The sequence below is a fragment of the Bosea vaviloviae genome, from assembly GCF_001741865.1.
Taxonomy (GTDB): domain Bacteria; phylum Pseudomonadota; class Alphaproteobacteria; order Rhizobiales; family Beijerinckiaceae; genus Allobosea; species Allobosea vaviloviae.
The window spans coordinates 948,164-1,004,647 of the sequence record NZ_CP017147.1 but is presented as its reverse complement, the minus strand read 5'-3'; the positions used below and the strand labels follow the sequence as shown (position 1 = coordinate 1,004,647).

The following is a 56,484-nucleotide window of genomic DNA, read 5'->3' as shown; positions in this document are numbered from 1 at the left end:
AGGCCAACGCGCCTGAAACCGCCAATTTCCCCGATTCGGCGCTGGCGGCCGAGAGCCTGCGCGCCGACGGCAAGGTCTACGCGCTGCCCTTCGCCTCGCAGACCATGCTGGTGGTCTACAACACCGAACTCTTCGCCAAACACGGAGTCACCCCGCCCGGAAGCTGGGACGAACTCGTGGCCCTGTGCAAGGCTCTCAAGGCCAAGGGTGTGACGCCGTTCGCCAACGGCACCGCCACAGCCTGGCAGAATGAGACCATCGTTCAGGCGCTGCTCTCATCCCTGCTCGGCAAGGAGTTCGAGGCCGACCTGCTTTCGGGCAAGGCCGATTTCACCGATCCGCGCTTCGTCGGCGCGCTGACCAAGTTGAACGAGCTCAAGGACTATTTCGCGCCGAATTTCTCCGGCATCGACTACGCCTCGTCGCAGCAGCTCTTCGCCGCCGGCAGCGCGGCGATGTTTGCCGGCGGCTCCTACGAGGTCGCGGCCTTTCAAAAACAGAATCCGCGCCTCAAGCTTGGCGTCTTCGCGTCCCCGCCCGCCAAGGCTGGCGAGCCGTCGCTCGTCGCCGTTTTCTACGATGGCGGCTATGCCGTGAACGCCAGGACGGACAAGAAGGAGGCGGCGCTGAAGCTGGTGCGCTGGCTCGGCACGCCAGAGTTCGGGACGATGCTGAGCGGCACTCTGCAGAACGTCTCGCCGATCAAGGGCGTCAAAGCTGAGGCGCCGGCAGTGCAGCAGGTGATGAAGCTCAACGAAAACGCGATGTCGTACCTCATGCTGGTGCATTTCCGCTACCAGGAGCCCTCTGGCTCGGTGCTGCTGCAAGCTGGCGTGCAGAAGATGCTCGCCGGGCAGACGACGCCCGCCGAGGTCGGCGCCGAGATCACCAAGGGCATCGCGACCTATTATACGCCGTTCAAGAAATAGCTGAGCCATGTCGGATATGGGTTCGGCCACCCGCCACCGGGTCTGGGTGACGTTCCTCGTCACGCCGCCTCTGGCGGTGATGGCGGTGTTCGTGGTCTATCCGATCCTGTCAGCGTTCTCTTACGCCTTCTTCGCGTGGCATGGCCTGTCGCGCGAGGCCTTCGTCGGGCTTGAAAATTTCGTCGACCTGTTCACGAAGCCGCATTACGCGCAGCCGATCATGCGCGCCTTCGGACACAACCTGATCGTGCTCGCGGCCCTGCTCGTGGTGCAGAACGGCGGCGGCTTTCTGCTCGCCTGGTTCTTGCACCGCGAGCCCTTCGGCTTTCGCTTTCACCGGGTCGCTGTCTTCCTGCCTGTCATCCTGTCGAGCGTGATCGTCGCCTTCCTCTGGAAGCTGCTGCTTCATCCGAATTTTGGCGCAGTGAACGGCGCGCTGAACGCGGCGGGGCTGGGCAGCCTCGCTCTGCCTTGGCTGGGCGACAGCCGCACCGCGCTTGCCGCCCTGATCTTCGCCAATGCCTGGCACTGGATCGGCTTCCCGACGCTGGTCTTCCTTGCGGGCATGCAGCGCATTCCGCGCGAGGTCCTGGAAAGCGCCGAACTCGATGGAGCGAGCCAGATCCAGGTTCTGCGCCGCATCGTCTGGCCACTGGCGGCGCCGAGCGCGACGGTGACCTTCACCCTGCTCTTCATCGGCGCCTTCAACTGGTTCGAGCTGCCCTATCTGATGACCGGTCTCGAAGGTTCGCCCTTCGGTTCGACCGATGTGCTCGGCCTCGTGTTCTACCGCCTCGCCTTCGGCAACCAGAGTGCCAGCGTTCAGGATTTTGGCCATGGTTCGGCCTTGGCGACACTGCTCTTCCTGTTCATGGCGGCTGTCGCGACGGCGGCAACTATTCGTCTGCGCCGACGCGAGATCGCGCTGTGACGCGCTGGTTCGCTCGTCCCGGCGATCTTGCCAGCGCCGGCATGGTCCAGCTCGTGCTGATCCTGAACTCAGCGTTGATGCTCTACCCGATCGTGATCATGGTGTTCGCTGCCTTCAAGCCGACGGCGGAGATCTTCGCCAGGCCCTTCGCGCCGCCAGATTTCAGCCATGTCGACAATTTCGTCCGTATCGTCGAGGAAGCCAATTTCCTGCGCTATCTCGGCAATTCGATCCTGGTCACGGGCGTCTCGGTCGCGCTGATCCTGGTACTGGGGACGATGGCGGCCTATGCGATTGCACGCTACCGGTTTGCGCTGGCGACGCCGATCTTCCTGATCTTCCTTGCCGGGCTGATGCTGCCGCTGAAGCTCGCGATCATCCCGCTCTTCGTCCAGATGAACGGGCTCGGGCTGATCGATTCGCGGCTCTCGCTGATCCTGATCTATGCCGCGATGGGGCTGCCATCGACCGTCTTCATCATGACCGGCTTCCTGCGCACCTTACCGGGCGAACTCGAGGATGCCGCCCGCATCGACGGCGCCTCCGAGCCGCGCATCATGTGGTCGATCATGCTGCCCTTGTGCAAGCCGCCTCTGGTGATCGCGGGCATCCACAATGCCGTGCCGGTCTGGAACGATTTCTTCTTCCCGCTGATCTTCATCCAGAGCGATGCGCGAAAGACGCTGCCTCAGGGCCTGACCACATTCATCGGCGAGTACGCGACCGACTGGGGCATGCTGTTCGCCGGGCTCACCATCGCGGCGCTGCCGATCACGCTGGTCTACATCGTGCTATCGCGCCAATTCATCGCCGGGATGACGCAGGGCGCCGTGAAATAGGGTGGCGTGCTGATCGCGACCGGCTCGATCGACAATAGCGAGCTGGCGCCATGCAGCGTCTTCAACCTGTGAACTCGTTTGGAATCACCTGCACGCATAGGTTGGTAAATCAAGCGTAAACGCAATTTCAAGGCTTCTGCGGCAATTTGATCCAGTTGCCGTGCGGCAGAAAGCGCGCGCGGCCGGGCGAGCTGGGGCCGCACATGACTTTGTCGACTTCGAACCTGTCGATCAGGCATATCCTGATCGGCTTGATCTGCGCGATGGCGCTGACGACCTGCGGCCTGACGCTCCAGGAAATCTGGTCCTCCTACAAGCGCTACGGCGTGTCCCAGCAGGTTGTCGGGCTGGCGGGATTGAACCGGAACCTGTTCGATGCGCTCGGCGCCTTCCGGCTCGAGCGCGCCTCGATGCAGAGCGCCGTCATCCTGCCGAGCGACAAGAACCAGTCCTCGATCGCCACCTATCAGCAGCGACGCAAGCAAGTCGACGACGCCATCGCACAGGCGAATTCGGTACTGACCGCTTCGAACCGCCCGGCTCTCGCCCCGTTCCAGCGCGACCTCGCCGCCATCTATGACGAGACTCGCAAGCTCCGCGACAGCGTCGAGAGCGAGCTCAAACAGCCGGCCGAGGGCCGCGACAAGCAGATGCCCGAGCGTATCCTCGCTGTCGGCGAGAAGCTGCTGGTCAGCCTCGACAAGACGTCATTGGCCGTCGACAGCGAGATTCGCGCGCTCAATCCGGCTCTGACCGAACTCGTGGTCGCGCGAGCGCTTTCCTGGGCGACACGCACCTATGCCGGCACGTCCGGCGTCATGGTCAGCACGATCACGGCGCAGCAGCGCCCCTTCGACGCGAGGGAGACGCGCATCCTGTTAAACAATGACGCCAGCGCGCTGGCCAGTTGGCAGGCCCTGCGCGACATGGCCGACACCGCCCAGACCGACCCGGTGATCAAAGCCGCCATCGTCAAGGGCCAAGCCACCTATTTCTCCGGCCCGGTCAAGGAGATGCGCGAAAAGCTCGTCGCCCAGGCGACCACCGGCAGCAAGCCCAGCATGTCGGTCGACCAGTGGCGCGGCGAGATCGTACCTGCGCTCGAAACCATCGCGGCCGTCGCCAGCACGGCGCTGGACCAGGCCATCGCAGGAGCGAATGCAGCCGCAGATCAGGCCTTTTCCGAACTCCTGAAATATGGCGCCGTCCTGCTCGTCAGCCTGCTGATCGCCATCACTGGATATGTCGTGGTGCGCTCGCGCGTCACCACCCCGCTCGCGCAGATGACGACGGCGATGACGCAGCTGGCGAAGGGCGATCTCGATGCCGCGCTGCCGCGGATCAGCCATAAGGATGAGATCGGGGCGATGGCGAGCGCCTTGTCGGTCTTCCAGGAAAATCTGGTCAAGATGCGCGAGCTTGAGCAATCGGAGCGCGCAGCCTCGGCCGCTCGCCTGGCGCGGGCGCAATCGATGGAGGCCGTGGTCTCCGATGTCGGGGATGTGGTCGCGGCTGCGGCGTCGGGCGATTTCTCGGCACGGCTGCAGATCGAGCATGCCGATGAGCAGATGCAGAAGCTCGTCGCCGGCATCAACGAGATCAATGCCGTGGTCGACAGCGCCACATCCGAGTTCGCCGCCGCCCTGCACGCGGTTGCGGGCGGGGACCTGACCGCCCGGATCGAGACCGCCTATCGCGGCAAGTTCGCCGAACTCAAGGGCGCGATCAACGAGACGGTCGACCGCCTGTCCTCGACGGTACGCACGATCCAGACGACCTCTGCGGATGTCGGCTTGGCCGCCCGCGAAATCACCATGGGTGCTGACGATCTGTCGAAGCGCACCGAGGAGCAGGCGAGCTCGCTGGAGGAGACCGCAGCCACGACCGAGGAGCTCGCAGCCTCGGTGAAGGCCTCGGCCCAGGCCTCGAAGAACGCCGCCGCGATCGCGACCGAGGCCATGCAGGCAGCCCAGTCAGGCGGCGTGATCGCCGGTCAGGCAGTCGATGCCATGGCGCGCATCGAGAGCGCCTCGCAGAAGATCTCCGACATCATCCGGGTGATCGACGACATCGCCTTCCAGACCAATCTGCTGGCGCTGAACGCGGCGGTGGAAGCGGCGCGCGCCGGCGATGCCGGCAAGGGCTTTGCGGTCGTCGCCTCGGAAGTCCGCACGCTGGCGCAGCGCTCGGGCGCTGCCGCCAAGGATATCTCCGGCCTGATCTCGTCCTCCAACATGGAGGTCGATGCCGGCGTCAAGCTGGTGCGCCAGGCCGGCGACGCCCTGACCCAGATCCTGGCGGCCTCGCAGAAGGTCGCGGCCACCATCGCCGAAATCTCGGCGGCGTCTGGCGAACAGGCCAACGGCATCGACGAGATGAGCCAGGCTGTCGCCCATCTCGACGAGATGACGCAGGCCAATGCGGCGCTCGCCGAACAGAGCGCAGCCTCTGCCGGTTCGCTCTCGGGCCGCATCGTCCAGCTCAATGACCTCGTCGCGGCCTTCAGGACGGGTCCTGAGGGTGCAGCTGCCTCACCGGCCAGTCATGGCTCGGAGCCCGCGCGCCTGCGCAAGCTCGCCGAAGCCGCCTTCGGGCAATCCCGGGCGGCGACGCCGGCCCACGCCCCGGCGCGGGCCTCTGCACCGGCCAAGCGCGCCGTCAACGGCCGCGCCAATGACGCCGGATGGGAGGAGTTCTGAGACGGGGAAGGCCTGAGCGCAGCCTCAGGCTCCAACCATCTCCAAGGCTGAAGCACCGCGCAGCCTTGCAACGTCCCGCAGCGGCGGCGCGCCGAAGAGCCGGCGATATTCGCGGCTGAACTGCGACGGGCTTTCATAGCCGACCCTGAAACCGGCGGAAGCGGCGTCCAGCGCCGCGCCCAGGATGAGCCGTCGCGCCTCCTGCAGGCGCAATTGCTTCTGGTACTGCAGCGGGCTCATCGCGGTGACCGCCTTGAAATGCTGATGCAGCGCCGAGGGGCTCATGCTCGCCTCGGACGCCAGCACCTCGATGCTGAAGGTCTTGTCGTAGTTGCGCCTGATCCAGCCTATGGCCTTGTTCACCTGCTGCAACTTGCTTTCCGCCGTCGCGATCTGGCGCAGGCGGGCCGCCTGTTCACCATTCATCAGGCGGTAGAGGATCTCGCGCTCGGCCAGCGGCGCCAGAACCGCGATGTCATGCGGCGTCTCCAGCAGCCTGACCAGCCGCAGCATGGCATCGAGCAGTTCGGGCGCTGCCGGATTCACGGCAAGCCCCGGTCCCGCGCCGGTATGACCGCCCTCGCCGGGTTTTGTCGCGTTGGGCTTGGTCGCGTTGGGCTTGCTCTCCAGCATCAGCGCACTGAGCTGGACGGGATCGAGATCGAGCCTCACGGAGAAATAGGGCTCCTCAGTGCTGGCCTCCACCACCTGGCCGATGATCGGCAGATCTACGGAGACGACCAGGTAATGCGTCCGATCATAGAGATAGATCTGCTCGCCCAGCATGACCTGCTTGCGGCCCTGCACGATGATGCAGAGCGCCGGCAGATGCAGCCCATGCATCGGCTCGGTCGGCTGGCTGGACCGGATCAGGGCAAGCCGCGGGATCGCTGTCTGATGCACGCCATCCAAGGTCACGAGGCGGCCGAGCAACGCCGCCAGTTCATCCGCCTGCCGCATCCAACCGCTCCATCATAGGGCCAACGCTGGTCCAAACGGCGCCAGCGTCTGGATTTTCATACAAGGAATTGGTGGTTCCTGCGACCCGAAGCCAGCACTCACGGAGGATCAGGCAATCCTTGCGGCGCTTCGGTCTATCGCCCGCGAGCCCGCATGCGGCATTCATCTCCTCGCACTGGCCCAATTAGGTGGCCGCTCGAAACACAGGAGCAAGCCATGCAGTTCAATCGCGTTCTCACCGCGTTCAGCGCGCTCACCGGATCCATCCGCGCCAACAACGCAACCCACCCGCTCGAGATCGACCTCGAAGCCCTGATGCAGCCCAACGCCGCCGAGCGCGCCATGATGGGCGTCTGGGTCGCCGATGACGGGGCGACCCGGCTCTCGCTCCTGCCGAACGGCCGCTATGGCAAGACGCTCCGTGCGGGTCGCGACATCTATCGCGGCCGCTACGAGGTCGACGGGTCGCGCCTCTATTTCGAGGGCGATACCGGCCGCACCGCGATCGGCGAAACCCGCCGCGGCATTCTCACGCTGGGCGACCATCGCTTCATCAGGCCGGGCGCACGCAGCGCCGCATGAAAAAGGGCCGGCGCAGGGTGGCGCCGGCCCTCGTTTTTTCAGTAACCGCGCATTTTTTCAGTAACCGACCGTGAAGCGCCTGCGGCTATGGGCCGGCTTCTCCAGCTCATCGACCAGCGCCACCGCGAAATCCTCGGCGGAGATCGCGCTGTTGCCGCCGGCATCGACCAGCAGCTGATCGCCGCCGAGACGGAACTTTCCAGTCCGCTCACCGGGAGCGATCACGGCCGAGGGCGACAGGAAGCTCCAGTCCAGCGCCGTCTCCTGGCGCAGAAGCTCGAGATAGGCGCCACCCTTCTTGGCCTCGGCATGGTAGATCGCGGGGAAATCGGGCGTGTCGAACAGCTTCACGCCGGGAGCGACCTCAAGGCTGCCTGCGCCGCCGACGACGAGGTAGCGCTTGACGCCGGACTGCTTCACGGCCCCGAGCAGCGCTTCCGCATCGCTCGCCAGATAATGGACGGAGCTGATCACCGCCTCATGGCCGGCAAGCAGTCTGGCCAGGCTGTCCTTGTCGAAGATATCGCCCTTGACAGCGGTGACGCCGGGCAAGGCTGGAACCTTCTCCGGATTGCGGACGATGGCCGTGACCTTATGGCCGCGGGAGACCAGCTCCGACAGAATGCGCGAGCCGATGAAGCCGGTGGCGCCGATGAGTGCGATTGTCATGACATGGTCCTGTTTTTCCAGTATCTGATGGATACTACCACTCCAATGGAGCCTAGATGGCTCGCCTGTTCCCTTCCGTAAAGAAGGCACTTCCGCGAGACATGGTCACCTCCAGGAAACCCGCATGCTGCAGCGCCCCAATCCCTTCGACGCGCAATGCCCGACCCGCAAGGTGCTCGACCGCATCGGCGACAAATGGGCGGTGTTGATCCTGATCCTGCTCGAGCATGAGACGCTGCGCTTCAACGAACTGCGCCGGCGCATCGAAGCGATCTCCCAGAAGATGCTATCGCAGACGCTGAAGAGCCTGGAGCGCGACGGCCTGATCCGCCGCGAGGCCTTCCCGACCGTGCCGGTCACGGTCGAATATTCGCTCACCGAACTCGGCCGGACGCTTGCCGTGACCGTCGACAGCCTGAGGATCTGGGCGGAAACCCATATCGGCACGGTCGAGGCGGCGCAGCGGCGCTATGATCGCGGGGCCGGGCCGGATTTGGCTGAAACCGCATCGCGCTAGCCTTTCCCGCCGTTTCGTGTATATGCCCAGCCAACCGGCGTGAAAGCCGGCTGCGCATCCTCTCCTCGATGAGAGCGATTGCGGGCTTCGGACCTTGCTGGACGACATCCCGGCCTGGCCCGCCAGATCAACCCCAATATGAGGATCTCACGATGTCGATCACTGCCGAGCGCAAGACTGCGCTCATGAAGGAACACGCCACCAAGCCGAACGACACCGGCTCGCCGGAAGTCCAGGTCGCGATCCTGACGGAACGCATCAACAACCTGACCGGCCACTTCAAGTCGCATGTCAAGGACAACCATTCGCGTCGCGGCCTGCTCAAGATGGTTTCGCAGCGCCGTTCGCTGCTCGACTATCTCAAGAGCAAGAGCGAGCCGCGCTATAAGAGCCTGATCGAGAAGCTCGGCATCCGCCGCTGATCGAGCGCTGACTGCTTCACGCCCGGTGCGACATCGCTCCGGGCGGTTTTCCAGGATCTGCCGCAATGGGGCGGCGTCCTGATTTCATCGCGGGAGCCGCAAGGGGCGGCCTTCCCGCATGACCCGCCGGGCGTCCTCGATGTCCATGGCAGGATCGCCGAGCGCTCGGGCGCATATTTTCACAAAACCCGAGCTTTCCGCCGTCTTGCTCATGGGCCGGAGACACCGGCCGGGTCGCATCCGATCCGAAAGACAAATCCATGTTCGATGTACAGACCGAAGAACTGATCTGGGGCGGGCGCAAGCTCGTGCTCGAAACCGGCAAGATCGCCCGCCAGGCCGATGCGGCCGTGCTCGCGACCTATGGCGAGACCGTCGTGCTCGCCACCGTCGTCTCCGCCAAGACGCCCAAGGCCGGGATCGACTTCTTCCCGCTGACCGTGAACTACCAGGAAAAGACCTTCGCCGCCGGCCGCATTCCCGGCGGTTATTTCAAGCGCGAAGGCCGCCCCACCGAAAAAGAGACGCTGGTCTCGCGCCTGATCGACCGACCGATCCGCCCGCTCTTCGTCGAGGGTTACCGCAACGAGACGCAGGTCGTCTGCACCGTGCTGCAGCATGACCTCGAGAACGACCCCGACATCGTCGCGATGGTCGCCGCCTCCGCCGCGCTGACGCTGTCGGGCGTGCCCTTCACGGGCCCGGTCGGCGCTGCCCGCGTCGGCTATTTCGACGGCGCCTACAAGCTCAACCCGCTGGTCGACGAGATCAAGGAATCGCAGCTCGACCTCGTCGTCGCCGGCACGCCCGACGCCGTTCTGATGGTTGAATCGGAAGCCAAGCAGCTCTCCGAGGAGATCATGCTCGGCGCCGTGATGTTCGGCCACAAGCACTTCCAGCCGGTCATCGACGCGATCATCCGCCTGGCCGAGAAGGCCGCCAAGGAGCCGCGCGACTACGTTCCGGCCGACAACTCCGTCGTTCTCGACGCGGTTCTCAAGCTTGTCGATGCGGATATCCGCGCCGCCTACCAGATCAGGACCAAGGCCGAGCGCTACAAGGCGCTTGACGCCGCCAAGGCCAAGGTCGCTTCGCTGATCTCGGAGACGCCGGACGGCAAGACCACCTTCACCAAGGAGCAGGTCGGCGGCCAGTTCAAGGAAGCCCAGGCCAAGGTCGTGCGCTGGACCATTCTGGACGACGGCGTCCGCATCGACGGCCGCGATCTCAAGACCGTGCGCAAGATCGTCGCGGAGGCCGGCATCCTGCCGCGCACCCACGGCTCGGCGCTGTTCACCCGCGGCGAGACGCAGGCGCTGGTCGTGACCACGCTGGGCACCGGCGACGACGAGCAGTTCATCGACTCGCTGGAAGGCACCTACAAGGAAACCTTCCTGCTGCACTACAACTTCCCTCCCTATTCGGTTGGTGAAGCTGGCCGCATGGGCTCGCCCGGCCGCCGCGAGATCGGCCATGGCAAGCTCGCCTGGCGCGCCATTCGCCCGATGCTGCCGGCGAAGTCGGAGTTCCCCTACACCATCCGCGTCGTCTCGGAGATCACCGAGTCGAACGGCTCTTCCTCGATGGCCACCGTCTGCGGCACCTCGCTTGCCCTGATGGATGCCGGCGTGCCGCTGAAGGCGCCGGTTGCGGGCATCGCGATGGGCCTGATCCTGGAAGGCGAGCGCTTCGCGGTGCTCTCCGACATCCTGGGTGACGAGGACCATCTCGGCGACATGGACTTCAAGGTCGCCGGCACGGCCGAGGGCATCACCTCGCTGCAGATGGACATCAAGATCGCCGGCATCACCGAGGAGATCATGAAGGTCGCCCTCGATCAGGCCAAGGGCGGTCGCGACCACATCCTCGGCGAGATGAACAAGGCGCTTTCGGTCTCGCGTGGCCAGCTCGGCGAGTACGCCCCGCGCATCGAGACGATGAAGATCCCGGTCGACAAGATCCGTGAAGTCATCGGCTCCGGCGGCAAGGTCATCCGCGAAATCGTCGAGAAGACCGGCGCGAAGGTCAATATCGAGGACGACGGCACCATCAAGATCGCCTCGGCCGACGGCAAGTCGATCGAAGCCGCGATCAAGTGGATCAAGTCGATCGTCTCCGAAGCCGAAGTCGGCATGATCTATGACGGCACCGTCGTGAAGATCATGGAGTTCGGCGCCTTCGTGAACTTCTTCGGCGCCAAGGACGGCCTGGTCCATATCTCGGAGCTGGCTGCGGCTCGCGTCCAGAAGGTCTCGGACGTCGTCAAGGAAGGCGACAAGGTCAAGGTCAAGTTCCTCGGCCAGGACGAGCGCGGCAAGATCCGCCTCTCGATGAAGGTCGTCGACCAGGAGACCGGCGAGGATCTGACCGAGAAGCTCAAGGCCGCTCGCGACGCCGAGAAGAGCCGCGAGCGCACCACCGCCGAGTAAGCAGCACACGATTCACGTGAAACGAGACGCCCCGCATCGCAGGATGCGGGGCGTTTTTTATTGCTCGTCTCTCATCAAAGAGTGAGAGCAGGATCGATGGATCCTGCTCTTAGGCGATGCTGACAGATCCATGATGCGAGCTGCTGCAGTCTTCCGCGGCAAACCAGGGTCCAGCAATGAAGTCTTTCACCGTCCCAGCCGCCGATGCGGGGTTGCGCTATCACGACATCGCAGGCGAAGGCCCTGCGCTTCTCTTCATCCATGGGCTGGGCTGCGCCTCGTCTTGCGACTATCCGAGCGTCGCGGCGGACGCCGCCTTGCGGGGGCGGCGCATGCTCCTGGTCGACCTGCTGGGCTCGGGCTTCAGCGATCGGCCGACCGGGTTCGGCTACACCATCGAGGACCATGCCCGCAGCATCGTGGCATTGACCGAGCATCTGCGATTGACCGAGCTCGATCTGTTCGGCCACAGCATGGGTGGGGCGGTGGCCATCACGGCGGCGCGGATGCTGGGTGAGCGCCTTAGGCGGCTCGTCCTCGGCGAGCCCAATCTGGAGCCCGGCGGCGGCTTTTTCAGCCGGCGTATCGCCGCCATGACCGAGTGCGACTATATTGAGCGCGGCCATGACGAACTCGTCCAGGCCAGCCGCTCCGAAGGCAACGCTATCTGGGCCGCGTCGCTCGCCATCAGCGCCCCCTATGCGGCGCATCGCGGGGCCTGCTCATTGGTCGCCGGCAGCATCCCGAGCTGGCGCGAGATGCTCGCAGAGCTGCCGCAGCCGCGCTGCGTCCTGTTCGGAGAGGCGACACTTCCAAGCAGCGATGCGGAGGGTCTTCCCCGGCTCGGCGTCAACGTCGCCATCATACCGGCAGCCGGGCATGCCATGGCCTGGGAGAATCCGGCCGGCCTGGCCCAGGCGATCGCGCGCGCCTTGTCCTGAGATGGCATGGGTCCGGGATGGTATGGGTCCGGCCGGCGTGAAGCCGGGGTGACGGCTGATCGTCAATAGTCTAGACTATTAGGCCCCATGGAGATTGGCATGCCCGACCACACCCTCACCTCGCTTGATGACCTTGCGGCACTTTATCCCAACCCCATCGCCCCGGCCTCGGTCGCCAAGGAGATCGATCACGTCGATGCGAATTACGGCGCCCTGATCGCCGCCTCGCCGTTTTTCGTGCTCGCGACCAACGGTCCGGACGGTCTGGATTGCTCACCGCGTGGGGATATGCCGGGCTTCGTGCGACTCCGGGACGCGAAAACGCTCCTGATTCCGGACAGAAGAGGCAATAACCGTCTGGATTCATTGAAGAATATCCTGTTCGACAACCGAATCGGAATGCTCTTTTTGATCCCCGGTTACGGCGAAACGCTGCGCGTGAACGGCACGGCGACGCTTTCGACCGATCCCGAGCTCTGCGCGGGCTTCGCGATGGCCGGAAAGCTGCCGGCCTGCGTGATCGTGGTCGCGGTGGAGAGCGCCTACTTCCAGTGCTCGCGCGCAGTGGTGCGCGCCGACCTCTGGAACCCGGCAGCACAGCTCGACAAGCGCAGCCTGCCGAGCGCCGGACAGATCCTGCGCGCGATCACGGAGAAGAACGACAAGCTCGAGACCTTCGACGGCGAAGCCTATGACAAGGCGCTGCCGGAGCGGGTGAAGGCGACGCTGTATTGAGGGGTGTGGTTTTCCCTTCTCCCCCATCAAAGTCGGCTGTTGCCGACTTTGACACTTTGGGTTGCCCATCTCGGGCAAGCCCGAGATGGGTGGAGAAGGTGGCAGCGCGAAGCGCTGACGGATGAGGGCAGAGCCTCAACCCAAGACAAGAAAAAAGGGCCGCTTGCGCGACCCTTCCCTCATCCGTCTGCTCCGCAGACACCTTCTCCCACCCATGTCGGATGTTTCCGACATGGGCCTCCTACTTGCCAAGATCGGGCAAGCCCGATCTTGGTGGGGAGAAGGAAGGGCTCACAGCAGCCCTTCGTTCCCTGCCAGCACCTTCAGGTTCACATCCGGCCTTGCGCCGACATGGCTGATGATCTCGGCGGCGGCGAGCGCGCCCAGGCGCAATGCGTCGCGCACCTCGCGGCCAGAGGTCAGGCCGAAGAGGAAGCCGGCAGCGAAGAGATCACCCGCGCCGGTGCTGTCGACGATGCGCTCGACGGGGAAGACCGGCTCGGCGACGATGCCGTCCGGCGTCACGGCCAGAGCGCCTTTCTCCGAGCGGGTCACGGCGGCGAGGATGTTCTCGGCCCGCAACGCCGCCAGGGCCGTCTCGAAGTCAGCGGTCTGGTAGAGGCTCTTCAGCTCGTGCTCGTTGGCGAAGACGATATCGACCATGCGGTTGCGGATCAGGCCGAGGAACTCGTCACGATAGCGGTCGACGCAGAACGAATCCGAGAGCGTGATGGCAACGCGGCCACCGGCCTTGTGGGCGATCTCTGAGGCCTTGCGGAAGGCCTCCTTGGCCGCCGGCGGATCCCAGAGATAGCCTTCGAGATAGATGATGTCGGCGCTCTCAACCGCCTTGGCGTCGACATCGGCGACAGTGAGCCCCTGGCAGGCGCCGAGATAGGTGTTCATCGTGCGCTCGCCATCGGGCGTGACGATGATGAAGGAGCGCGCGGTCGCCGGACCATCGGCCGCGAAAGCCGTGTCAAAGGAGACGCCGAGCGAGGTCAGGTCATGCCGGTAGAGCTTGCCAAGCTCGTCGGCCTTGACCTTGCCGATAAAGGCGCCCTTGCCGCCGAAGGAGGCGAGGCCGGCGATGGTGTTGGCGGCCGAGCCGCCGGAAATAACCTTGCCCGGGCCCATGGCGGCGTAGAGCGCCTCGGCGCGGGCCTCGTCGATCAGCATCATCGCGCCCTTGGCGAGGTCGTGCTTGGCCAGGAAGTCCTCCTCGGCGGAAGCGATGACGTCGACGATGGCGTTGCCGAGGGCGAGGACGTCGGTGCGCGAATTGCTCATGAACAGGTCCGGATGCTGATCTTAAGGAGAGGTTGGCGGCGCGTGTTGCATCCGCCGGGCTTCGGGTCAAGCAAGCCGGGCTCAATCCGGCGCAGCAGCGCGGCGAATCGCGGCTTCGTCGAGGATATCCGCAAGACGTTTGAGTTCATCCGGCTCCAATACCGCGATCTCGCGGGCGAGGCGGTTGGCGAGCAGCGTCGCCTCGGCATCGAGGCCGGCCGTATCGACCGTGACCCGCGGATGCGAGAGATCGGCAAGGCGCACCAATTCATCCGCCTCGTCCCAGATCACGCCCAGCACATGGATGACGCCCTGGATCAGCACGAAGGTCGGCCGACCGCGCTTGCCGTGTTCCAGCGCCGAGAGATAGGCCGGGGTGACGCCGAGCGAGCCCGCCATTTGCGCCAAGGTGACGCCACGGGCCGCGCGCAGGGCCCGCACCCTCTGGCCGAAGGGGGTCATGGCCCGATCTCGCGCTGGCGGCGCAGGCGTATATAGAGCGCCCCTGTTCCGCCATGGCGCTGCTCGGCCTCCTCGAAGCCGACGACCAGCGGACGCAGATCGGGCAGGCGCAGCCAATGCGGCACCATGCGGCGCAGCACTCCGCGTTCCTCGCCGAACAGGCTGTCTCCAGCCGCGCCCTTGCCGGTGACGACCAGCGCGAGCTTGCAGCCGCGCGCCTGCTCGCGCCGCAGAAAGGCGCGCAATGCCAGATGCGCTTCGTCCTGGCGCATGCCGTGCAGATCGATCACCGCCTCGACGCCCTGCTGGCCGCGCCGCAATTGGGTGCGCAGGCGGCGTTCGAGCGGCGCCAATGGCGGTGGCGCCGGTCTGGATTGGGCCAGCTTTGCAGCCACCGCTGGAATGGTGGCCTCAGCCATGATGGGGGTGGGCGCAGCCGGCTCCGGCTGCTCGGGCTCGACCGGCTTGCGGCCGGGAAGCGGGGTCACCGAGCGCGCGACTTCGCGCCAGAGCGCGATATCGGCCGGCGACAATGTCTTGCCCCGCCGCGACCGCATCGTCAGGGCCTCGGATCGCGCGGCCAGAGCACGGTGAAATCGAAGTTGTGGCGGATCAGCCCCGCCCGATGTCCGGCCACCGCACCCGAACCGACGAAGAGGTCGACCCGCGCCGGCCCGAGGATTGCCGAGCCGGTATCCTGCGCGATCATCAATCTCGAAAGCCGTTCGCTGCCGCCTTGTCCATCGGGGATCGTGGCATCGATCCAGGCGGGCAGGCCATAGGGCCAGACCGTGCGGTCGATCGCGATGCTGCGCAAAGGCGTCAACGGCAAGCCGGCTCCGCCGATCGGTCCGGAATCCGGCGGCAGATCGTCCCGGCGCGCGAAGAAGACGAAGGAACGGTTGAGCGCGATCAGATCGCGGGCGAAGCCGGCATCGGCTTTCAGTCGCGCGATCAACCGGTCCATCGTCATCTCTGCAGGCGGGATGTTCTCGCGCTCGCTCAGCGCCCGGCCGAGCGAGGTATAGGCGTGGCCGTTGCGGCCGGAATAGACCAGTCGCGTCACCCGGCCATCGGGCAGACGGATCCGGCCGGAGCCCTGGACCTGCAGCACGAAGCGATCGACCGGATCGCGCATCCAGAGGATTTCGAGCCTCTGGCCATCGAGCGCTCCCGCCTCGATCGCGGCGCGATCGGGGAAGGGCACGAGCCCCCGCGCCGTACGGCGCGCCGCCGATAACCCGGCCTCGATGCCCGGCCAGTCATCGCCGGGCTGGCGGGTCACCAGATCGGCCGGGCGGCCATAGAGCGGCGTCGGAAAAGCTGCGGAGCGCGTGAGCGAGCCCTCGAATTCGGGCTCGAAATAGCCGGTCATGAAGCCGGCCTCAGCGGCCGCGGGGCGGATTCGCCAGAACGAGAAATTCTGCTCGAAAAACCGACGCGCCGTCTCGCGATCGGGTCGGGCCTTCTGCGCCAGAAGACGGGTGCGGGCGCAGATGAGGTCCAGCACTTCGGGGGTCGGCACAGACGCTCGCAGCGGCGGGTCTGTCATGCAGCCGCGTGCAAAGATGTCCAGGGCAATGCGATGATCGTCCTTGGCCCATCCCGGAATGCCGGCGACGGACACCGCCTCGGCGCGCGCGCCGGGCGGCAGTGGCGGGGCCTGGGCGAGCGCTGCGCTCATGGCCGCACCGCAAGCCACGAGGCCAAGCGCCAGCGCAGCAACGGCGCCACGGATCACGCGGCGGATTCGGTGGCGACCAGGAGCCAGTTGGGGTCGCGGCTGCCGAGCTGGCGCGCGAAAGTCCAGATGTCGTTGACCTCGGAGACCGCTTCGGCGCTGCCGTCGACGACCGCGCCCTGAGCATCGCGCGTGACGCTGATCAATTGCGAGACGAAGGCCAGCGTGACCTGGCCGTTCTTGCCCTTGACGTCGACGGCGGTGATCTCCGCCTTGTCGATCGAGACGAAGGAGGATTCAGCCTTTTCGCCGCGCTTCTCACGATCCGTGATCGCCTGCTCGAAGCCCTCATAGACCTCCTTGGCGAGGAGGCCCTTCAGCACCTTGCGGTCGCCCCGCGCGAAAGCGGTGACGATCGTCTCATAGGCTGCCTTGGCGCCGCCGATGAAGGCGCGCGGGTCGAAGCCCGGCTCCTGCCGGATGATCGCCTCGATGCCGGCAACGATGGCCGAATCCGCGGGCGCGATATCCTTCCAGCGGTCGGCGGCGGGAGCCGGGCTCACCGCGGGATCATTGGCCGCGCCGGGCAGGCGGATGACGTTGTCGCGCTTGCTGTCAGCCGGGGGAGCCTGGTCGGGCCGCACCGGCGTTCCCTCGCGACGCGCGAAGGGGTCGGTCGGCGGCTGTTCCTGACCGGTCTTCTGACCCAGCACCGAGCGCAGCTTCCAGGCGACGAAAACGGCCAGAGCCAGGAAAATAATCGTCGTCATGTCGAAGGAATTTTGCATCGAAACCTGATCCGAAGCTCCAGTGGCCGCCTTGCATCGGCCTGTCCCCTAAAGGTTTTCGGCCGTGAAGCGTGATATGGTGATCAAGGCTCGTAACATCCACCCCTGAACTTGTGAAGGCGGCTTCTTGTGCCAGGGTGGCGTCCATGATAGCCGACGCCCGCATTGCACCGCAGGACGGCGCACAGTCCCGAACGTCTTAATCCGGCCCGGGATTTCCTTAAGTCAGCCTTCAGATCATGATGGGACCGATGGCCAACGACATTCCCAACGGCAACGGCGCGCAAGCCCCCGAGACGGCTCCGAGCATGAGCGCCCTGATCCAGTACACCAAGGATTTCTCCTTCGAGAATCCCAAGGCGCCGCGCTCGCTCAGCCAGCAGACGCAGCAGGGACCGCAGATGTCGCTGCAGGTCAACGTCTCGACCGCTCCGCTCGGCGAGGACGATTACGAGACCGTGCTGCAGCTCGAGGGCAAGGCCGAGCTCGGCGGCGAGACGCTGTTTGCTTTCGATCTCAGCTATGGCGGCGTGTTCCGCATCCAGAACGTGCCGCAGGAGCACATCCATCCTGTGCTGGTGATCGACTGCGCCCGCCTGCTCTTCCCCTTCGCCCGGCAGATCATCGCCGAGGCGGTCCAGAACGGCGGCTTCCCGCCCTTCTATGTGCCGTCGATCGATTTCGCGGCCTTGTTCCAGCAGCGCGTGCAGGAGCTCCAGGCCCAGGGCGCACCGAACGCCTGAGCCTTCCCGGCAGCATGACTTGCTACGGAAAGGGCCCTCGCGGGCCCTTTTTCGTTGACGGTTCTGCTCACCCACCCCTTGCGGCGGGCCGGGGGAATTTCCATCTCGCGGAGCAGTCGACGGCGGACGCTCATTCGGGCGCCCGCCGTTTCGCGACATGAAGGAGCCGGGATGGACTATCTGATGACGCTTGCCGCCGACCCCACGGTGTGGGCCGCGCTCGGGGCACTGATCGCCATGGAAGTCGTCCTGGGCATCGACAACCTGATCTTCATCTCGATCCTGACCAACAAGCTGCCGGAGGAGCAGCGCGCGCGCGGCCGCAAGATCGGCATCGGGCTGGCGCTGATCCTGCGGCTCGGCCTGCTCTCGACCGTCGCCATCATCGTGCAATTGACCACCCCGGTCTTCTCGGTGCTCGGCAAGGCCTTCTCCTGGCGCGACATCATCCTGATCGCCGGCGGCCTCTTCCTGGTCTGGAAGGCGACGAAGGAGATCCATCACAAGGTCGATGCCGACCATGGGCCCGACGTCTTCGATGGCGGCAAGGCGGCGGCCGTCACCTTCGGTGGCGTCATCGTCCAGATCCTGCTGCTCGACCTCGTTTTCTCCATCGACAGCATCATCACCGCCGTCGGCATGACCGATCATATCCCGGTGATGGTGATCGCCGTCGTCTTCGCGGTTCTGGTGATGCTGCTCGCGGCCGACCCGCTGGCGAGCTTCATCGAGCGCAACCCGACCATCGTGATGCTGGCGCTCGGCTTCCTGCTGATGATCGGCGGCACGCTGATCGGCGAGGGTTTTGGCGCGCATGTGCCCAAGGGCTACATCTACGCCGCCATGGCCTTCTCGGCTGCGATCGAGGGCCTGAACATGCTGTCGCGGCGCAAGACGAAGAGCTGATCAGTCGCTCTCCGTCCAGTCTCTTTCCGTCATTGCGAGACGCGCAGCGACGAAGCAATCCAGGGGCCTCGTGCGAGACGCTGGATGCTTCAGCCATCTCTCAAGGCTGAACACTGCGCTCGCAATGACGACCGCTCTACGAAGCCCGCTCACGCCTCGTCGGTCAGGCCGAGATAGCCGCTCCAGAGCGGCGTCTTCAGCGTGCGGATGAAGGTTTCGTGGGCGGCGATGGTTGCGTCGTCGAGGCGGGAGGCGAGAGGCCGCTGGCGTTGCGGACGGTCGATCGCCGCGCCGCCGAGTCCGCCACCGTCACCCGCCATCGCGACGCCCAGGCCAAGCGAAGTCTGCTTGCCGCCGATCAGCTCGATATAGACCTCGGCCAGGATTTCGGAGTCGAGCAGCGCGCCGTGCTTGGTGCGCCTGGTGTTGTCGATGCCGTAACGCGAGCAGAGCGCGTCCAGGCTGTTGGAGGCACCGGGATGCTTTCGGCGCGCCATGGCCAGGGTGTCGACGACGCGGTGCTGTTCGATCGGCCCATAGCTGAGCCGCTTCAGCTCCATATTGAGGAAGCCGATATCGAAGGCAGCATTGTGGATCACGAGGCGCGCATCGCCGATGAACTCGATGAAGCCATCGGCGATCGCCGCAAAGAGCGGCTTGTCAGAGAGGAAGGCTTCGGAGAGGCCGTGGACCCTGAAGGCGCCGTCCGGCATCGAGCGCTCGGGATTGATGTAGACGTGAAAATTGCGCCCGCTCGGGCAGTGATTGACCAGCTCGACGCAACCGATTTCGACGATGCGATCGCCGCTATTGGCTTCAACGCCGGTCGTCTCGGTATCGAGGACGATTTCACGCATGAGCGGCGCTCTCCACTGGAAGCCTGCGGCCAGGCCGGCCGGCAAGGACGCTCAGGATAGAACTCACCTGCCGCTGCGCGGCCAGCTGACCGCCGCCCGTGTCCACAAGGAAATGGGCCTGGCGGCGCTTCTGCGCATCCGGCATTTGGCGGGCGAGGATGGCGGCGAACTTCTCCTCCGTCATCTCCGGGCGCGCCAGGACGCGGGCGCGCTGGACCGCGGCCGAGGCGGTGACGACGAGCACGGCATCGCAACGCCCTTGCCCGCCGGTCTCCAGCAGCAGCGGAATATCGAGCACGACAAGCCCTGCGCCTGCCTTGCGGCTATTCCCGAGGAAGGCCTCCTCCTCCTCGCGAACGAGCGGGTGGATGATGCCCTCCAACCGCTTCAGCGCCTCCGCCTGTCCGACCACCGCCACTGAGAGACGCGCGCGATCGACCACGCCGTCACGGACGACACCGGGAAAGGCCTCGCCGATCAATGGCGCGGCGCGGCCGCGATAGAGCGCGTGAACGCAGGCATCGGCATCATGCACCGGCACACCACGCGCGCGAAAGAAGGCCGCGGTCGTCGATTTCCCCATCCCGATCGAGCCGGTGAGTCCGAGGATGAAGGTCATGCGATGAAGATCATGGAGTGGCCATGGGATCCCGCCGAATCAGGCCCCCAGGATATCCCTTTCGAGCCTTGCGCGCAGGGCCGGCGTTACCGCCGGCGTCACCCCGAACCAACGCGCGAATCCGGGCACGGCCTGGTGCAGCAGCATGCCGAGGCCATCGACGATGACGCCGCCGCGCTGTTGGGCCTGCGTCAGCAGCGCCGTCTTCAGCGGTACATAGACGATGTCGTCGACGAGCGTGCCGGGGCGCAGGCGCGCCAAATCGAGAGCCAGCGGCGGCTGGCCCTTCATGCCGAGCGAGGTCGTGTTGACGATGAGATCCGCCTCTCCGACCAGTGCGTCGCGCTCGTCCCAGTCGCGCGCTTGCAGCGGCGCGCCGAGAACCCGGGCAAGCTCTTTGGCCCGCTCCCGGCCGCGATTGGCCAGGATGATGCGGGCCACGCCACGGCTCTTCAGGCCGTAGGCGATGGCCCGCGCGGCGCCACCCGAACCGATCAGCAGCGCCGTGCGAACCCTCTCCTGCCAGCCCGGCGCAATCGCATCGAGATGACCGAGGAAACCGGCAGCGTCGGTGTTGTCGCCGTAAAGCCGTCCGTTCTCGCACCAGATCGTATTGACCGCGCCTATGGCGCGCGCCGCCGCGCTGACCTCGTCGAGCAAGGGCAGCATCGCTTCCTTATGCGGGACAGTGACATTGCCACCCGCGAATGCGCCTGCCCGGATGCGCGCGACGAAGCCCGGCAGCTCCGACGGCGCGACATCGATGCGCTCATAGGATCCGTCGAGCCCATGCTGCTCGAGCCAGGTTCCGTGAATCAGCGGCGATCTCGAATGGGCGATCGGATGGCCGATGACGAAGCAGCGAAGAGTCATGGTGGATAGCGGTCCGAGGGATCAGTGCGCGAGCAGGCCGTGACCGCGCAAGGCGGCGAGGACGGCAAGGAGCGGCAGGCCGAGAATGGTGAAATGGTCGCCTTCGACTGTGTCGAAGAGCTGGGCGCCGAGCCCTTCGATCTGGTAGCCGCCGATGCTGACGAAAGCGGACGGGCCCATCGCATCGACATAGGCCGCGATGAAATCCGGGCTCAAAGCACGCATGGTCAGGCCGGCCGTCTGGGCGCCCTGCGCGATGACCTCGCCGGCCTGCGCCAGGACGAAGGCCGAGCGCAGCTGGTGCGTTCGACCCGACAGCGCAGCGATCTGGGCGCGAGCGCCGGCGGCGTCAGCGGGCTTGTGATGACTGACGCCGTCACAGGTCAAAGTCTGATCGGCGCCGAGCACGATGCGCTGGGCATGAGCCCTTGAGACCACCAAGGCCTTGGCGCGCGCAAGCTCGAGAGCTGCATCCTCGCCCGGCAGACCGCGTTGCAGCAGCGCCGCTTCGACGGCGCGTTCATCGATCTCGGGCTTGATCACCTCGACCAGAATTCCTGCCGCCAGCAGCATGTCGCGCCGCGTCGTGCTGCCCGAGGCCAGCACGAGCGGGACCGAGCCGAGCCAGAGCGCAGCTGCGCCATTCATGTCGCGATGAACTTCATGCGGTGGTCGCGCAGGAGATCGAGGATAGCGGCTGCCGTCTCCTCGATCGAGCGGCGGGTGACGTCGATCACCGGCCAGCCCTTACGGGCGCAAAGCCGGCGCGACTGCGCGACCTCGTCGGCGACCATGGCGGGATCGACATAGGGCGTCTCGTCATCGGCCTTGAGCGAGAGCAGGCGGTTCTGCCTGATCTGGACGATGCGGTCGGCGCTGGCGACGAGACCGACGACCAGCGGCTTCTTCAGGGCTTCGAGCTCTGGCGGCAACGGCACATTCGGCACGAGCGGGATATTGGCTGTCTTGATGCCGCGATTGGCGAGATAGATCGAGGTCGGCGTCTTCGAGGTCCGGCTGATACCAACCAGGATGATATCGGCGCTTTCGAGATCGCCACCGAGCTGCCCGTCATCATGCAGCAGCGTGTAGTTCATCGCGTCGATGCGGCGGAAATATTCCGCGTTGAGGACGTGCTGGGCACCAGGCTTCGGCGCCGAGGCCTGGCCGAGATAGGACTGGAACAGCGAGAGTACCGGATTGAGCACCGATAGGCAGGGGCAGCCGAGATCGCGACAAAACGCCTCGAGCCGCGCCGACCATTCCGGTTCGACCAGGGTGTAGAGCACGACGCCGGGCGAGGCCTCGATCTCTGCCAGCACGCGGGCGAGCTGCGCCTCGGAGCGGACGAGCGGATAGACGTGCTCGATCGCCGAGACGGTCTCGTATTGTGCGGCTGCTGCGCGGCTGACCGCGATCAGCGTTTCGCCGGTCGCGTCCGAGACGAGATGGAGGTGAAAATAATTGCGGGCCACGTTGGCTCCCGGATTAACGAACAGAGCCACCTCTAGAGCCGGATGATCTCAGATGGAATCACAAAGTGATCCCATCTGAGATCTGAATCCGTCTCTCATCAAAGAGTTAGAGCAGGATCTATGCGAAAAACCGGTTCCCACTTTTTCGCATCCTGCTCTGGCGCGCTGAGCGGACAAAGCAAATTGGACCGGGAGGCCGTCGGCGGCGCAGACGGATTCACGACGCCGGGGATGAGTGTGGACAACCGAGCGTCCCAGAGGCCTCCGGAAAGCGGCGTGTATAACCCCCCATTTCGATCAACAGGCAAAGGGCTGTGGTCAGGTTCGGCGATGTTTCACGTGAATCATTTTGGAGGCCGGAAGCCCGACCCCGATTCCAATTGGTTAAGAAAGCCTTAACGACCTCGATCGCCATTGCCGCATTCCGGCCTTGAGGGCCCAGGAGCTGTGGACCGGCTGTGGATGGCTTTGCGGCTAAGCCTGTGCCTGCCCCCAAGAGTCAAAAAAGAAGATTCTCTCTCAAGAATCATATTTAGAAGAGATCGAGAGCGATGGTCTGGATCGAACATGTCGACGCATAGCAAACCGGTTTTCCTGCGGGCACTCGATGGAGAGACACTGGTCACTCCCCCGCTCTGGCTGATGCGTCAGGCTGGCCGATATCTGCCGGAGTATCGTGAGCTTCGCGCCAAGGCTGGAAGCTTCCTCGCGCTTTGCTATAATCCCGAAATGGCTGCCGAGGTCACCTTGCAGCCGATCCGGCGCTTCGGTTTCGATGCCGCGATCCTGTTCTCGGACATCCTCGTTATTCCGCAAGCGCTCGGGCAGGCCCTCTGGTTCGCCGAAGGCGAAGGTCCCCGCCTCGAGCCCGTAGCCGATGAGGAGCGCTTGCGCGCGATCGATGGGCAAGCCGACCAGGACAAGCTTGCGCCGATCATCGAGACCGTACGCCGGGTGAGAGGGGCCCTGCCCAGGGAGACCGCCCTCATCGGCTTCTGTGGCGCGCCCTGGACCGTGGCGACCTATATGGTGGCCGGTCGAGGCACTCCCGATCAAGGGCCGGCGAAAGAGCTGTTCACGCGCGACCAGGATCTCTTCCAGCGCCTGATCGACCGGATCGTCGTTTCGTCGATCGATTATCTCAACGCGCAGATCAAAGCCGGCGTCGATGCCGTCCAGATCTTCGACAGCTGGGCGGGATCTCTGGGGCCGGCCGAGTTCGAACGCTGGTGCATTGCGCCGACGAAGCGGATCGTCGAGGGCGTGCGGGCGCGTCATCCCCGGACCCGCATCATCGGGTTCCCTCGTGGCGCCGGTGCGCTCATCCCGGGTTATGTCACGGCGACAGGCGTCGATGCCGCTGGACTCGAAACCGATATCGACCGCGGTTTCGCGCGCGACGCGATCCAATCGCTGGTGCCGGTCCAGGGCCATCTCGATCCGTTGATCCTGCGCGCCGGGGGACCGGAGCTGGAGCGCGAGGTTGCCGCGATCAGATCGGCTTTCGGGCCTAAGCCCTTCGTTTTCAATCTGGGTCACGGCATCTTGCCCGACACCCCGATCGCGCATGTCGAGCGGCTGATTGCCGCCGTCAGGGCCTGAGGGAGGACCATCGCGATGTATGAATGGATCAAGGCCTTCCACGTCATGGCGGTGATCGCCTGGATGGCGAGCATGCTCTATTTGCCGCGGTTGATGGTCTATCATGCGGAAGCGCAGACCGGGTCGATCCAGTCCGAGACCTTCAAGATCATGGAGCGGCGGCTGCTCAAGGGCATCATGACGCCCTCGATGATCGTGACCTGGATCCTGGGCCTCTACCTCGCCTGGTCGGCCTTTGGCTTCAAGGGCGGCTGGCTGCACGGCAAGATCCTGCTGGTCTTCATCCTGTCCGCCATCCATGGCTATCTGGCAGGACGGGTCCGCGCCTTCGCCGAGGATCGCAACCTCAAGAGCGCGCGGTTCTATCGCGTCATCAACGAGGTTCCGGCCGTGTTGATGGCGCTGATCGTGATCCTCGTCATCGTCAAGCCGTTCTGATTTGCCGTTCTGAATTTCGCCTCGGCTTGACCGGTTTTCTGAGGGGACGACGCCGTGTCGTTTCCCGCTTGAGCCCAGGTGAGAATCCCGCTATCAAGCCCCTGCGCTCGTTTGGCGTATTCCCTGTTGCCGATGGTTCGTGAGCCCGCTGCCTGCGCAGACGCTCATGGCGCGCAACCGCAACGCTGGTCCGTCCTGGACCTGCCGTTCTTCTCCGTTACCTCCTGACCCCTGTTCGTTTCGCAGGGGCTTTCACGATCCGGGTGCCCCATGCGGGAAATCAAGCTCCAAGACCTCAAGGTCAAATCTCCGACCGAACTTCTGACCTTCTCCGAGGGGCTCGAGGTCGAGAACGCCAGCACGATGCGCAAGCAGGAGCTGATGTTCGCGATCCTGAAGCAGCTTGCAGCGAAGGATACCGAGATCCTCGGCGAGGGCGTTGTCGAGGTCCTGCCTGACGGTTTCGGCTTCCTGCGCTCGTCGGATTCGAACTATCTGCCGGGTCCCGACGACATCTATGTCTCGCCGACGCAGATCCGCAAATTCGGCTTGCGCACCGGCGATACGGTCGAAGGTCCGATCCGCGGCCCCAAGGATGGCGAACGCTATTTCGCGCTGCTCAAGGTCAATACGATCAATTTCGAGGACCCCGAGCGGATCAAGCACAAGATCAACTTCGACAATCTGACGCCGCTCTATCCCGATGAGCGCCTGCGCATGGAAGTGCCGGATGCGACGAAGAAGGATTTCTCGGCCCGCGTCATCGACATCGTCTCGCCGATCGGCAAGGGCCAGCGTGCCCTGATCGTGGCGCCGCCGCGCACCGGCAAGACCGTGCTGCTGCAGAACATCGCGCAGTCGATCACGACCAACCATCCGGAATGCTATCTGATCGTGCTGCTGATCGACGAGCGGCCCGAGGAAGTCACCGACATGCAGCGCTCGGTGAAGGGCGAGGTCGTCTCCTCGACCTTCGACGAGCCGGCCTCGCGCCACGTCCAGGTCGCCGAGATGGTGATCGAGAAGGCCAAGCGCCTGGTCGAGCATGGCCGCGACGTCGTCATCCTGCTCGATTCGATCACGCGTCTGGGCCGTGCCTACAACACCGTGGTGCCCTCCTCCGGCAAGGTGCTGACCGGTGGTGTCGACGCCAACGCCCTGCAGCGGCCCAAGCGCTTCTTCGGCGCGGCGCGTAATATCGAAGAGGGTGGCTCGCTGACCATTGTTGCGACCGCACTGATCGACACCGGCAGTCGCATGGACGAAGTCATCTTCGAAGAGTTCAAGGGCACCGGCAACTCCGAGGTGATCCTCGACCGCAAGGTCGCCGACAAGCGCATCTTCCCGGCGATCGACATCCTCAAGTCGGGCACCCGCAAGGAAGAGCTCATCACGCCCAAGGATGTGCTGGCCAAGACCTATGTGCTGCGCCGCATCCTGAACCCGATGGGCCCGCAGGACGCGATCGAGTTCCTGATGGACAAGCTGCGCCAGACCAAACAGAACGCCGACTTCTTCGACTCGATGAACACCTGAGCCGGTCACACCGGCTCAGCGGCCCTCCGCGACAGCCTGCGCCAATCGATTCGGCTCCGTGACCGGCGGCAGGCAGCGGCCGGCAAAGCAGACGAAGGCCGCTCCTGTGCCCGCTTGCCGCGCCATTGCGGCAGCTGGATGCTCGGCCGGCAGATTCGAGGCATCCGGGCAATCGACCAGGGTCGTCACCGTATAGGGCAAAGTGAGCGCCGCCTGGTGCAGCGCCGCCCGCTCTGATCCTGCCAGCACGATCTCCAAACCATGCCGCGCCAGATCATAGGCGTTCAGGATCGAGCCATGTGCCATGGGTGCGCGCTCGGCCGCGGCCAGTGCCACGCCAAGGAATGCCTCGGCGCGATCGCGATCCTCAACATCACCGCTTTTGATCGCCAGGCGCAGCAGATTGTTGGCGTGAATCCCGTTGGCGTTGGGCACGGCGTCGTCATGGGTCGGGCGCGGTATGACCGGCAAGCCCTTGTTTTCCATACGAGTCATACCGAGTAGGCCCGTGGTTTCGTTTCGGTAGTGCTGCTGCAGATGCGCGCTCCAGCGGCTGGCAGCGTCGCGGTAGTGCTGCTCGAATGTCGCGTCGTGCAGCGCCAACGCGGCGTCCGCCATGGCGGCGTGGTCGAGCGCGAAGCCGGGCTTGATCAGCCGGCCCTTGCGATAGGAATGGGCGAGCCCGTCGCCATCGGCCATCGATTCGGTGACGAAATGGTAGGCGCGCCGGGCAAGGGCGAGCCCGTCCTTGCGATCAAGCAGGCCGGATGCCCGCGTCAGCGCCGCGATCATCATGCCGTTCCAGTCGGCCAGGATCTTGTCGTCGCGGGCGGGCGGAATCCGCTTGGCCCGGATCGCCAGCAATCGCTCGCGGATACCGGCCAGGACGGTTGCCGTCTCGGGATCGGGATCCGGCGTTTCCAGCCGATTGAGGATCGTGACCTCTTCCCAATTGCCGTGCGCGGTCACGTCGTAATGGAGCGCGAGCAGGCGCGCCTCTTCCTCCGAGAGATGCGTTTCGAGCTCGCGCGCGGTCCAAACATAGAACCTGCCCTCGACGCCTTCGGAATCGGCATCGAGACTGGCGGCGAAAGCGCCCTCGGGCAGCAGCATCTCGCGTGCGAGCCAGGCGACGATGCCCTCAGCCGCCATCTTCATCAGCGCGTCGCCGCTGCGGGCGGCCTCCAAAGCGTAGAGGTTGAGCAATTGGGCGTTGTCGTAGAGCATCTTCTCGAAATGCGGGGCGAGCCAGCGCTCATCGACGGAATAGCGGGCGAAGCCGCCGCCGAGATGGTCATGGATGCCGCCGCGCGCCATCCGCTCCAATGTCCTGCGGGAAGGCTCCTGCGTTGCAGGGGAGCCCGTGCGCGCGCCATGGCGCCAGAGCGCCTCGACCAGGCCGGGATTGGGGAATTTCGGCGCGCCGCGCAGGCCGCCATGATGTGGGTCGAAGGCGCCGGCGATCTGGCCCGCCAGCGCGTCGAGATCGGGCTCACCCATCCCGGCCGTGGCGAAAGCATCGGCTTGCGTCAAGGCTGCGCGAATGGCGGCGGCGTTGCGCGCGATGCGATCGGGATCCTGCCGGTGGATCGCCGCGAGCTGTTTCAGCACGCCGGTGAAGGAGGGCCGGCCATAGCGCGCTTCGGGCGGGAAATAGGTGCCGCCCCAGAACGGGTCGCCAGCGGCGGTCAGGAACATGGTCAACGGCCAACCGCCCTGCTCGCCCAGGCTGTGCAGCGCGCTCATATAGACATGGTCGATGTCGGGTCTTTCCTCGCGGTCGACCTTGATGTTCACGAAGAGCTCGTTCATCACCGCCGCGGTTGCAGGGTCCTCGAAACTTTCATGCGCCATGACATGGCACCAATGGCAGGCGGCATAACCGACCGAGAGCAGAACCGGCCGGCCGCTGCGCTTGGCCTCGGCGAAAGCGGCCTCGCTCCATTCCCACCAGTGAACCGGATTGTCCTTATGCTGCAGAAGATAGGGGCTGGCGGCATCCGCGAGACGGTTCATCGGCGTGGCTTTCCAGCGGGGCGCCAAAGCGTGGTTGGGGCCGGGCGCAGCATGGTGTTCGAGAGATGAGCGACGTAGCAGCCTATCCGACGATCGTCGCCCTGTCCTCCGGCAGCGGACGGGCGGGTGTCGCTGTCATCCGGATATCCGGCTCGCGGGTTCGATTCGTGCTCGAAACGATTGCGGGCGGAATCCCTGCGCCACGCCATGCCGTCTTGCGGCAACTGCGTGACGAGGCCGGCGAGGTCATCGATACCGGGCTCGTGCTGTATTTTCCCGCGCCAGCGAGCTTTTCGGGTGAGGATATCGCCGAGTTCCAGGTTCATGGCGCAAGGGCTGTCATTGCCCGTCTGCTGAACGTCCTGACACATCTGCCCGGGGTGAGGCTTGCGGAGCCTGGTGAATTCACCCGGCGGGCCTTTGAAGCCGGGAAGCTCGATCTCGCCGCCGTCGAAGGTCTGGCGGACCTGATCGATTCGGAAACGGAATGGCAGCGCCGGCAGGCGTTGCGCCAGATGACGGGCACACTCGGCAAGCAAGCGGCGGCGTGGCGCAGCCGATTGATCGAGGCGATGGCGCTGCTTGCCGCGGATATCGATTTCTCCGACGAGGGCGATGTCTCGGGACCGCTCGTCGATGAGGCGCTGGCGATCGCAGCAGGCATCGCCGCGGAGCTGCGAGAGGCTCTCGGCAGCTTTGCCATGGGCGAACGCGTCCGCGAGGGTTTCGTCGTGGTCCTCGCCGGCCCGCCCAATGCCGGCAAGTCGAGCCTGCTCAACGCGCTCGCCCGCCGCGATGTCGCCATCGTCTCGGCCATGGCGGGTACGACGCGCGATGCGATCGAGGTGCGGCTCGATCTGGCGGGTTTGCCGGTCACGCTGGTCGATACGGCGGGTTTGCGCGAGAGCACCGAGGCAATCGAAGCCGAGGGCGTCAGGCGGGCCCTGGATTTGGTCGCGCGGGCGGATCTCGTTCTCAAGCTTCGGGCGATCGATTCGCCTCCGGATCGTTTCGCCTCGATTCAAAAGACGCTTTGCATCGCCACGAAGGCAGATCTGGCAAGCGATCTGGCAAGCCAGGCCTTGCCGGGCGAGATCGCGGTTTCGTCTCGCACGGGCGCAGGCCTGGATAATCTGCTGGCGAGCATTATTGCCGAGCTCGGGGCGCTCTCGCAGCCCGAACCGGCATTGCTGACGCGTGAGCGGCACCGGGTTGCGGTGTCCGATGCCGTGCTTGCGCTGGAGCGCGCGATCGATGCCCGGCACGGCCAGGTCGAATTGCTGGCCGAGGAGGTTCGCCTGGCCGTGACGGCGCTGGAGCGCTTGGTCGGACGCATCGATGTCGAGGATGTTCTCGACCAGCTGTTTTCCGGCTTCTGCATCGGAAAATAGCAAGCGGCGGCCTCACCTTCATAATTCGGGCCGTTTCACGTGAAACGAGGCGTCATCGCCTTATAGTCATTGACCCCCGGCTCGGGCTTCGCTAGCGAATCCGCATGTCTCTTCCTGTTGTCGAAACACGCTACGACGTGATCGTGGTCGGTGGCGGCCATGCCGGCGCCGAGGCGGCGAGCGCAGCTGCGCGGCTTGGCGCGCGCGCCGCACTGATCACGCATCGGCCGGAGACGATCGGCGTGATGTCCTGCAATCCGGCGATAGGCGGTCTTGGCAAGGGGCATCTCGTCCGCGAGATCGATGCGCTCGATGGCGTCATGGCGCGGGCAGCCGACCGGGCCGGCATTCAGTTCCGTATGCTCAACCGCCGCAAAGGCCCGGCCGTGCGCGGCCCTAGGGCCCAGGCGGATCGTAAGCTTTATCGTCTTGCTGTTCAGGATTTGTTAGCCGAACAGGGCAATCTCGATATCGTCACCGGCGAGGTGTTCGATATCGAGATCGGGAACGGCCAGGTCAACGCCGTGATCCTGGCGGATGGGCGTCGATTCGCTACCGGAACGGTCGTATTGACGACTGGAACCTTCCTGCGCGGCTTGATCCATATCGGCGAAGCCAAGATTCCGGCTGGGCGGGTCGATGAGGCGCCCTCGTTGGGGTTGTCTGCGACCTTGGAGCGTCATGGCTTTCCGCTGGGCCGCCTCAAGACCGGCACGCCGCCGCGTCTGGATGGCCGCACGATCGATTGGGCAGCGCTCGAAATGCAGGCGGGCGACGATCCGCCTGAGCCCTTCTCGGCGTTGACCACGGCGATCACGACGCCGCAGATTTCCTGCGGGATCACGCGTACGACTTTGGCGACGCATGACCTGATCCGCGCCAATCTCCACCGCGCGCCAATGTTTTCCGGCCAGATTGAAGGCCGCGGGCCGCGCTATTGCCCCTCGATCGAGGACAAGGTCGGGCGCTTCGGCGATCGCGACGGCCATCAGATTTTCCTTGAGCCCGAGGGGCTCGATGACGACACGGTCTATCCAAATGGCATCTCGACCTCCTTGCCGGAGGATGTGCAGCTCGGCGTGCTCAAGACGATTCCGGGTCTGGAGCGCGCCACCATGCTGCGCCCCGGCTATGCGATCGAGTATGATTTCGTCGATCCACGCGCCCTAAAGAACACGCTGGAGACGCGTGCGGTCCGCGGCTTGTTCCTGGCTGGCCAGATCAACGGCACGACAGGTTATGAGGAGGCCGGCGCACAAGGACTGTTCGCCGGTTTGAACGCTGCGCGCCGGGCTAGCGGGGCCGAGCCGACCGTGTTCGAGCGCACCACCTCCTATATCGGGGTTCTGGTCGACGATCTGGTTACGCGCGGCGTTACGGAGCCGTACCGAATGTTCACGTCGCGGGCGGAGTTTCGGCTGTCATTGCGCGTCGACAACGCCGATGAGCGCTTGACGCCGCGTGGTATGGAGCTTGGCCTAGTGAGCTCATTGCGTCGCGACCATTTCGAAGCCCGGCGGACCGCCATCGCACGGTTGCAGGCTCGATTAAAGGATGTCTGGGTCACCCCGCAACAAGCGGAAGGGGCCGGAATCCATCTTAACCGCGACGGCCTTCGGCGGAGCGCCTACCAGCTGCTCTCCTATCCCGATATAGACTATGAGAGCCTCGCGACGATCTGGCCGGATCTTGCTGACTATGATCCGTCGGTTGTTTCACGTGTGACGGCAGATGCGGTCTATTCGGTCTATCTCGATCGCCAGTCTGCAGAGATCCAGGCGCATAAGCGCGACCAGGCGTTGAAGGTGCCGGAGGATCTCGATCTCGACGAAATCTCGGGTTTGTCCAACGAGATCAAGTTGAAGCTGAACGCGGAGCGGCCGGCTGATCTCGCCCAGGCGGCGCGGATCGAGGGCATGACGCCTGCCGCGCTGACCCTGTTGGCGGCGCATGCGCGGCGTGGGCGTCGCCAGCGCGCCCCCGAACCGATCGCGTGATTCGTGACTGTTGATAAAAGCGACAGGGCGCATGCTTTGAGCTTGACGCCTGTTTCACGTGAAACAGAGGAGCGTCTGGCGATCCTCGTCGCTGAGCTCGAGCGCTGGCAGGTGGCAAAGAATCTGGTGTCCTCGGGCACGTTGAAAGATGTCTGGACACGCCATATTGCCGATTCACTGCAACTCTTCGATCTGGCGCGAGACTCGCAGCGCTGGCTTGATCTCGGCTCCGGCGGCGGCTTTCCCGGGTTGGTGATCGGCATTTGCCTGGCGGAGCGGGGGGCCGGCGAAATCCATCTTGTCGAGAGCAACAGCCGAAAATGCGCTTTTTTGCGACATGCCGCGCGTTTGACGGGGGCACCGGTCAGGGTTCACAATGCGCGGATCGAGGATGCCGTTGGCGATTTTGTGGGCAAGATCGACGTGGTTTGCGCGCGAGCCCTGGCGCCGCTGCCATTGCTGCTGGACTGGTGCAAAGACCTGTTGAGAACAGGGGCGTTGGGGCTTTTTCCCAAGGGACAACATCTAGATGCTGAATTGACCGACGCGTCTAAATATTGGAAGATTCAGGCCTCAACGGTTTCTTCCGTGACAGACAGCGCCGCGCGCATCCTGATGGTTCGTGCGGTCGAGAAGCGGGCCGATTCATGACCGATCTTACCCCTATTGCCCTGCCGCGCCGTCCGCGCGTGCTGGCGCTCGCGAATCAGAAGGGCGGCGTCGGCAAGACGACGACGGCGATCAATCTCGGCACGGCGCTGGCGGCGATCGGCGAGAAGGTGCTGATCGTCGACCTCGATCCGCAAGGCAATGCCTCGACGGGGCTCGGCATCGATCGCAAAAGCCGCAAATCCTCGACCTATGATGTTCTGTGCGGCGATGTTGGTCTTGGGCAAGCGATGCAGGAGACGGCCGTCCCGGGCTTGTTCCTGGCGCCGTCGACGCTGGACCTGCTCGGCGTCGAACTTGAGATCGCCTCCTCCAAGGATCGCGCCCATCGCCTGAAGAACGCGATCGACGAACTGGTCTATGATCAGCGCTGTTCCGACCTGACCTATGTGCTGATCGATTGCCCGCCCTCGCTGAGCCTGATCACCATCAATGCGATGACGGCTGCGGATGCGGTGCTGGTGCCGCTGCAATGCGAGTTCTTTGCCTTGGAAGGCTTGAGCCAGCTGCTGAAGACCGTCGAGCAGGTCCGCAACGGCCTCAACCCGCGTCTGATTATCCAGGGTGTGGTTTTGACGATGTACGATCCGCGCAATAACCTGTCGGGCCAGGTGATGGCTGATGTCCGCGAATTCCTCGGCGATAAGGTCTATGAGACCGTGATCCCGCGCAATGTCCGGGTGTCGGAGGCGCCGTCCTATGGCAAGCCGGCGCTGCTTTATGATCTGCGCTGTTCGGGTTCGCAGGCCTATCTGAAGCTGGCCTCCGAGGTGATCAAGCGCGAGCGCGTTCTGCGCGCGGCAGCCTGATCCAGGAAAAGACGAGAGAGTACAAGAGGATGGCAATGGCCGAAGAACAGGGGCGCTCACGGCTCGGCCGAGGCCTGGCGGCGTTGATCGGCGATGTCGGCGAGGAGATCGGTGCGATCGACCGGGCGCGCGGCCAGAGGCGCGTGCCTGTCGAGTTCCTGCGTCCGAGCGCGCGCAATCCGCGGCGCAGCTTCGGCGAGGACGATCTCGAAGAACTCACGGCCTCGGTCCGCGAGCGCGGCATCCTGCAGCCGATCATCGTGCGCTCGATTCCAGGCATGCTCGATGCCTATGAGATCATTGCGGGTGAACGGCGCTGGCGCGCTGCCCAGCGCGCAGGCTTGCACGATGTGCCGGTCATCCTGGTCGAGGCGGATGATCGCGAAGCGCTCGAAATCGCCATTGTCGAGAACGTCCAGCGCACCGATCTGAACGCGATTGAGGAGGCCGCCGGTTATGAGCGGTTGATCGCGGAGTTCAGCTATACGCAAAACGACCTTGCGCGGGTCATCGGCAAGAGCCGCAGCCATGTCGCCAACACCCTGCGGCTGTCCAAACTGCCGGAATCGGTGCGGAAGATGGTCAGCGAAGGCGCGGTTTCGGCCGGCCATGCCCGCGCCTTGCTGTCTGTTTCGGAGCCGGAACTGATGGCTCGCAAGATCATCGACGAAGGGCTCAGCGTCCGTGACATCGAACGGATCGTTCAAGACGAATCGCGCGGCGAAACCAAAAGCGTTCCAGGCAAGCCCAAGATCGACAAGGATCCCGATACCCGCGCGGTCGAGAAGGCTCTCGAGGAAGCGCTGGGGCTGTCGGTCTCGATCCAGCATCGGGCCAATGGCGGCGGCGAGATGAAGATCAGCTACAAGACGCTCGAGCAGCTTGAAGCGCTCTGCCGCCGATTGAAGGCCTGAAGAGAGCAATTTCCGATCTGACTGGATCGAGAATTGCTCGTAAACGCTTCAGTCTCCGCGCGCTCCGGAACGGCCGAGACGCGCCAAGGTCCAGAGCGTGCGCACCGCGGCGGGCCGGGCGATATCGCCGTCCCGCCTGACGGCAAGCGTCGCAGCCCCCAGAAGCGAGATGGCCTCGGTCAGTTTCGGGGTCGTCCAGGCGGCGAGCGCCGCCTCCATCGCTGGAATGCGTGGAAAAGGCAGCCGCATGGTTGCAACGACGTCCTTGACGCCGCGGCCGGCATCGACGCTTTGCCGGGATTTGAGCAGCGTCAGCGCCTGTCTCAGCACCGCGCCCAACATGACGCCGGGGTCGAGGCCCTCCCCGCTCAGTTTGGCATAGGCCAGATCGAGCGCCGGCAGGCGCCCGGCGAAGACGGCGTCGACCAGAGCAGCCTGCTCGCGCTGGGCGGTGTCGCCGACGACCGCCTCGATATGCTCGCTTAGAACAGCGGGATCGGCCCCGACATAAAGCAGGAGCTTCTCGATCTCGCGTCGCGATGTCTGCCGGTCGCCGCCGAGCAATCCGGCGAGATGGTCGCGATTGAGGCGGTCGATGGTCTTGCCTGCCGCGCGCAGCATCTCATCGATCAGGCTGCCGAGATCACGCGCGCCATCGCTGTAGCAGGGAACGGCGAGGGCGGATCGCGCCTTCTCGCAGGCGACGCGCAGCGGATTGCTGCGCTGGAGATCGCCGGCCTCGATAATGACGATAGCGTCCCGCGATGGTGTCGCCAGCAAAGGCTCGACGGCGGCCGTCAGCAGTTTGCCCGTAGCGGAGACGCGGATGGCGCGCCGGCCGCCAAACAGGCCGATGGTATTGGCCTCGTCGACGAGCTTGAGCGGGTCGGAGGCTATGTCGTCGCCGCTCATCCGCACGAGCTGGAAAGCGTCGTTGGCGTCGTCTACATTGGCGCGCGCCAGTGCGGCGGCGCGCTCCGAGACCAGGCCGGTATCGGGGCCGTAGATCAGAAACAGCCGCCAGGCCGGATCGGGCTTGGCCAGCGTGCGTTCGGCCTCATGCGCCTTGACGGCGGCCATGGCAGAGATTCTCGCTTCAGCCGGAGACCAGATCGGCGGCGAGCTGCCCCTTGATCAGCTGGGCCAGACTCTTGGCCGCACGGATCTGGGCGTCGCGCGCGGCGCGCACGGTGGCGAAGCGCTGCGAGGAGCGCTCATAGGGTGCACGCACGACATTGGTGCCCGAGGAGACAGTCTCGCCCGCGCCTCCTATGCGCTTCACCGTCCAGGTCGCGGTGGCGATCAGGACCGCCGAATCGGCGCGGCCGGTGTTGTAGTCGACCGTGACGACCTCGATTGATTCGGACGTCTTGGCCTCGAAGCGCAGGCGCTTCTGAACGTCGGGCTCGCCGCCGCCATCGAGCTCGAAAGCAAGCTCGTTGCGCAGATAATGGCCGGTCAGCCCCGAAATCTGGGGGATTTCGACGCTCTTCAGCGCGGACCTGACGCTGCCGCCGACGGTGCTCGTGGTGTTCTCGGAATAGAGCGGCTGCAGGCAGCCCCCGGCGAAGGCGGTCGCGAGCAATGTGGCGGCCAGCATCATGCGGCGGGTGGGAATCGGCTGTGACAGGGGCCGGTTCTGGACTTCAGGCGACGACATTCACGATTCTCCCGGGCACGACGATGATCTTCCGGATCTCCCGGCCGTCAAGCGCCTTGATGACAGCCTCGGAGGCACGCGCGAGCGCCTCCACGGCCACGGTATTCGCATCGGCGGGGACGGTCACCTCCGCGCGCTTCTTGCCGTTGATCTGCACCGGCAGCACGATGCTGTCGTCCTTCAGCAGGGCCTCGTCGGCGACAGGCCATGCAGCCTCGCCGATAAGCCCCGGCTGCCCCAGCGCCTGCCAGCACTCCTCGGCGAGGTGCGGCATCATCGGCGCGACAAGCTGCGTGGCGATGATGGCGGATTCATGCAGCGCGAAAGCGATATCGGGTGCGAGCGCGGCGTTTTCGGCAGCCGCGTCGAGCGCTTTGCCGATGGCGTTGGTCAGCGAATAGATGTGGGCGATGCAGCGGTTGAAGCCGAGGCGCTCGATATCGAGGCCGACCGCATGCAAGGCACGGTGGCTGGCGCGGCGCAGCGTCAAGGCCTGTTCGCTCAGGGAGCTGGGTAGGGCGGCGCTGTTGCCGGTGCGCTCGGCGATCTCGCCGACGAGCCGCCAGAGGCGCTGGACGAAGCGGGCGGCGCCCTGGACGCCTTCATCGGTCCAGATCACGTCGCGATCCGGCGGCGAATCGGAGAGCATGAACCAGCGCGCGGTGTCGGCGCCGTAGGAGGCGATGATGTCGTCGGGATCGACGACATTCTTCTTGGACTTCGACATCTTCTCGATGGCGCCGATCTCGATCGGCGCACCGGTATCGACATGGAAGCCGCGGCGCTCAGCGCCATTCACCTCGATGCGAACATCGCCCGGCTCGACCCAGCTGCCGTCCTTGGCCCGGTAGGTCTCGTGGACGACCATGCCTTGCGTGAACATGCCATCGAAAGGCTCGTCCAGCCCGGCATGGCCCGTCGCCTTCATGGCGCGGGTGAAGAAGCGCGAATAGAGCAGGTGCAGGATCGCGTGCTCGACGCCACCGATATACTGGTCGACCGGCAGGAAGCGATCGACGACCGGCCGGTCGGTCGGGCTGTCGATGCGCCAGGGGTCGGTGAAGCGGGCGAAATACCAGGACGAATCGACGAAGGTGTCCATCGTGTCGGTTTCGCGCCGGGCCGGCTTGCCGCATTGCGGGCAGGCGAGATGCTTCCATGTCGGGTGATGGTCGAGCGGGTTTCCGGGCCGGTCGAAGGAGACGTCGTCGGGCAGTTTGACCGGCAGGTCGGCGTCGGGCACCGGCAGCGTGCCGCAATCGGCGCAATGGATCACCGGAATCGGGCAGCCCCAGTAGCGCTGGCGCGAAACGCCCCAGTCACGCAGGCGGAAATTGACCTTGCGCGTGGCGACGGGGCTGTTGCCGCGCGTCTCGGCCTCCAGCCGGCGGGCGACTTCTTCTTTCGCCTCCGGAATGGTCATGCCGTCGAGGAAGCGCGAATTGATCATGCGGCCGTCATCGCCATAGGCGGTGTCGGTGATGATGAAGCTCGCCGGATCCTGGCCCTCGGGCGCCACGACGGGCGTGACGCCAAGCCCGTATTTATTGACGAAGTCGAGATCGCGCTGGTCATGGGCCGGGCAGCCGAAGATCGCGCCGGTGCCGTATTCCATCAGGATGAAATTGGCGACATAGACCGGCAAGGTCCATGATTTATCAAAGGGATGCACGGCGCGGATGCCGGTGTCGAAACCAAGCTTCTCGGCCTTGTCGATGTTTTCCTGGGCCGTGCCGGTGCGCTTGCAGTCCTCGATGAAGGCCTGCAGGGCCGGGTTGTTCTCGGCCGCCGCCTTGGCCAGCGGGTGGTCGGGAGCGATCGCCATGAACCGGGCGCCGAACAGCGTGTCGGGCCGGGTCGTGTAGATCTCCAGCTCGTTGCGATCGTAAGGATTCGATTCGAGAGCGAAACGAATCAACAGCCCTTCCGAGCGGCCGATCCAGTTCTTCTGCATCAACCGGACCTTGTCGGGCCAGCGCGTCAGGCCTTCCAGCGCGTCATGCAGCTCCTGGGCGTAGTCGGTGATCTTGAAGAACCACTGCGTCAGCTCGCGGATTTCCACGGGCGCACCGGAGCGCCAGCCGCGCCCGTCGATGACCTGCTCATTGGCGAGCACGGTCTCGTCGACCGGGTCCCAGTTGACCCTCGCGGTCTTGCGGTCGACCAGCCCGGCCTTGAGGAAGTCCAGGAACAGCTTCTGCTGGTGCTTGTAATAGCTCGGGTCGCAGGTCGCGAGCTCGCGGCTCCAGTCGAGCGACAGGCCCATGGACTGCAACTGCGTCCGCATCGTTGCGATATTGGCGTAGGTCCATTCGCGGGGATGGACCTTGTTGGCCTTGGCGGCGTTCTCAGCCGGCAGGCCGAAGGCATCCCAGCCCATCGGGTGGAGCACGGCGAAGCCCTTGGCGCGCTTGTAGCGCGCGACGACGTCGCCCATCGCGTAATTGCGGACATGGCCCATATGAATGCGGCCCGAGGGGTAGGGAAACATCTCGAGGACGTAGTAGCTCGGGCGCGGATCGTCGTTGCGGGTCTCGAAGAGCTTGCGCTCCTCCCAGACACGGCGCCATTTCGGCTCTGATTCCTTGGGATTGTAGCGTTCGACGGCCATGATAACGGGCAATTCTTGCGTGATCGGATGAGCCCGGACTAGGACACCATTGCAGCCACGCGGTCAACGCTGCACAGGACATGAAGGGACTACCGATGAGCGATACGGTTACGCGTTTGGCCGCCACACGGGCCGCGATTGCGCGCGCGGCGCGCGATTTCGAGCGCGAGGCCGATTCGGTTGCGCTGATCGCGGTCTCGAAGACGATGCCGGCAGAGGCGATCCTGCCAGCGCTGGAAGCCGGGCAGCGCATTTTCGGTGAAAATTATGTCCAGGAGGCCAAGGCCAAATGGCCGGAGCTGAAGCAGCGTTTTCCCGATGCCCAGCTCCACATGATCGGGCCGTTGCAATCCAACAAGGCCCGCGAGGCGGTCGAACTGTTCGACGCGATCCATTCGCTCGATCGCGAGAGCCTGGCCAAGGAGCTGGCGCGCGAGATCGGGCGTATCGGCAAGGCTCCGATCCTTTTCGTCCAGGTCAATACCGGCGACGAGCCGCAGAAGGGCGGCGTCAGCCCGGCCGGGATCGATGCCTTCCTGGAAAACTGCCGCGAGCATCACGGCCTCGTGATCACGGGGCTGATGTGCATTCCGCCGGCCGATGAACCGCCTTCGCCGCATTTTGCCCTGCTCGCCAAGATCGCGGTGCGCCATGGCCTGCGCGAACTCTCGATGGGCATGAGCGCCGATTACCAGGCCGCGATCCAGATGGGCGCGACCTATGTGCGCGTGGGCAGCGCGATTTTTGGCGCGCGGGTGTGAAAACAGGCTGAGGGGGGCCGGTTGGGTCATGCTCGGATCTGACCCGAGCATCTCTTGCCGAAGCTTCTCGGGTGAAGCGAAGCGCAGACCCGAGTAGGGCGCCCAAGCCCTCCTTATCGCACCACCATCACGCAATGCCGCGCCAGCCGCGGCAGGACCTTGGCGAAGACATGGCCTTCGACCGCGACGCAGCCGGCGGTGGGCGTGAAGCCGGCCCGCGCGAGATGCCAGAAGATCGCGCTGCCGCGGCCGCGAATCACCGGCGCGTCGTTCCAGCCGAGCTCGACGATGACATCATAGAGATGGTCGTCGCGCTGCAGCCGCTCCTCGGCGGCGCCGGGCGGGCGGGCGATCAGCCGGTTGTAGCGGCGGTCGCCGGCATCGTCGCACCAGGCGTCATGGCCGGTGATGGCATGCAGCGGCAGCAGGGTCCTCGGCCTCGGCAGCCGCGCCTTGCGGTAGAGCACGCTGCGCAGCGGCAGAGCGGCGCGCGGGGTGCCGCCGTCGCCCTCGCGCTTGAGTACGACGATGCCGGAGCGGCCAAGCGCGCAGGGGAATACCGCTCTTCCTGCGACCAGGAAGCCCTTGCTGCGGTCCCGGACCGAGGCGAAGACCCGCAGCCGGGTGAGGCCGCGCGGCTTGCGAACCGACCAGGATGTGATCGGGCTCTCACGTTTTCTCACTGAAATTCCATCCTGCGTGACTTGCAGACACGAATCAGCGGGCTCATGGTGCCCGCTGCGCAACCGTCACAATGATCGTTCATGTCCGCCGTTCATCATATCCTTCTCGTCGATGATGACGAGACATTGCGCGACGCGCTGGCCGAACAGCTCGCGCTCTACGACGAGTTCAAGATCTCGACCGCCGGCACCGCGACCTCGGCGGTCAAGGCCGTGCAGGCCGAGCGGATCGATCTTGCCGTGATGGATGTCGGCCTGCCCGACATGGACGGGCGCGAAGCGGTCAAGATGATGCGCAAGAACGGCTTCAAGAGCCCGGTGATCATGCTGACCGGCCAAGGCTCCGATTCAGACACGGTGCTGGGGCTGGAAGCCGGCGCCAATGATTATGTCGTCAAACCGTTCAAATTCGCCGTGCTGCTGGCGCGCATCCGGGCGCATTTGCGCCAGTATGAGGCGAGCGAGGACGCGGTCTTTCAGGTCGGGCCTTATACCTTCCATCCCGGCTCGAAGCTTTTGGTCAGCGAGAAGGGCTCCAAGACCAAGCTGACCGAGAAGGAAACCGCGATCCTGCGCTTTCTCTATCGCGCCGGCCGCAAGCCGATCGCCCGCGAGATTCTGCTGCAGGAGGTCTGGGGCTATAACAGCCAGGTCACGACCCACACGCTGGAGACGCATATCTACCGGTTGCGCCAGAAGATCGAACCTGATCCGGGCAATGCGCGTTTGCTCGTGACGGATGCGGGCGGTTACCGCCTCAACCCTTAAGTCGATATGGCTCTCGACAACGACATTGCCCTGCTGGCCCAGCAGCCGCTGCTGAGTCTGATGGAGCGCGATGCGCTGCGGCTGGTGGCGTTCGCGGCGGAAAGCCGCATCCTGCGCGCCGGCGATGTCCTGTTTCGTGGCGGCGATTTGTCTGATGGCGCCGTGCTGATCATCTCGGGCGCGGTTGCCCTGCTGCACCAGGATGACGGCCAGCCCGCCGACGAGATCGTCGGCGCCGGCGCCTTGCTCGGAGAGATCGCCCTGTTCACCTCGGCGCACCGGCCGGTGACGGCGATCGCGCGCGAGCCGACGCAGGTGATGAAGCTGTCGCGCAGTGTGATGCGCCGTGTCCTCGCCGAGTTTCCGAAGTCGGCCGAGGCGATCGCTGAAGCGATCGGCGATCGTTTGCGCGAGTTCGTCGGCGAATTGAGCCAGGTCCAGGCTGCGCTGGACGCGATCGATCGAGGCTGAGGTTAGCTCTTCGGTCTCCACAATACGCGCCGTCATCCCGGGCGGCCGAAGGTCGGCCCGGGATCCATCGGAGGGCCCCGGAGCTCTACGATGGATCCCGGCGCTCCGCTTCGCTTCGGCCAGGATGACGGCGCGTTTGAACGATCGGTCTTTGCTCAATATCCCATTGACGGTGGAACGCCCGCTCCTTTCCGGCCGCTCAAAGCTCCAGCGTTACCGTCACCGGCACGTGGTCCGAGGGGCGCTCCCAGCCGCGCGCCTCGCGCAGGAAGCTGAGGTCGCGCAGAGCCGGCTTCAGCGCGTCCGAGAGCCAGATATGGTCGAGGCGGCGGCCGCGGTTGGAGGCTTCCCAGTCGGCGGCGCGGTAGCTCCACCAGCTATAGAGTTTTTCGGGTTCGGGCCTGAGCGTGCGCGCGGCGTCGGTCCAGCCGAGCTCGCTGCGCAGCTTCTCCAGCGTCGTGGTCTCGATCGGGGTATGGCTGACCACATCGAGCAATTGCTTGTGGCTCCAGACATCGTGCTCATAAGGCGCGATGTTGAGGTCGCCGAGCAGGATGGCGGGTCGGTCGGTCGGCTTCTTGGCGATGCCCCAGGCGCCGATCTCGTCGAGGAAGGCGAGCTTATGGGCGAATTTGTCGTTCCTGGCCGGGTCGGGAATGTCACCGCCCGCCGGAATGTAGAAATTATGGATCGCGACGCCGGCGGCGGCGCCCGCGGCCTTGTCGAGTACGACGGTCATATGGCGGGCGTCGTTCTTGCCGCACATCGCCATGGCGTCCTTCTCGCTGAAGGGCAGCTTTGAGACGATGGCGACGCCGTTATAGCCCTTCTGGCCGATAAAGGCCTGATGGACATAGCCGATCTTCTCGAAGGCCTTGGCCGGGAACTGCTCGTCGGGCGTCTTGGTCTCCTGCAGGCACAGCACATCGGGCGCATGCGTGGTCAGGAAATCCGAGACCATGCCAATGCGCAGGCGGACCGAATTGATATTCCAGCTGGTGACGGTGAGTTGCACGCGAATGTTCCGGGCGGAGGGCTGCCGGAAACTGGTTTGTAGCGCGCAGAAAAGCAAGCTCCGCGAGGGCAATCACGCCGTCATTCCGGACAAGCCACATCAGCGGCGTCGAGCCGGAATCCATCGGAGCCACGGTGCCCTATGGTGGATTCCGGGTCTGCGCAGAGTTTATCCTTGGGCGATCGAAGACCGGACCCGAGGGCTGCGCCCGGAAGGGCGGAGCTTGGTCGAAATCAAGCTATGTGGCGCTGGGCCTCAGAGCATGCGCTCGTAGTTGATCGTGAAATTCTTCGGATCGGGGCGGCGCTGGGTGTCGAGATTGTAGACCGAGACTGTCGTCTCATAACCTTGCGGATCGATCACCACCCAGCCGCGCAACTCATTGGCAGTGATGTCGTAATTCAGGGTGATCTTGGAGGTGCCGCCCAGCGTCGAGCGGTCCTCGATCCTGACTGATAGGATGTCACCCTTGGTGCCGGCGCCCATCACGACCGAATCGCGCGCCAGATCCATGCGCTCCTTGACCAGGAATTTCAGCGGGGTCTGGCCGATCGAATAGATATCCTGCGTCGCCAGTTTCTTGTCGCGGATCGCGACGGAGGTGCCGTCGGCGATGACCTCCGTCGTCACCGGAGCGCGATACTCGAAGCGCATCTTGCCCGGGCGCTGAATGTAGAGCTTGCCCTCAAGACGGCGTCCATCGGGAGAAAACTGGATGAAATCGGCCTGCAGAGTGGCGAAGCCGTTGAAATAGGCGTTCAACCGCTCGACGGCCTCGTCTTGCGTCTGTGGGGCGGAGGACTTGCCCGATGCTTTCGCCGGCGTGGCCGCGATGCGCTGAGGCGCTTCGGCGGAAGCGGTTTGCACCGGCGTCGCCGCCGTCGCCATGCGCGGCAATCCGAGGCCCTCAGGCCGCACGGGCGGCAGGCGCGTGCCGCTGCGCGACGGCTTGGCGGCAGTGATCGCCTGCTTGGCGGGCTGCAGATTCAGCGGCTGGGCGCTGGCCCCACCGAGGGTGGCTGCGAAGCCGAGCGCGACGAGCGCGCTGATCGAGGCCCGCATCCGGAGGCGGCGTGTCATGAGCATGCAAGCTCCACTCAAAATCGGCCCAGTGGCCGGGATCAGCGTGCCTTTGCCGGCACGCTGCAACAAACAGGTCATGGAAGCGAACCTACCGCTCCGGTCAAATCTTGGCGCGGATTCATCCGAAAAACCGGCTTCCACTTTTTACCAACCCGATCCAGTCAACGCATCGCGATGGACGAAGGTTGCAGTACCGTCATGGCAATTTGAGGACGGAATGCCGGCGTTCAATCCTCGTCTTCGCGGGCGCGTCCGGTTTCGACCAGGATTTCGCGCTTGCCGGCATGGTTGGCGGGGCCGACGATGCCTTCGTTCTCCATCCGCTCCATGATCGAGGCGGCGCGGTTGTAGCCGATCTGGAGGCGGCGCTGGATATAGGAGGTCGAGGCCTTCTTGTCGCGCAGCACCACCGCCACCGCCTGGTCGTAAGGGTCGTCGCTCTCGGCCTGGCCCATGGCGCTCTTGTCGAAGACCGCGCCATCCTCGCCCTCGGCTGCGCCCTCCTCCTCCTCGGAGGTGACGGCTTCGAGATATTGCGGCCGGCCTTGCGTCTTCAAGTGGGCGACGACCTTCTCGACCTCGGCATCGGAGACGAAGGGGCCGTGGACGCGGGTGATGCGCCCGCCGCCGGCCATGTAGAGCATGTCGCCCTGGCCGAGCAGCTGCTCGGCGCCCTGCTCGCCCAGGATCGTGCGCGAGTCGATCTTGGAGGTGACCTGGAAGGAGATCCGGGTCGGGAAGTTCGCCTTGATCGTGCCGGTGATGACGTCGACGGAGGGGCGCTGCGTCGCCAGCACGACATGGATGCCGGCCGCGCGCGCCATCTGGGCCAGCCGCTGGATCGTGCCCTCGATCTCCTTGCCGGCGACCATCATCAGATCGGCCATCTCGTCGACGATGACGACGATATAGGGCAGAGGCTCGAGGTCCATGACCTCCTCCTCATAGATCGCCTCGCCGGAATGCTTGTCGAAGCCGGTCTGCACGGTGCGGGTGATGACCTCGCCGGCGGCCTTGGCCTCGCCGACGCGGGCGTTGAAGCCGTCGATGTTGCGCACCGAGACCTTCGACATCTTCTTGTAGCGCTCCTCCATCTCGCGCACCGCCCATTTCAGCGCCACGACCGCCTTCTTCGGGTCGGTGACGACAGGGGTGAGCAGATGGGGAATGCCGTCATAGACGGAGAGTTCGAGCATCTTGGGATCGACCATGATCAGGCGGCACTCCTCCGGCTTCAGCCGGTAGAGCAGCGACAGGATCATGGTGTTGATCGCCACCGACTTGCCCGAGCCGGTGGTGCCGGCGACGAGCAGATGCGGCATCCGGGCGAGATCGACGATCACCGGCTCGCCGCCGATGGTCTTGCCCAGCCCCAAGGCGAGCTTGTGCTTGGAGCTCTCGAAATCCTGGCTGGCCAGAAGTTCGCGCAGGAAGACGGTCTCGCGCTTGGCGTTGGGCAGTTCGATGCCGATGGCGTTCTTGCCCGGGATCACGGCGACGCGCGCCGCGATCGCGCTCATCGAGCGGGCGATGTCGTCGGCCAGCGAAATCACCCGCGAGGATTTGGTTCCTGGCGCAGGCTCAAGCTCGTAAAGCGTCACCACAGGGCCGGGTCGAACCTGGGTGATCTCGCCGCGCACGCCGAAATCCTCGAGCACGCCTTCGAGCAAGGTCGCATTCTGCTCCAGCGCGTCGGTCGAGATCGCGTTGGCGGGCAGCTTCTTGGGTTCCGACAGATAGGTCAGCGGCGGCAATTCGAACTGGTCGCGGTCGAGCAGCGAGGGCTGGGCCTCGCGCTGCATGCGCTTTCCCGGCTTGGGCGCGATCGCCGGGGCGGTGACGCGCGGTGCGTTGAGATCGCGCAGATCCTGCGGCTCGTCGTCGTCCTCGGGCAGGTCGACCGCGGCGGGCCGCGGGCGCGAAACAGGCAGGGGCTCGGGGGCGAAAGGCTGGCTCGCGGCGCGCGGTGCTGTCTCGCCGAATTGTGGCTCGCGACGGACGCGGCCGGGCACGGGGGCCGAGGCGGCCGGGCCTGCATTGACCAGCGGCTCGGGCGGCTGCGGCAAACGGCGCAGGATCATGCCCCTGAGCGACATCGCGCCATGGGCGAGCCAGCCGATCAGGATGACCGCGATGCCGGGCTCGTCGTCGCGGCGATCCTCGCTCTCGCTCCAGGATTCGTCCTCATCCTCGTTCTCGGCGCTCGGATCCTCGTCGGTGACGAAACCGAAGCCGGCCGCGGCCGTGATCGCTAGGATCGAGATGCCGGCATAGAGGAAACCGACGAGGCCGCCGAGCGCATTGCCGGCGATGCCGACGAGGTTGCGGGTGCCGAACAGCAGGCCGTCGCCGATGACGCCGCCCATGCCGGTCGGCAGCGGCCAGCGCGGCGTCGCGGGCAGGGCGCTGGCGACCGCGCCGGTGGCGACGATGCCGACGACCCAGAGGCCGAGCTTGAGCGCACCGCGATCGAACAGATGGAAGCGGATCAGCCGGAGTGCCCAGATCACCGGCGGGAACAGCAGGGCGACGACGCCGAGCCCGATCAATTGCATCAGCAGATCGGCGACCATCGCGCCGGGACGGCCGAGCCAGTTCCTGACGGCGCCGCTGGTGGCGTTGTTGATGCTGGGGTCGTCGACGGACCAGGTCGCGAGCGCGATCGCGATCGCCGATGTCAGGGCCAGCAGGCCGAGCCCGGTCAACTCCGCCGCGCGCCGCGACAGGAACTCCCGCACCGGATCGGGCAGGCGGTCCATCAGCGAGGAGGAACGTCGGATCGTGCGCATGCTGGTGTCGTGCTTCGGGCTTCCGGCCGCCAGAGTCGGGCCTGTCCGGTCACGTTAGGAAGGTGAGGTTAAGACCCGCTTAACCTTGGCGCGCTGGCGACTTCGGATGGAACGTTACGGGCGCTGCTGCATTTCCGCCCTGTAGGCAGCCAGACAGGAGACATCGCGATGCGAGACGCTCATGGGGAGAAGATCGCGGCGATCGCGCGCATCTGGCGCGGCCGAACAACCGCGGCGAAAGCGGATGAATATGCCGTCTATCTGCGCGAGGTGGGCGTGACACCACTGCTCGAAACCGCGCTCGGGGCGCAGATGTTTCGCGAGGATCGCGGCGCCGAGACGGAATTCGTGACGATCTCGTACTGGGAGAGCATCGAGGCGATGTCGCGCTTCGCCGGCTCCGATCCGCGCCGCATCCACCATCTCGAACGTGATGCGGAATTTCTGATCGAGCTGCCTGAAAGCGTGCAGATCCTGGACGTCGTTGTCGATCGCCGGGCAGTGGATTTCTGACGTCCGGTTCCTGACGCCAATGAAAAACCCCGGCGGTTTCCCGCCGGGGTTGTTTCACGTGAGACGCTGAGGCGAGAGCGGCTCAGTCGTGATAGGCGCGCTCGCCATGCTCGGCGATGTCGAGACCTTCGCGTTCCTGATCGGGGGCGACGCGCAGGCCGACGATGACGTCGACGATCTTGTAGAGGATCAGCGAGCCGACGCCGCTGAAGACCAGCGTGAACAGCACCGCCTTGGCCTGCGCCAGGAAGGCATCGCCCAGCACATAGGCGCCGACGGCAAGTTCACCGGGCTTCGAGGAATAGTCCGGGATACCGACGCCGCCGAGATCGACATTCACCAGGATGCCGGTCGCCAGGGCGCCGATGATGCCGCCGATGCAGTGGATGCCGAAGACGTCGAGCGAGTCGTCATAGCCCAGCGCGTTCTTGACGGTGGAGCAGAAGACGAAGCAGACGACGCCGGCGACGAGGCCCAGCATGATCGAACCCATCGGGCCAGCAAAGCCGGCGGCCGGCGTGACCGCGACAAGGCCCGCGACCGCGCCCGAGACCATGCCGAGCATCGAGGGCTTGCCCTTGACGGCCCATTCCACGAAGAGCCAGCCGACTGCCGCCGCCGCCGTGGCGACGAAGGTGTTGATCATGGCGAGCGCGGCGGTGCCGTTGGCTTCCAGGTTGGAGCCGGCGTTGAAGCCGAACCAGCCGACCCAGAGCAGGGCGCCGCCGATCAGCGTCATGGTGAGCGAGTGGGGCGCCATCAGCTCCTTGCCGTAGCCGATGCGCTTGCCGAGCAGCAGGCAGCCGACCAAGCCCGCAATGCCGGCATTGATGTGCACGACGGTGCCGCCGGCGAAGTCGAGCGCGCTCCATTTGAAGAGCATGCCGGCATCGGCGTTGACGGCGTCGAGCGCGGCCTGGGCCGCAACCTTGCCGTCAGCCCCAGCGACAGCCAGCGCCTTGGCGGCATTGCCGACAACGTCGGGACCGCCCCAGTACCAGACCATATGGGCCATCGGGAAATAGATGAAGGTGGCCCAGAGCACGCTGAAGAGCAGCAGCGCCGAGAACTTCATGCGCTCGGCGAAGGCGCCGACGATGAGGGCCGGCGTGATGCAGGCAAAGGTCATCTGGAAGCAGATATAGACATATTCCGGAATGACGACGCCGTTGGAGAAGGTCGCGACCGTCGAGTTCGGATCGATGCCCTTCAGGAAGGCCTTGGAGAAGCCGCCGACATAGTCGTTCAGGCTGCCGCCATTGGTGAAGGCGAGCGAGTAGCCGTAGAAGACCCAGAGCAGGCAGACGATGCAGACGATGGCGAAGACCTGCGTCAGTACGGAGAGCATGTTCTTGCTGCGGACGAGACCGCCATAGAACAGCGCGAGGCCGGGAATGGTCATGAGCAGGACGAGGATCGTCGAGCTCATCATGAAGGCGACGTCGCCCTTGTTGGGAACGGGCGCGGGAGGGGTGGCCGGAGCCTGCGCGAGCGCGGTGCCAGCGGCCGCCGCGAGCGCCAGCCCGACAAGTCCGGCCCGGCTGAGGGTCTTGAAATTCATCGTTGGAAACTCCTGAAGGATCGCTGGCTCAGAGGGCGTCGCCGTCGGTTTCGCCGGTGCGGATGCGCACGGCTTTCTCGATCGACGAAACGAAGATCTTGCCGTCACCGATCTGACCGGTGCGGGCGGCGGCGGTGATCGCGTCGATCACCTTGCTGACGAGTTCGTCGGACACGGCGACCTCGATCTTGATCTTCGGCAGGAAGCTCACGGCGTATTCGGCACCACGGTAGATTTCCGTGTGGCCCTTCTGGCGGCCATAGCCCTTCACCTCGGTCACGGTCAGGCCGTGCACGCCGATGGCGGTGAGCCCGTCGCGCACCTCCTCCAGCTTGAACGGCTTGATGATAGCCATCACGATCTTCATTGCAGGGTTTCCCCGTTTACGCCGCCCGGAAGTCAGCCCCGGCGATCTTGTTGCGCCTCGCGCACCTGTGAGAGTTTCGGCGCACGTCGGGAAACGGCAATTCAAGGCGCGTGCCAACTGCCCTGTGGTCACACCGGGGGTTGAATTCGCGAATCAGCGATTACGCCGGTGATGAAGCCACCAGCGCTGATCAAGAAATATGCAAATGATGATTTATTAGGCTGATGCTTAGAAAGCGCTCACGCCGAAAGCGCTCACGCCATGTCCGGCCTCGGACGGATCAGCCCTTCCTGCGCGACCGAGGCGACCAGCTTGCCGTCCCGGTTGAAGATGAGGCCGCGTGAAAAGCCGCGCGCAGCCGAGGTCGAGGGGCTGTCCTGGGCATAGAGCAGCCATTCGTCGGCGCGGAAGGGCCGGTGGAACCAGAGCGCATGGTCGAGGCTTGCGCCCTGGATCTGCTTGTCGAAAACGTTCTTGCCATGCGCGATCAGGCTCGAATCGAGCAGCATCAGGTCCGACGCATAGGCGAGCACGCTCTGGTGGATCGCCGGTTCGTCGGGCAAGGGCTGCATCGCCTTGATCCAGACGTTGAATTTCGGCTCCATCTTGCCGCCGCTGGCATAGCGGGCGAGTTCGACCGGCCTGATCTCGATTGGCCTTTCGCGCTGGTAATAGGCGCGCACGGCGTCGGGCATATGCGGCAGCACGCTGCGCTTCATGGTCTCGCGGTCGGGCAGATCCTCCGGCATCGGCACGTCGGGCATCGGCATCTGATGCTCGAAACCTTCCTCCGCGGCATGGAAGGAGGCCGACATGGCGAAGATTGCCTCACCCTTCTGGATCGCCAGCACGCGCCGTGTGGTGAAGGAGCGGCCGTCGCGCAGCCGGTCGACTTCATAGATGATCGGGATCTCGGGATCGCCCGGCAGCAGGAAATAGGCGTGCAGCGAGTGGGGCTGGCGATCCTCCACCGTCTTGCAGGCGGCGTAGAGCGCCTGGCCGATCACCTGCCCGCCGAAGACGCGCGCCCAGCCGACCTTGGGGCTGCGACCCCGGAACAGATTGCGTTCGAGCGGCTCGAGGTCGAGGATCGACAGCAGGGAGTCGCTGATCTGTGACATGGTCTGAAGGCTCTTCGGGCGGGCGCGATCGCAGTCTATGCTGCATCAGCACCGACGCATCGCGCGTCGTCAAGCCGGTGCGCCTTCAGCACGGCCGTCGGGCGAGGAGTGGATTACAATGGCGTCTGGACTGGGCCTGGCCCGCAACCGGATCGTGATCGCGGGCGGCGGGATCGCCGGATTGTCGCTGGCGCTGGCGCTGAAGCAGGCGCTTGGCGCAGGCTTCGAGATCGTGCTGGCCGATCCGTCATTGAGCCTGGAGCCACGCGCCGACAGCCGTGCCTACGCGGTGGCCGCAGCGGCGCAGAATATGCTGGAGGCGCTCGGAATCTGGCAGAAGGTCGTATCCACCGCCCAGCCGATGACCGAGATGGTCGTCACCGACAGCCGCAACTCGGATGTGGTGCGCCCGGTCTTCCTGACTTTCGATGGCGAGGTCGAACCTGGCCAGCCCTTCGCTCATATGGTCGAGAATGCGGCGCTGCTGAGCGCGTTCCTCGACGCCTGCCGCGCTGCGGGCGTGGTGCTGCGCCCCGAGGGCGTACGCCGCTTCGAGAGCAGGGATGACGAGGTCGAACTCCGATTCGCCGGCGGTGAGCTGCTCCAGGCGGCTCTGCTCGTCGCGGCCGACGGAGCGCGCTCGAAGCTGCGCGAGCAGGCCGGCATCGGCTGGGTCGGCTGGTCCTATCGGCAAACCGGGCTGGTGGCGACGCTGGGTCACGAGCGCCCGCATCACGGCCGCGCCGTCGAGCATTTCCTGCCATCGGGGCCCTTCGCCATCCTGCCGCTCACCGATGGGGGCAAGCTCGGACATCGCTCCTCGATCGTCTGGACTGAAGGCACGGAGAATGTGCCGGCGCTGCTCTCGCTCGACGCGACCGATCTCTTGGCCGAGATCGAGCGGCGTTTTGGGCTGGAACTCGGCGAGATCGCGCTGGAGAGCACCGTCAGCGCGCATCCGCTCGGCTTCGGCGTGGCGCGGCGCTTCGTCGGGGAGCGGCTGGCCCTGCTCGGCGACGCCGCCCATGTCATCCACCCGATCGCCGGGCAGGGGCTCAATCTCGGGTTGAAGGATGTCGCGGCCTTGGCCGAAGCGATCGTCGACGCGGCCCGGCTCGGGCTCGATCCCGGAGCAGCCGAGGTGCTCGAAGGCTATGAGCGTGCGCGCCGCTTCGACACGGTGGCGATGGGAGCGGTCACGGACGGGCTGAACCGATTGTTCTCGAACGACGTCACCCCGGTGAGGCTCGCGCGCGATCTGGGCCTGGGTCTGGTCGACCGATTGCCGGGGCTGAAGCGCTTCTTCATTCGCGAGGCGGCGGGGCTTGCCGGCGCGACGCCGCGGCTGTTGCGGGGCGAGGCGCTGTAAGGGGCAGTACTACCGCGTCATGCTCGGGCTGACCCACGACTGTCCGTTTCGCCACGAGCGCCCGATCGAAAAGCTCCGTTCATCGCAGGCTTTCCAGGCGGTGGTGACGAATGAGACAGGCGCGGGGAACCCTTCTCCCATCCGGAGAAGGGTTCCCCGCGCCCTTCATCAGGCACTTCGCTTTATCTCGCCCGCAAGGGGAGAGCCGCGCCTGATCCGCTCAGGGCCCAAAACCCCAACTGGACAGCCCTGGGTCAAGCCCGACCATGACGTGCTATGGATCCCGGGCCTCCGCGGAGCCTGTCCTTGGGCCGATCGAAGATCGGACCCGAGGGCTTCGCCCGAGAATGACGCACTGGTGCTACCAGCACTACCCCTCCAATTGCCTTGCCTCTTCCGGTAGCATGATCGGGATGCCGTCGCGGATCGGGTAGGCGAGCTTGGCGGCGCGGCTGATCAGCTCCTGTCTGGTCGCGTCATATTCGAGCGTTGTCTTGGTCACCGGGCAAACCAGGATTTCAAGCAGCTTCGGGTCGATGCGGGTCGCGGTCGGTTCCGGTCCGGTCTCGGTCATGCGGGGTCTCGTTCAACTGTGCTTGTTGGGCAGGTCGGCAAGCATGCCGGCCGCGACCATCAGCTTTGGCAGGGAGAGGCCCGACATGGCAATGGCCGAGACCGTGTTGCGGGTGCGTTCGGCGTCCGCGCCGCGCGTGTCGAGCCAGGCGTCGAGGGTGCCGGCGCCGTTGGCCGCGCCCGCGATCTCCTGGGTCAGGCCGGCATGGGCATCGACCAGGGTCTCGACGGCGCGCTCGCGGGCGAGGCGTTCGTAATCGTCGGTGGCGGGCACGGCGGCGGCGGCGCCCTCCAGATTCGACAGGCCGAAGACCGAATCGACTCCGAAATGAATCCGCGCCACCTCGGTGATGTCGCGTCCGGTGCGCTCCGCGATATCGACGATGTCGGTCGCCTGGGCAAGCGCCGGCAGGCTGGCGATCCGGGCGGCGAGCACCTCGGGCACGCCTTCCGACGTCAGCACAGCGATCCGGGCGATGCGGGCCTGGGCGGCGGCCTCTGGCAGCAGGGTCTCGAGCTCAGCGGCGAGCGCGCTCACGCCCTTGGCATAGCGCGCCACCGTCTGCTCGATCGCGCCCGGCTTGGCCACGCCCCGGCGCAGGAACCAGCTCATCCGGTCGCTCACCAGCTCCTGCGCGGCGGCGTAGAGCCCGAGCTGGGTCTTGCCCGGTATTTTCGCGTCGAGCGCGTCGATCGATGCGTTGAGTGCGATCAGATCGAAGGAATCACGCGCGATCGCATAGGCGGCGGCGATGGCCGGAGCCTCGGCGCGGGTCTGGTCGGCGAGCGTCGTCACGATCGCCGGGCCGCCGCGATTGACGATGGCGTTGGCGAGCTGTGTCGCGACGATCTCGCGGCGCAGCTTGTGGCCGGCGATCTCGGGCGCGTAGCCGTCGCGCAGCGCTCGCGGGAAATAACGGACCAGTTCGCTGTTCAGATAGGGGTCGTCGGGCACTGGGGAGGCCAGAAGCGCGTCGTGCAGAGCAAGCTTGGCATAAGCGAGCAGCACCGAAAGCTCCGGCCGCGTCAGGCCTTCGCCGCGCTTCTCGCGCTCGGCGATGGTTGCGTCGCTCGGCAGATATTCGACGCTGCGGTCGAGACGCCCTTCGGCCTCCAGCGCCTGCATCAGGCGTCGTAAGCCCGGCGTCGCCGCCTGTCCCTGCGCTTCGGTGAGCGAGAGCGCCAATGTCTGCAGATAGTTGTTGCGCAGCACCAGCAAGCCGACCTCGTCGGTCATCTCGGCCAGGAGCACGTTGCGGTCGTCCTCGGCCAGGCGACCGTCCTTGACCGGCCCGGCGAGCGCGATCTTGATGTTGACCTCGACGTCGGAGGTGTTGACGCCGGCCGAGTTGTCGATCGCGTCGGTGTTGAGCTTGACGCCCTTGCGTGCCGCCTCGATGCGCCCGCGCTGGGTCGCGCCAAGATTGGCGCCCTCGCCGATGGCGCGCGCCCTGACATCGCTGCCGGTGATGCGGATCGCGTCATTGGCGCGGTCGCCGACCTGCGCATCGCTTTCGTCCGTGGCGCGGATATAGGTGCCGATGCCGCCGAACCAGAGCAGGTCGACCCGCGCCTTCAGGATCGCGGTCATCAATTCGGGCGGCGTGACCTCGGCCTTGGGCAGATCGAGCAGCGCTTGCATCGCCGGCGAGAGCGGAATGCGCTTGGCCTGCCGCGAGAACACGCCTCCGCCGGGAGAGATCAGCGATTTGTCGTAGTCAGCCCAGGAGGAGCGCGGCAGATCAAACAGGCGCTGACGCTCGGCCAGGGTCCTTGCCGGGTCCGGATCGGGATCGAGGAAGATGTCGCGGTGGTCGAAAGCGGCGATCAGCTTGATCGCCGGCGAGAGCAGCATGCCGTTGCCGAAGACGTCGCCCGACATGTCGCCGACGCCCGCCACGGTGAAGGGCGTGGTCTGGATGTCGATGTCGATCTCGCGGAAATGGCGTTTCACCGCTTCCCAGGCGCCGCGCGCCGTGATGCCCATCTTCTTGTGGTCGTAGCCCTGGCTACCGCCCGAGGCGAAGGCGTCGCCGAGCCAGTGATGCTTCTCCAGCGAGAGCGCGTTGGCCGTGTCGGAGAAGGTCGCCGTGCCCTTGTCGGCGGCGACGACGAGATAGGGGTCGTCGCCGTCATGGCGCACGGTGTCGGCGGGCGGGATCACGGTCTCGCCGTCGAGATTGTCCGTCAGCTCGAGCAGGGTGCGCACGAAGATGCGGTAGCTCTCGGTGCCCTCAGCCAGCCAGGCCTGCCTGTCCGAGGGAGCCGGAAGCTGCTTGGGCACGAAGCCGCCCTTGGCGCCGACAGGCACGATGACCGCGTTCTTGACCTGCTGCGCCTTGACCAGGCCGAGCACCTCGGTCCGGAAATCCTGCGGCCGGTCGGACCAGCGCAGGCCACCGCGCGCGACCTTGCCGAAGCGCAGATGCACGCCCTCGACACGCGGCGAATAGACGAAGATCTCGTAGAGCGGGCGCGGCAGCGGCAGCGAATCGAGCCTGGCGCATTCGTATTTGATCGAGATCGTGCTGCGCGGGTGTCCATCCGGGCCGATCTGGAAGAAATTCGTGCGCAGGCCGGCATCGATCAGATTGACCAGCCGGCGCAGGATGCGATCCTCGTCGAGGCTGGTGACGTCGTTCAGCGCGGTCTCGATGCGTTCGCGCTCGGCGGCGACGCGGGCCTCGCGTTGCTTCGCATCGATGCGCGGGTCGAATTTGGCGAGGAAGAGCGCGACGAGACCCGAGGCGATGCCGGCATGGCGGGTCAGCGCATCGGCGATGTAGTCCTGCGCATAGGGTGCGCCGACCTGGCGCAGATAGCGCCCGAGCGAGCGCAGCAGCGCCGCCTCGCGCCAGGCCAGCCCCGCGACCAGGACGAGCTGGTCGAAACGGTCGGATTCGGCCAGGCCCCGGAACTGCGCCATCAGCGCCGCCTCGATGGTCGGGTCGAGCCGTTCGACGTCGATCGCGCTGTCGTCGGCGCGCTCCAGCGTCATGTCGTGCAGCCAGACAGGGGCGGCCTCCGAGCCTTCGCTGCTCGCGGCCTGCTGCGGCAGGATGTTGTAGGTGCGCTCGTTGACGACGCGGAAGCCCATATTCTCCAGCACCGGCACGCGGGCCGAGAGCGAGATCGCCGCGCCGCGCGAGAACACCTTGAGATTGGCGCGTGTCGCCGGGTCGCCTTCGCGGCGGTAGAGATTGACCGCCCGCGTGCGCTGGCCGGTGAGCTGCTGCAGCATCTCGATATCGACGAGCGCATCGCTGGCCGAGAAGCGCTCGCGATAGGCGGCGCCAAAAGCCTCGGCATAGCGCTCGACCAGCGCCCGGGCGGAGGGGCCGGCCTTCTCGTTGTCGAGCACGTCCTTGAGCCCGTCGCCCCAGGTACGGACGATCGCGGCGATGCCGGCTTCCAGCGTGGCGCGGTCGATCTTCGGGGTTTTGCCCTCGTCGCGGCCGATGATGTAGTGCGTGCGGGCAAGTGGCCCGTCCGGATAGGCGGGATAGGCCGCCGAGATGCGGCCCTCATAGATGCGGGCGAGGAATTCGCCGACGCGGCGGCGCACCTGCGTGTCGTAGCGATCCTTCGGGATGAAGACGAGGATCGAGACGAAGCGGTCGAACTCGTCGACGCGGGCGAGCGCGCGGATGCGCGGCCGCTCGGTCAGCTGCAGGATGTCGAGCGCGAAGCTCTCCAGGGTCGCGGTATCGATCTGGAACAGCTCATCGCGGGGGAAGGCGTCGAGCACGTTCAACAGGGCGCGACCGGAATAGCTCGCCGCGTCGAAGCCGGTGTTCTTGGCGACGCGGGCGACCTTGAGACGCAGATAGGGGATGGTGCGGGCGCTGCCGGTATAGGCGTTGGAGGTGAGCAGGCCGACGATGCGCAATTCGCCGTCGAGCCGGCCATCGGGCGTGAACAGCTTGACCCCGACATAGTCGAGGTGGACGCGCCGGTGGACCCGGCTCTTGACGTTGGCCTTGGTGATGATCAGCGCCTGGGGTTTGGCCAGGAAGGCGCGAATCTCGGGCGTGGTCACCACCATCTCGCGGTTCTTGCGCAAGACCCGGACGGAGGGGTCGCGCAGGATGCCCAGGCCCGACCCGTCGATCGGGTCGGCAGCGGCGTCGCCGCCCGGGAAGCGATAGGCGCGGATGCCGAGCAGGGTGAAATTGTCGCCGGTGATCCATTCCAGGAACTGCAGCGCCTCGCTGACCTCGTCCTCCGGCAGGGGCGGCGGATTGGCGCGGTAGGCCTGGATCACCTCGGTGATTCGCCCGCGCATCGCCGCCCAATGGTCGACCGCCAGGCCGACATCGGCGTAGACGCGGTCCAGCCCGGCCCGCAGGCGCTCGCGCGCCTCGGGCGTATCGATGCGGTCGAGATGGATATGGATCAGGCTCTCGCGGCGCGTGCCTTCCGGCGCGCGGCCGGCGGCTTCGCCGGCAAGCTCGAGGAATTTGCCGTCCGCATCGCGCGCGACCGCCAGGATGGGGTGGGCGACGAGGCGCGGCTCGAAACCCTGCTCGGTGAGTTCGGCCAGGGTCGAATCGAGCAGGAAGGGCTTGTTGTCGTTGACGACCTCAAGAATCGTCAGTTGGCGCTCGCGGCCCTCGCTGTCGAAACCCTCGTCGCGGAAGCGCAGATTGATGGCTCCAGGCGCGCGGGCGGCGGTGAGGTGGTCATAGGCAGCGATGGCGGCGCGGGCGAGCATGGCTGGCGGCAGGGCGTCGAGATCCTCGGCGACGACGCGGCCGAAGAGCAGGCGCACGAACTCCGCAGGGAGAGCGCCACCGGTCTGGGAGGCCGCGGTCTCGATCGCCGCGATGGCCGCAGCCGTCGCATTCATTACCCGCTTAGCCATGCTTCTCCCCCTGTTCTTTTGCCGCAGCGATGACATAGGCTGCGCGGCCTTTCAACTTTCGCCGCGACTGAGGTCGCGGCAAGGCCAAATCGGATCCTGACTCGACCGATCCTGTCGAAGTCCGGGCAAAACGACGTGACAGGAGGAACCATGGCGACCAAGCATGACAAACCGAAGGTGGGCGAGGCTCCGGCGCAGCAGGACACGTCGCCCGCGGTGATGGCGCTGCCGCTGCCGCCTGGCACGCTTTCGGCCGAGAACCAGGCCTATTTCGACAAATGCCTGGAGAAGCTCGGCTTCGTGCCCAATGTGCTTGTGTCCTATGCCCATGACGACGCCAAGCTGAGCGCTTTTGCGACGGTCTACAACGATTTGATGCTGGCGCCGTCGGGTCTGTCGAAGCTGGAGCGGGAGATGATCGCGGTCGCCGTCTCCAGCGTGAACCGCTGCTATTACTGCCTCACCGCGCATGGCGCGGCAGTGCGCCAGCTTTCAGGCGATCCGGTGCTCGGCGAATTGATGGTGATGAACTACCGGGCAGCCGAGCTCTCGGTGC

The 56,484-nt window shown here is 65.4% G+C and carries 51 protein-coding genes (2 of these 51 only partly in view); 26 read left to right on the top strand and 25 right to left on the bottom strand.

The genetic code is table 11. The annotated features are described in order from the left end of the window. From BHK69_RS04740 to BHK69_RS04725, 4 genes are all read left to right on the top strand, one after another. A protein-coding gene (locus tag BHK69_RS04740; protein WP_069689104.1) for an extracellular solute-binding protein crosses the window boundary here: on the top strand, positions 1-929 show its 3' portion. Its footprint begins 328 nt before the window's first position; only the last 929 of its 1,257 coding nucleotides appear in the window; the start codon falls outside the window, past its left edge; the stop codon is at positions 927-929. A gap of 7 nt (positions 930-936) precedes the next feature. Further along, positions 937-1,860: a carbohydrate ABC transporter permease gene (locus tag BHK69_RS04735; RefSeq protein WP_069689103.1), complete on the top strand. Its 924-nt coding sequence runs from the start codon at positions 937-939 to the stop codon at positions 1,858-1,860. Further along, positions 1,857-2,699, top strand: a complete 843-nt coding sequence (locus BHK69_RS04730) for a carbohydrate ABC transporter permease (RefSeq protein WP_069689102.1) — start codon at positions 1,857-1,859, stop codon at positions 2,697-2,699. The genes BHK69_RS04735 and BHK69_RS04730 overlap by 4 nt, the downstream gene beginning before the upstream one ends. Positions 2,700-2,902: 203 nt before the next feature. Continuing rightward, positions 2,903-5,398, top strand: coding sequence for a methyl-accepting chemotaxis protein (locus BHK69_RS04725; RefSeq protein ID WP_069689101.1), 2,496 nt, complete (start codon positions 2,903-2,905; stop codon positions 5,396-5,398). Positions 5,399-5,422: 24 nt separating this feature from the next. Here the strand turns inward: BHK69_RS04725 and BHK69_RS04720 are convergent, their stop codons facing one another. Then, positions 5,423-6,358, bottom strand: coding sequence for an AraC family transcriptional regulator (locus BHK69_RS04720; protein ID WP_069689100.1), 936 nt, complete (start codon positions 6,356-6,358; stop codon positions 5,423-5,425). 216 nt (positions 6,359-6,574) lie between these two features. Between BHK69_RS04720 and BHK69_RS04715 the strand changes: the two genes are divergently transcribed. Further along, entirely contained in the window at positions 6,575-6,940 is a 366-nt protein-coding gene (locus BHK69_RS04715) for an Atu4866 domain-containing protein (RefSeq protein WP_069689099.1), read from the top strand. 57 nt (positions 6,941-6,997) lie between these two features. Here BHK69_RS04715 and BHK69_RS04710 read toward each other — a convergent pair whose 3' ends face one another. Continuing rightward, a complete protein-coding gene (locus BHK69_RS04710; protein WP_069689098.1) occupies positions 6,998-7,609 on the bottom strand; it encodes an NAD(P)-dependent oxidoreductase in 612 nt (203 codons plus the stop codon). Positions 7,610-7,733: 124 nt separating this feature from the next. Here BHK69_RS04710 and BHK69_RS04705 point away from each other — a divergent pair, with 124 nt between their 5' ends. The 5 genes from BHK69_RS04705 (at position 7,734) to BHK69_RS04685 (ending at position 12,653) form a co-directional block, all read left to right on the top strand. Next, positions 7,734-8,126, top strand: a complete 393-nt coding sequence (locus tag BHK69_RS04705) for a winged helix-turn-helix transcriptional regulator (protein WP_425285548.1) — start codon at positions 7,734-7,736, stop codon at positions 8,124-8,126. Between the two features lie 152 nt (positions 8,127-8,278). Beyond that, positions 8,279-8,548 (top strand): 30S ribosomal protein S15, encoded by a 270-nt coding sequence (gene rpsO / locus BHK69_RS04700; RefSeq protein ID WP_069689097.1) that lies wholly within the window; start codon positions 8,279-8,281, stop codon positions 8,546-8,548. Positions 8,549-8,808: 260 nt separating this feature from the next. Continuing rightward, positions 8,809-10,977, top strand: coding sequence for a polyribonucleotide nucleotidyltransferase (gene pnp / locus BHK69_RS04695; protein ID WP_069689096.1), 2,169 nt, complete (start codon positions 8,809-8,811; stop codon positions 10,975-10,977). A gap of 176 nt (positions 10,978-11,153) precedes the next feature. Continuing rightward, positions 11,154-11,918 (top strand): alpha/beta fold hydrolase, encoded by a 765-nt coding sequence (locus tag BHK69_RS04690; RefSeq protein WP_069689095.1) that lies wholly within the window; start codon positions 11,154-11,156, stop codon positions 11,916-11,918. Between the two features lie 99 nt (positions 11,919-12,017). After that, complete coding sequence (locus BHK69_RS04685; RefSeq protein ID WP_069689094.1) at positions 12,018-12,653, top strand: pyridoxamine 5'-phosphate oxidase family protein; 636 nt, start codon at positions 12,018-12,020, stop codon at positions 12,651-12,653. Positions 12,654-12,944: 291 nt separating this feature from the next. On the opposite strand, the gene BHK69_RS04680 is transcribed toward BHK69_RS04685, so the two are convergent. The 5 genes from BHK69_RS04680 to BHK69_RS04660 form a co-directional block, all read right to left on the bottom strand. After that, the gene (locus tag BHK69_RS04680; RefSeq protein ID WP_069689093.1) at positions 12,945-13,943 is read right to left on the bottom strand and encodes an adenosine kinase; all 999 of its coding nucleotides are present in this window, start codon (positions 13,941-13,943) and stop codon (positions 12,945-12,947) included. A gap of 81 nt (positions 13,944-14,024) precedes the next feature. After that, positions 14,025-14,405 (bottom strand): helix-turn-helix domain-containing protein, encoded by a 381-nt coding sequence (locus BHK69_RS04675; protein ID WP_069689092.1) that lies wholly within the window; start codon positions 14,403-14,405, stop codon positions 14,025-14,027. Further along, a complete protein-coding gene (locus tag BHK69_RS04670; protein WP_069689091.1) occupies positions 14,402-14,962 on the bottom strand; it encodes a Smr/MutS family protein in 561 nt (186 codons plus the stop codon). Before BHK69_RS04670 ends, BHK69_RS04675 begins: the two co-directional genes overlap by 4 nt. Positions 14,963-14,964: 2 nt before the next feature. After that, positions 14,965-16,146 (bottom strand): murein transglycosylase A, encoded by a 1,182-nt coding sequence (gene mltA / locus BHK69_RS04665; RefSeq protein WP_148663319.1) that lies wholly within the window; start codon positions 16,144-16,146, stop codon positions 14,965-14,967. Then, on the bottom strand, positions 16,143-16,874 hold the full coding sequence (locus BHK69_RS04660; RefSeq protein WP_069689090.1) for a Tim44/TimA family putative adaptor protein: 732 nt from the start codon (positions 16,872-16,874) through the stop codon (positions 16,143-16,145). Before BHK69_RS04660 ends, mltA begins: the two co-directional genes overlap by 4 nt. A gap of 251 nt (positions 16,875-17,125) precedes the next feature. On the opposite strand from BHK69_RS04660, the gene secB reads away from it, so the two are divergent. Both secB and BHK69_RS04650 read left to right on the top strand, forming a co-directional pair. After that, on the top strand, positions 17,126-17,617 hold the full coding sequence (gene secB, locus BHK69_RS04655) for a protein-export chaperone SecB (RefSeq protein WP_069689089.1): 492 nt from the start codon (positions 17,126-17,128) through the stop codon (positions 17,615-17,617). Between the two features lie 171 nt (positions 17,618-17,788). Continuing rightward, entirely contained in the window at positions 17,789-18,523 is a 735-nt protein-coding gene (locus tag BHK69_RS04650) for a TerC family protein (protein WP_069689088.1), read from the top strand. 149 nt (positions 18,524-18,672) lie between these two features. On the opposite strand, the gene dnaQ is transcribed toward BHK69_RS04650, so the two are convergent. Genes dnaQ through BHK69_RS04625 form a run of 5 tightly spaced genes read right to left on the bottom strand, consistent with a single transcriptional unit; the run spans position 18,673 to position 22,347 of the window. After that, entirely contained in the window at positions 18,673-19,380 is a 708-nt protein-coding gene (dnaQ, locus tag BHK69_RS04645) for a DNA polymerase III subunit epsilon (protein WP_069689087.1), read from the bottom strand. Beyond that, positions 19,373-19,999, bottom strand: coding sequence for a dephospho-CoA kinase (gene coaE / locus BHK69_RS04640; protein ID WP_069689086.1), 627 nt, complete (start codon positions 19,997-19,999; stop codon positions 19,373-19,375). Before coaE ends, dnaQ begins: the two co-directional genes overlap by 8 nt. Before the next feature lie 39 nt (positions 20,000-20,038). Next, a complete protein-coding gene (locus tag BHK69_RS04635; protein ID WP_069689085.1) occupies positions 20,039-20,872 on the bottom strand; it encodes a shikimate dehydrogenase in 834 nt (277 codons plus the stop codon). A gap of 21 nt (positions 20,873-20,893) precedes the next feature. Further along, a complete protein-coding gene (locus BHK69_RS04630; protein WP_069689084.1) occupies positions 20,894-21,520 on the bottom strand; it encodes a Maf family protein in 627 nt (208 codons plus the stop codon). Beyond that, positions 21,517-22,347 carry a pyruvate, water dikinase regulatory protein gene (locus tag BHK69_RS04625; RefSeq protein WP_069693372.1) on the bottom strand — a complete coding sequence of 277 codons (831 nt, stop codon included), beginning with the start codon at positions 22,345-22,347 and terminating at the stop codon, positions 21,517-21,519. The genes BHK69_RS04630 and BHK69_RS04625 overlap by 4 nt, the downstream gene beginning before the upstream one ends. Positions 22,348-22,914: 567 nt before the next feature. Here BHK69_RS04625 and hemE point away from each other — a divergent pair. From hemE to rho, 3 genes are all read left to right on the top strand, one after another. Then, complete coding sequence (gene hemE / locus BHK69_RS04620; RefSeq protein WP_069689083.1) at positions 22,915-23,949, top strand: uroporphyrinogen decarboxylase; 1,035 nt, start codon at positions 22,915-22,917, stop codon at positions 23,947-23,949. A 9-nt stretch (positions 23,950-23,958) separates the two neighbouring features. Continuing rightward, positions 23,959-24,387: a protoporphyrinogen oxidase HemJ gene (hemJ, locus tag BHK69_RS04615; protein ID WP_425285558.1), complete on the top strand. Its 429-nt coding sequence runs from the start codon at positions 23,959-23,961 to the stop codon at positions 24,385-24,387. A gap of 270 nt (positions 24,388-24,657) precedes the next feature. Beyond that, on the top strand, positions 24,658-25,923 hold the full coding sequence (gene rho / locus BHK69_RS04610) for a transcription termination factor Rho (RefSeq protein ID WP_069689081.1): 1,266 nt from the start codon (positions 24,658-24,660) through the stop codon (positions 25,921-25,923). A gap of 15 nt (positions 25,924-25,938) precedes the next feature. Here rho and BHK69_RS04605 read toward each other — a convergent pair whose 3' ends face one another. Next, on the bottom strand, positions 25,939-27,939 hold the full coding sequence (locus BHK69_RS04605; protein WP_069689080.1) for a thioredoxin domain-containing protein: 2,001 nt from the start codon (positions 27,937-27,939) through the stop codon (positions 25,939-25,941). Between the two features lie 65 nt (positions 27,940-28,004). Here BHK69_RS04605 and mnmE point away from each other — a divergent pair, with 65 nt between their 5' ends. The 5 genes from mnmE (at position 28,005) to BHK69_RS04580 (ending at position 33,719) form a co-directional block, all read left to right on the top strand. Then, positions 28,005-29,330, top strand: coding sequence for a tRNA uridine-5-carboxymethylaminomethyl(34) synthesis GTPase MnmE (gene mnmE, locus BHK69_RS04600; RefSeq protein WP_069689079.1), 1,326 nt, complete (start codon positions 28,005-28,007; stop codon positions 29,328-29,330). A 104-nt stretch (positions 29,331-29,434) separates the two neighbouring features. Next, positions 29,435-31,327 (top strand): tRNA uridine-5-carboxymethylaminomethyl(34) synthesis enzyme MnmG, encoded by a 1,893-nt coding sequence (gene mnmG, locus BHK69_RS04595; RefSeq protein WP_069689078.1) that lies wholly within the window; start codon positions 29,435-29,437, stop codon positions 31,325-31,327. A gap of 3 nt (positions 31,328-31,330) precedes the next feature. Further along, positions 31,331-31,978: a 16S rRNA (guanine(527)-N(7))-methyltransferase RsmG gene (rsmG, locus tag BHK69_RS04590; RefSeq protein ID WP_069689077.1), complete on the top strand. Its 648-nt coding sequence runs from the start codon at positions 31,331-31,333 to the stop codon at positions 31,976-31,978. Beyond that, the gene (locus BHK69_RS04585) at positions 31,975-32,805 is read left to right on the top strand and encodes a ParA family protein (protein WP_069689076.1); all 831 of its coding nucleotides are present in this window, start codon (positions 31,975-31,977) and stop codon (positions 32,803-32,805) included. The genes rsmG and BHK69_RS04585 overlap by 4 nt, the downstream gene beginning before the upstream one ends. Before the next feature lie 35 nt (positions 32,806-32,840). After that, complete coding sequence (locus BHK69_RS04580; RefSeq protein WP_069689075.1) at positions 32,841-33,719, top strand: ParB/RepB/Spo0J family partition protein; 879 nt, start codon at positions 32,841-32,843, stop codon at positions 33,717-33,719. A gap of 48 nt (positions 33,720-33,767) precedes the next feature. On the opposite strand, the gene holA is transcribed toward BHK69_RS04580, so the two are convergent. From holA to leuS, 3 genes are read right to left on the bottom strand one after another with little or no spacing between them, the layout of a single operon-like run. Beyond that, entirely contained in the window at positions 33,768-34,799 is a 1,032-nt protein-coding gene (gene holA, locus BHK69_RS04575; protein ID WP_069689074.1) for a DNA polymerase III subunit delta, read from the bottom strand. A 16-nt stretch (positions 34,800-34,815) separates the two neighbouring features. Further along, the gene (locus tag BHK69_RS04570) at positions 34,816-35,379 is read right to left on the bottom strand and encodes an LPS assembly lipoprotein LptE (RefSeq protein WP_069689073.1); all 564 of its coding nucleotides are present in this window, start codon (positions 35,377-35,379) and stop codon (positions 34,816-34,818) included. Continuing rightward, the gene (gene leuS, locus BHK69_RS04565) at positions 35,366-37,990 is read right to left on the bottom strand and encodes a leucine--tRNA ligase (RefSeq protein WP_069689072.1); all 2,625 of its coding nucleotides are present in this window, start codon (positions 37,988-37,990) and stop codon (positions 35,366-35,368) included. Before leuS ends, BHK69_RS04570 begins: the two co-directional genes overlap by 14 nt. 95 nt (positions 37,991-38,085) lie before the next feature. On the opposite strand from leuS, the gene BHK69_RS04560 reads away from it, so the two are divergent. Continuing rightward, entirely contained in the window at positions 38,086-38,751 is a 666-nt protein-coding gene (locus BHK69_RS04560; protein WP_083269121.1) for a YggS family pyridoxal phosphate-dependent enzyme, read from the top strand. 113 nt (positions 38,752-38,864) lie between these two features. Here BHK69_RS04560 and BHK69_RS04555 read toward each other — a convergent pair whose 3' ends face one another. After that, positions 38,865-39,434 (bottom strand): L,D-transpeptidase family protein, encoded by a 570-nt coding sequence (locus tag BHK69_RS04555; protein ID WP_069689070.1) that lies wholly within the window; start codon positions 39,432-39,434, stop codon positions 38,865-38,867. A gap of 81 nt (positions 39,435-39,515) precedes the next feature. Between BHK69_RS04555 and BHK69_RS04550 the strand changes: the two genes are divergently transcribed. Together BHK69_RS04550 and BHK69_RS04545 are read left to right on the top strand one after the other, a co-directional pair. Then, positions 39,516-40,202, top strand: coding sequence for a response regulator transcription factor (locus tag BHK69_RS04550; protein ID WP_069689069.1), 687 nt, complete (start codon positions 39,516-39,518; stop codon positions 40,200-40,202). 6 nt (positions 40,203-40,208) lie between these two features. Next, positions 40,209-40,673 (top strand): cyclic nucleotide-binding domain-containing protein, encoded by a 465-nt coding sequence (locus BHK69_RS04545; protein WP_069689068.1) that lies wholly within the window; start codon positions 40,209-40,211, stop codon positions 40,671-40,673. 199 nt (positions 40,674-40,872) lie between these two features. On the opposite strand, the gene xth is transcribed toward BHK69_RS04545, so the two are convergent. The 3 genes from xth to BHK69_RS04530 all read right to left on the bottom strand — a co-directional run bounded on the left by xth (position 40,873) and on the right by BHK69_RS04530 (position 45,560). After that, positions 40,873-41,688, bottom strand: a complete 816-nt coding sequence (xth, locus tag BHK69_RS04540) for an exodeoxyribonuclease III (RefSeq protein WP_069689067.1) — start codon at positions 41,686-41,688, stop codon at positions 40,873-40,875. A 255-nt stretch (positions 41,689-41,943) separates the two neighbouring features. Next, positions 41,944-42,768 (bottom strand): LolA family protein, encoded by an 825-nt coding sequence (locus BHK69_RS04535; protein WP_158516157.1) that lies wholly within the window; start codon positions 42,766-42,768, stop codon positions 41,944-41,946. A 230-nt stretch (positions 42,769-42,998) separates the two neighbouring features. Continuing rightward, the gene (locus BHK69_RS04530; RefSeq protein ID WP_069689065.1) at positions 42,999-45,560 is read right to left on the bottom strand and encodes a DNA translocase FtsK; all 2,562 of its coding nucleotides are present in this window, start codon (positions 45,558-45,560) and stop codon (positions 42,999-43,001) included. 168 nt (positions 45,561-45,728) lie between these two features. Between BHK69_RS04530 and BHK69_RS04525 the strand changes: the two genes are divergently transcribed. Beyond that, positions 45,729-46,073 carry an antibiotic biosynthesis monooxygenase family protein gene (locus tag BHK69_RS04525; protein WP_069689064.1) on the top strand — a complete coding sequence of 115 codons (345 nt, stop codon included), beginning with the start codon at positions 45,729-45,731 and terminating at the stop codon, positions 46,071-46,073. Between the two features lie 82 nt (positions 46,074-46,155). On the opposite strand, the gene BHK69_RS04520 is transcribed toward BHK69_RS04525, so the two are convergent. The 3 genes from BHK69_RS04520 to tesB form a co-directional block, all read right to left on the bottom strand. Next, positions 46,156-47,634: an ammonium transporter gene (locus tag BHK69_RS04520; protein ID WP_069689063.1), complete on the bottom strand. Its 1,479-nt coding sequence runs from the start codon at positions 47,632-47,634 to the stop codon at positions 46,156-46,158. Positions 47,635-47,662: 28 nt separating this feature from the next. Further along, complete coding sequence (locus BHK69_RS04515) at positions 47,663-48,001, bottom strand: P-II family nitrogen regulator (RefSeq protein WP_069689062.1); 339 nt, start codon at positions 47,999-48,001, stop codon at positions 47,663-47,665. Positions 48,002-48,255: 254 nt separating this feature from the next. After that, positions 48,256-49,122: an acyl-CoA thioesterase II gene (gene tesB / locus BHK69_RS04510; RefSeq protein WP_069689061.1), complete on the bottom strand. Its 867-nt coding sequence runs from the start codon at positions 49,120-49,122 to the stop codon at positions 48,256-48,258. Positions 49,123-49,240: 118 nt separating this feature from the next. Here tesB and BHK69_RS04505 point away from each other — a divergent pair, with 118 nt between their 5' ends. Next, a complete protein-coding gene (locus BHK69_RS04505; RefSeq protein WP_069689060.1) occupies positions 49,241-50,491 on the top strand; it encodes a ubiquinone biosynthesis hydroxylase in 1,251 nt (416 codons plus the stop codon). A gap of 370 nt (positions 50,492-50,861) precedes the next feature. Here the strand turns inward: BHK69_RS04505 and BHK69_RS04500 are convergent, their stop codons facing one another. Continuing rightward, complete coding sequence (locus tag BHK69_RS04500; RefSeq protein ID WP_069689059.1) at positions 50,862-51,065, bottom strand: Trm112 family protein; 204 nt, start codon at positions 51,063-51,065, stop codon at positions 50,862-50,864. 12 nt (positions 51,066-51,077) lie between these two features. Beyond that, the gene (locus BHK69_RS04495; protein ID WP_069689058.1) at positions 51,078-55,928 is read right to left on the bottom strand and encodes an NAD-glutamate dehydrogenase; all 4,851 of its coding nucleotides are present in this window, start codon (positions 55,926-55,928) and stop codon (positions 51,078-51,080) included. Positions 55,929-56,078: 150 nt separating this feature from the next. Here BHK69_RS04495 and BHK69_RS04490 point away from each other — a divergent pair, with 150 nt between their 5' ends. Then, a protein-coding gene (locus tag BHK69_RS04490; RefSeq protein WP_069689057.1) for a peroxidase-related enzyme crosses the window boundary here: on the top strand, positions 56,079-56,484 show its 5' portion. The gene runs 212 nt beyond the window's last position; only the first 406 of its 618 coding nucleotides appear in the window; it begins with the start codon at positions 56,079-56,081; its stop codon lies off the right edge, out of view.

Bases quoted from the DNA above. Each gene is read 5' to 3' on its own strand.
- BHK69_RS04735 (WP_069689103.1), top strand. From the start codon at position 937: ATGTCGGATATGGGTTCGGCCACCCGCCACCGGGTCTGGGTGACGTTC.
- BHK69_RS04725 (WP_069689101.1), top strand. From the start codon at position 2,903: ATGACTTTGTCGACTTCGAACCTGTCGATCAGGCATATCCTGATCGGC.
- BHK69_RS04720 (WP_069689100.1), bottom strand. From the start codon at position 6,358: ATGCGGCAGGCGGATGAACTGGCGGCGTTGCTCGGCCGCCTCGTGACC.
- BHK69_RS04715 (WP_069689099.1), top strand. From the start codon at position 6,575: ATGCAGTTCAATCGCGTTCTCACCGCGTTCAGCGCGCTCACCGGATCC.
- BHK69_RS04710 (WP_069689098.1), bottom strand. From the start codon at position 7,609: ATGACAATCGCACTCATCGGCGCCACCGGCTTCATCGGCTCGCGCATT.
- BHK69_RS04705 (WP_425285548.1), top strand. From the start codon at position 7,734: ATGCTGCAGCGCCCCAATCCCTTCGACGCGCAATGCCCGACCCGCAAG.
- rpsO (WP_069689097.1), top strand. From the start codon at position 8,279: ATGTCGATCACTGCCGAGCGCAAGACTGCGCTCATGAAGGAACACGCC.
- pnp (WP_069689096.1), top strand. From the start codon at position 8,809: ATGTTCGATGTACAGACCGAAGAACTGATCTGGGGCGGGCGCAAGCTC.
- BHK69_RS04690 (WP_069689095.1), top strand. From the start codon at position 11,154: ATGAAGTCTTTCACCGTCCCAGCCGCCGATGCGGGGTTGCGCTATCAC.
- BHK69_RS04685 (WP_069689094.1), top strand. From the start codon at position 12,018: ATGCCCGACCACACCCTCACCTCGCTTGATGACCTTGCGGCACTTTAT.
- BHK69_RS04680 (WP_069689093.1), bottom strand. From the start codon at position 13,943: ATGAGCAATTCGCGCACCGACGTCCTCGCCCTCGGCAACGCCATCGTC.
- BHK69_RS04675 (WP_069689092.1), bottom strand. From the start codon at position 14,405: ATGACCCCCTTCGGCCAGAGGGTGCGGGCCCTGCGCGCGGCCCGTGGC.
- BHK69_RS04670 (WP_069689091.1), bottom strand. From the start codon at position 14,962: ATGCGGTCGCGGCGGGGCAAGACATTGTCGCCGGCCGATATCGCGCTC.
- BHK69_RS04660 (WP_069689090.1), bottom strand. From the start codon at position 16,874: ATGCAAAATTCCTTCGACATGACGACGATTATTTTCCTGGCTCTGGCC.
- secB (WP_069689089.1), top strand. From the start codon at position 17,126: ATGGCCAACGACATTCCCAACGGCAACGGCGCGCAAGCCCCCGAGACG.
- BHK69_RS04650 (WP_069689088.1), top strand. From the start codon at position 17,789: ATGGACTATCTGATGACGCTTGCCGCCGACCCCACGGTGTGGGCCGCG.
- dnaQ (WP_069689087.1), bottom strand. From the start codon at position 19,380: ATGCGTGAAATCGTCCTCGATACCGAGACGACCGGCGTTGAAGCCAAT.
- coaE (WP_069689086.1), bottom strand. From the start codon at position 19,999: ATGACCTTCATCCTCGGACTCACCGGCTCGATCGGGATGGGGAAATCG.
- BHK69_RS04635 (WP_069689085.1), bottom strand. From the start codon at position 20,872: ATGACTCTTCGCTGCTTCGTCATCGGCCATCCGATCGCCCATTCGAGA.
- BHK69_RS04630 (WP_069689084.1), bottom strand. From the start codon at position 21,520: ATGAATGGCGCAGCTGCGCTCTGGCTCGGCTCGGTCCCGCTCGTGCTG.
- hemE (WP_069689083.1), top strand. From the start codon at position 22,915: ATGTCGACGCATAGCAAACCGGTTTTCCTGCGGGCACTCGATGGAGAG.
- rho (WP_069689081.1), top strand. From the start codon at position 24,658: ATGCGGGAAATCAAGCTCCAAGACCTCAAGGTCAAATCTCCGACCGAA.
- BHK69_RS04605 (WP_069689080.1), bottom strand. From the start codon at position 27,939: ATGAACCGTCTCGCGGATGCCGCCAGCCCCTATCTTCTGCAGCATAAG.
- mnmE (WP_069689079.1), top strand. From the start codon at position 28,005: ATGAGCGACGTAGCAGCCTATCCGACGATCGTCGCCCTGTCCTCCGGC.
- mnmG (WP_069689078.1), top strand. From the start codon at position 29,435: ATGTCTCTTCCTGTTGTCGAAACACGCTACGACGTGATCGTGGTCGGT.
- BHK69_RS04585 (WP_069689076.1), top strand. From the start codon at position 31,975: ATGACCGATCTTACCCCTATTGCCCTGCCGCGCCGTCCGCGCGTGCTG.
- BHK69_RS04580 (WP_069689075.1), top strand. From the start codon at position 32,841: ATGGCCGAAGAACAGGGGCGCTCACGGCTCGGCCGAGGCCTGGCGGCG.
- holA (WP_069689074.1), bottom strand. From the start codon at position 34,799: ATGGCCGCCGTCAAGGCGCATGAGGCCGAACGCACGCTGGCCAAGCCC.
- BHK69_RS04570 (WP_069689073.1), bottom strand. From the start codon at position 35,379: ATGTCGTCGCCTGAAGTCCAGAACCGGCCCCTGTCACAGCCGATTCCC.
- leuS (WP_069689072.1), bottom strand. From the start codon at position 37,990: ATGGCCGTCGAACGCTACAATCCCAAGGAATCAGAGCCGAAATGGCGC.
- BHK69_RS04560 (WP_083269121.1), top strand. From the start codon at position 38,086: ATGAGCGATACGGTTACGCGTTTGGCCGCCACACGGGCCGCGATTGCG.
- BHK69_RS04550 (WP_069689069.1), top strand. From the start codon at position 39,516: ATGTCCGCCGTTCATCATATCCTTCTCGTCGATGATGACGAGACATTG.
- BHK69_RS04545 (WP_069689068.1), top strand. From the start codon at position 40,209: ATGGCTCTCGACAACGACATTGCCCTGCTGGCCCAGCAGCCGCTGCTG.
- BHK69_RS04535 (WP_158516157.1), bottom strand. From the start codon at position 42,768: ATGACACGCCGCCTCCGGATGCGGGCCTCGATCAGCGCGCTCGTCGCG.
- BHK69_RS04530 (WP_069689065.1), bottom strand. From the start codon at position 45,560: ATGCGCACGATCCGACGTTCCTCCTCGCTGATGGACCGCCTGCCCGAT.
- BHK69_RS04525 (WP_069689064.1), top strand. From the start codon at position 45,729: ATGCGAGACGCTCATGGGGAGAAGATCGCGGCGATCGCGCGCATCTGG.
- BHK69_RS04520 (WP_069689063.1), bottom strand. From the start codon at position 47,634: ATGAATTTCAAGACCCTCAGCCGGGCCGGACTTGTCGGGCTGGCGCTC.
- BHK69_RS04515 (WP_069689062.1), bottom strand. From the start codon at position 48,001: ATGAAGATCGTGATGGCTATCATCAAGCCGTTCAAGCTGGAGGAGGTG.
- tesB (WP_069689061.1), bottom strand. From the start codon at position 49,122: ATGTCACAGATCAGCGACTCCCTGCTGTCGATCCTCGACCTCGAGCCG.
- BHK69_RS04505 (WP_069689060.1), top strand. From the start codon at position 49,241: ATGGCGTCTGGACTGGGCCTGGCCCGCAACCGGATCGTGATCGCGGGC.
- BHK69_RS04500 (WP_069689059.1), bottom strand. From the start codon at position 51,065: ATGACCGAGACCGGACCGGAACCGACCGCGACCCGCATCGACCCGAAG.
- BHK69_RS04495 (WP_069689058.1), bottom strand. From the start codon at position 55,928: ATGGCTAAGCGGGTAATGAATGCGACGGCTGCGGCCATCGCGGCGATC.